Source organism: Klebsiella sp. GB_Kp047 (assembly GCF_040065235.1).
In the GTDB taxonomy this organism is placed as follows: domain Bacteria; phylum Pseudomonadota; class Gammaproteobacteria; order Enterobacterales; family Enterobacteriaceae; genus Klebsiella; species Klebsiella quasipneumoniae.
This window is the reverse complement of the sequence record NZ_JBEAJG010000028.1, coordinates 113,195-168,496: the sequence shown is the minus strand read 5'-3', so window position 1 is coordinate 168,496 and position 55,302 is coordinate 113,195. Positions and strand designations below refer to the sequence as shown.

Genomic DNA, 55,302 nt, shown 5'->3' with positions numbered 1-55,302 from the left:
TGAGCGAGTGCAAGAAAACCGGCGACGACGTCGCAGCGGTGATCCTTGAGCCGATTCAGGGCGAAGGGGGGGTGATCCTGCCGCCGACGGGGTATTTGCCGGCGGTGCGCAAACTGTGCGACGAGTTTGGCGCCCTGCTGATCCTCGACGAAGTGCAGACCGGTATGGGCCGCACCGGCAAGATGTTCGCCTGTGAGCATGAGAACGTTCAGCCCGACATCCTGTGTCTGGCGAAAGCGCTCGGCGGCGGCGTGATGCCGATCGGCGCGACGGTGGCGACGGAGGAGGTCTTCTCCGTGCTGTTCGACAACCCGTTCCTGCACACCACCACCTTCGGCGGCAACCCGCTGGCCTGTGCGGCGGCGCTGGCGACCATCAACGTGCTGTTGACGCAAAACCTGCCGGCGCAGGCGGCGCAGAAAGGCGATATGCTGCTGGACGGTTTCCGCCTGCTGGCGCAGGAGTATCCGGACCTGGTAAATGATGTGCGCGGGAAAGGCATGCTGATGGCCATCGAGTTTGTCGATAACGAGATTGGCTACGACTTTGCCAGCGAGATGTTCAGACAGCGGGTGCTGGTCGCCGGGACGTTAAACAACGCCAAGACGATCCGCGTTGAACCGCCGCTGACGCTCACCCTTGAGCAGTGCGAGCAGGTGCTGAAGGCGGCGCGTAAGGCGCTGGCGGCCCTGCGCGTCTCGGTTGCAGAGGCGTAATACACTGCCCCTCCCCCCGACCCTCTCTCCATGGGAGAGGGCCGGGGTTACCTTCTCCTCTGGTTTTCTCTCACACCTGCGGCAGCAGGCCGATAAAGCTGCGCTTCTGCCGCGGCTGCGACATCATCTCCTCCAGCTTTTCGACGCAGGCTAAATAGTGCGGGGTTTTCTTGTGCGCCAGCACCGCCTCATCGTCTTTATAGGCTTCGTAGATAAAAAAGCGGGTCTTCACTTCCGGATCCTGCAGGACATCAAAGCGCAGGTTGCCCGGCTCCCGCAGCGCGCCTTCGTGGTTGGCGCGAAATACCTCGAGAAACTCGTCGACCCGCTCCGGTTTGATATTGATCTCCACCAGCGTCACGTTCATTTCCGCTCTCCCTGTTTCTCTTCCTGCCAGAACTGGTACGCTTCGCGCGCGTTCAGATTCTCATGCACCACCTTTTTCACCGCCTTCAGCATCGCCCGTGGGGCGCTGGACTGGAAGATATTGCGTCCCATATCCACCCCGGACGCCCCCTGGTCGATCGCCCGCCAGCACATCTCCAGCGCCTCATGCTCCGGCAGCTTTTTGCCCCCGGCGATGACGATCGGTACCGGGCAGCTGGCGGTCACTTTCTCAAAACCGTCCTCAACAAAATAAGTCTTCACAAACTGCGCCCCCATTTCGGCGGCAATCCGGCTGGCCAGCGAGAAGTAGCGGGCGTCGCGGGCCATCTCTTTGCCGACGCCAGTGACCGCCAGGACCGGCATACCGTAGCGGTTGCCGGCGTCCACCAGTTTGATGATGTTATTGATCGACTGATGTTCGTATTCGCTGCCGATATAGACCTGCGCCGCCACCGCGCAAACGTTGAGACGCAGGGCGTCCTCCATCGCCACCGCCACGCATTCGTTGGAGAGTTCGCTTAAAATCGAGTTACCGCCGGAGGCGCGCAGCACCACCGGTTTATTGGTCGCCGCCGGTACCTGGCTGCGCAAAACGCCGCGGGTGCACATCAGCACGTCGGTCTCCTCAAACAGCGGCGCAATCGACAGGTCGATACGCTCCAGCCCGGTGGTTGGCCCCTGGAAGTAACCGTGGTCGAAGGCCAGCATGACCGTGCGGTTGCTGTGCGGATTAAAAATGCGCGCCAGCCGCGACTGCATGCCCCAGTCCAGCGAGCCGCAGCCTTTCAGGGTGTACAGCGTGTTCTGCTGCGGGCGGTCGAGGCCGAAGTCCTTGCCCTCTTTGATATCATCTAAATCAGCCATCTCATCCTCCGTCAGAAGTCGTAGTTATTGATGTTCTCTTTGCTGAACACCACGCGCTCCGGCAGCAACACGATACCGTTGCCCTTCGCCTCATACTGGTAGCCCTGCACGCTGTTCGGTTCGACCTTCAGCGAGCCGATATCTTTCACCTCAACGCTATCCCCGACGTTAAGATCGCCCTTTTTCAGTAATCGATCGGCGACGTTAACCGCAATTTTGCCCTGCTGAACCACATCCCACAGACCAAAGGCTTTCACCGTGCCGCGCTCCACGTAGGGGCGCATCACATTGGGGGTACTAAAGCCGACGATCGCCACGCCCTGACGCTTGAGGTTCTCCGCCGCCTGCGCCGCCGCCGGCAGGGCATTGGCATCCGGCGCGATAATGGCGTCGAGATCCGGATACGCTTTTAAGATCCCCTCGGCAGTTTGCAGCGATTTGGTGGCATCGTTATAGCCAAACTGGGTGGTGACGATTTGCCACTGCGGATGTTCTTTTTCGATTTTGGCTTTGGCTTCCTTCACCCACTGGTTCTGGTCGGTCACCGTCGGGCTGGAGTAGAAAAACGCCACTTTGGCAGCGGGCTTCGTCACCTGCTTTTCCGCCATCTCCACCAGCAGGCCGCCGAGCTGCTGCGGCGTGCCCTGATTGATATAGATGCTGCGGCACTCCGGCTTGGTATCGGAATCCCAGGTCAGGACTTTCACCCCGCGCTGCATCGCCCGCTTCAGCGCCGGACACAGGCCGTCCGGTGAGACGGCTGAGACGATAATCGCGTTGTAGCCCTGGTTGACGAAGTTGTTGATAAGCTGCACCTGGCCGGAGACGCTGGGCTCGGTTGGGCCGTCATAGGTGACATCCACGCCCAGCGCTTTCCCCGCCTCTTTCGCGCCGTTGCCGCCGCTGGTAAAGAAGCCGACGCCGACCAGCTTAGGAATAAAGGCGATACGGTCCGCCGCTTGCGCGGTTGCCACGCTCATCGCCAGCGCCAGCGCGCTGACCTGCAGGATACGTTTTGTTTTCATTGTTGTGCTCCGATTGTTTTACGCGAGAAAAGACGCCGCCAGGTCGCGCGCACCCATTCACGGTGCAGGCTCAGCGAACGCCCCATCACCACCACAACCAACAGCGCCCCTGACAGCGCGCTCGACACCTGGTTGGGGATGCCGACCATCTGTAAACCCTGTTGCAGATACCCCACCAGCAATGCCGCCAGCGCGGTACCCAGTATCGATCCCGAGCCGCCGTAAATATTGGCCCCACCGAGCACCGCCGCGGTCAGCGCCGGCATCAGCAGGTCACGGCCTAAATCCGAACGCGCCGAGCCGAAATAGGAGACCATCACCAGCGCCGCGACCGCCGAGGCAATACCGACCAGGCCATACAGCACATACGGGATGCCGTTCACCGACAGCGCCGCATAGCGCGCGGCGCGCGGGTTTTGCCCGAGTAAAAAGAGGTGGCGGCCAAAGCGCCCGCGATGGGCCAGCAGCCAGAAGAGAAAGGTGATACCCGCGAACAGCACCAGCGGCAGCGGCAGCCCGCCCAGAGTTAAATTGGCGAAGGCGGTGAAGCTGTCGGGAAAGCCGCCGATCCCCTCATAACCGGTGGCGCCGGCCATGCCGGAAAGCAGCAGCGCGCCGCCGCCGTACAGATACAGCGTCCCGAGGGTGATCACCAGCGGGCTGATGCCGGTGTAGTGGATCAGCGCGGCGTTGATTAGCCCGCACAGCAGCCCCAGCAGCAACGTCAGCGACACCGCCAGCCACAGCGGCCAGCCCGCCTGGGTCATCACCCCGAGGGCGATGGCGCACAGTCCGATGGTCGAGCCCAGCGAAATATCGATCCCGCCGCTGATAATCACCAGCGTCAGCGGCAGCGCGACGATGCCGATGCAGATAAAGTCGCTGGTGCTAAAGAGCAGCATATTGAGATCCAGCATGCGCGGATTCAGCGCGCCGAACAGCAGGATTTCCACGACTAATAACGCCAGCAGCGCGCTTTCCCAGTTAAGCTTCAGCTTCATTTAAGCCACCTCTTTGCTTTTGCGTTCGGGAAAGCGGGCAACCTGTTTGCCCCCTTTGTTGCCGGGCTGGAAACGACCGTACTTCAGCGCCCGCTGATGGCGGGCCAGCGCCTGGCGCAGGCGTCCATCAAGCACCAGCACCCCGAGCAGCACCAGGCCGGCGATAAAGTCATTCCACCAGGCAGGAAGGCGGAACAGCACCAGCACGGTGTCGATTTGGGTGAGGAAAAAGGCGCCGAGAAACGCGCCGAGCAGCGTACCGGTGCCGCCGAGCAGCGATATTCCGCCCAGCACGCAGGCGGCGATGGCTTTCATCTCCAGGCCGCTGCCGGTCTGATTGGGCACAAAGCCAATCTGCGCGGCGAAGACGATCCCGGCGCAGGCCGCCAGCATACCGTTGAGGGTAAAAGCCAGCATCCGCGTGCGATTAACCGCCACGCCCAGCTGGCGGGCAGCGGCGAGGTTATCGCCAACGGCATAGAAATCACGTCCAGAGGCGGTGCGCGACAGCAGCCAGCCGCCGGCCAGCAGCAGCGCCAGCACCAGCCAGCCCAGCGGCGACACGCCGATAAACGCGGGCTCCGAGAGCGATTTCAGGCTGTCGGGCAAGCCTTCGATCCATTTCCCTCCGGTCCACAGCAGCATCACCCCGCGATACAACCCCAGCGTGCCGAGCGTCGCGACGATCGCCGGAATGCGCAGCCCCACCACCAGCAGGCCGTTAAAAGCCCCGGCCAGCGCGCCTATCGCCAGCGCGAAGGCGATCGCCGTCGCCAGCCCGTAGCCGTTGTTCAGCGCTACCCCAACGGCGATGGCGCTCAGGCCAACGGTGGAGCCCACCGACACGTCGATATTGCGGGTCAGCATCACCAGCGTCGCCCCCAGCGCCAGCAGGCACAGGATTTGTGAGCTGGCGAAAATCATCGCCAGCGTCTGCAGGCTGAAATAGGCCGGATTGAGCGCCACCAGCACGGCAAACAGCGCCACGATGGCAAAAAAGGCGCTCAGTTCGCGATTCTTCAGTAACGTTTTCATGCCTGCCCTCCGAAGGCCAGGGTCATCATGCGATCGACGGTCACCGCCTGCCGCGCCAGCTCGCCGCTGCAGCGGCCCTGATGCATCACCAGCACCCGGTCGGCCAGACCGACGAACTCCTCCACATCGGAAGAGATCATCAGCACCGCCACATTTTGCGCGGCGACGCTTTTCAGCAGCTGATAGATATCGGCGCGGGCGGAAACATCCACGCCGCGCGTCGGCTCATCGACAATCAGCAGCAACGGATTAGCTTCCAGACAGCGTGCCAGCAGCACCTTCTGCTGGTTGCCGCCGGAGAGAGTGCGCACCGGCTGGTCGCCATCGGCCAACTTGATCCCCAGCGCCCGGTGATAGCGCTCGACCACCGCCGCCTCCCGTTTCCCCTGCTGCCACCACGACGGCTGATTGAACATCACCGTGTTCCAGCGCACCGGCGCATCGAGAAACAGCCCGGAGACCTGGCGGTCTTCCGGCAGATAGACCAGCCCGCTGGCCAACCTGGCGCGGGTGCTCTCCTGACTAATCTCGCGGTTCTCCAGCCAGATCCTCCCGGCGCGCGGCGGACGCAGGCCGTATAAGGTTTCGGCAAATTCGGTGCGCCCGGATCCCACCAGCCCGGCAAGGCCGACGATCTCCCCGGCGCGGATCTCCAGACTGAGATCGATAAAACCTTCGCCGGTGAGATCCTCCACCCGCAGCACGGGAAAATCCTGCGCCTGGGTGCGGCGGTTGCCCGGCAGCGCCAGCCACAGCTTTTGCGTGTCGCTCAGCGCATGGTCGCGGCTGGCCGGCGTCATGGCGCTGATAAGCTGTTGGTCGCCGTAGCCCGCCGTTTCGCCACTGAGCACCACTGCCCCGTCGCGCATCACCGACACATGGCTGGCCAGCTGGCGGATTTCCGGCAGTTTGTGCGAGATAAAGACGATCCCAACGTCCAGCGCCTGTAACGCGCGGATCTGGCTAAACAGTCTCTCGGTTTCACCCGGCGTTAAAGAGGCGGTGGGTTCATCCAGGATCAGGATCTGCGCCTCGCGCATCAGCCCGCGCAGGATCTCGACCATCTGTTGATCGGCCACTTCCAACGTGCTGGCGCTGGCATCGAGGTTGATCTGGCAGTTCAGCTGCTGCAGTTTTTCCTGCAGCCGCGCGTTGGTATCCGCCCGCTTCGGCAGACGAAAGAGAATGTTCTCGCGCACGCTGAGGTTGGGAAACAGCATTGGCTCCTGCGGCACCAGATAGATGCCCAGCTGGTGGGCCAGCGCCGGGTTAAGGCGCGCAAACGCGCGTTCGCCGATCGTCAGTTCACCGCTATCCGGGGTTTCGACGCCGGCGATGATCTTCATCAGCGTCGATTTACCCGCGCCGTTGCCCCCCATCAGCGCATGCACCTGGCCCGCGCATAGCGTAAAGTCGATGCCCTTCAGCACGGCAACGCCGGAGAACTGTTTGCGGATCTGGCGAGCTTCAAGCAGTGGCTTCATCGTCGCGCCTCGTTTGAACAAATGATTTTTAAATTTAATAATGTTCAAAAGCGTAGACGGTGAACTATATTTACAACCGTGCGAAGATCACAGTTTGGCGCTTTAGATCGTCCGGAAAAAAGCGGCCAGAGATGAAAGATCCGTTTTGCCAGTCGGCTCACACTTTCCGGCCGCGCAATAGCGAACATATGATCTAAATTTTTATAAGAGTTCAATTTATGAGCGAAAAACGCATTGCGGAAGACCATCGCTACGCCGGGCTGGCGTTAGCCGAGGAAGAGCTGGTGGCGCGGGTGGCGTGGTGTTACTACCACGACGGCCTGACGCAAAACGACATCGGCGAGCGTTTGGGGCTGCCGCGGCTGAAGATTTCCCGCCTGCTGGAGAAAGGCCGCCAGTCCGGGGTGATCCGCGTGCAGATCAACTCGCGCTATGAGGGCTGTCTGGCGCTGGAAAGTGAACTCCAGCAGCGCTTTGGCCTCAAGATTGCCCGTGTGCTGCCGGCGCTCAACACCCCGCCGATGAATACCCGGCTGGGGATCGGTGCCGCGCAGTCGCTGATGGGCATTCTGCAACCGGGACAGCTGCTGGCGGTCGGCTTCGGCGAAGCCACCATGAGCTGCCTGCAGCATCTCAGCGGCTTTATCGGCTCGCAGCAAGTGCGACTGGTCACTCTCTCCGGCGGCGTCGGCCCCTATATGACCGGCATCGGCCAACTGGATGCCGCCTGCAGCGTCAGTATTATTCCGGCGCCGCTGCGGGTCTCGTCGGCGGAGGTCGCTGAGATCCTGCGCCGCGAATCCAGCGTGCGCGATGTGATGCTGGCGGCGACGGCGGCGGACGCGGCGGTGGTTGGCATTGGCGCTATCGATCAGCGGCGCGACGCGACCATTCTCCGCTCCGGCTATATCAGCGAGGGCGAACAGCTGATGTACGCCCGCAAAGGGGCGGTCGGCGACATTTTAGGTTATTTCCTGCAGGCCGACGGCCGGCCGGTAGAAGGACTGGAGATCCATCGGGAACTGCTCGGCGTGACCCTTGATGAGCTGGCGCAGCTGCCGACCATCGTCGGCGTCGCCGGGGGAGAACAAAAAGCGCAGGCGATTCATGCCGCTCTGATTGGCAAGCGCATTAATGGCCTGGTAACGGAAGAGACAACAGCACGCGCGGTGCTCGCACTGGCCTCCTGACGGCCCGGCGCCGCGCGACAACAGTGAGGCGCATGTCATGAGTTACCTGTTAGCGTTAGATGCCGGGACCGGCAGCATACGGGCGGTCATTTTCGATCTTAATGGCCGCCAGCTGGCGGTGGGCCAGGCCGAATGGAAACACCTGAGCGTCGATAACGTCCCCGGCTCGATGGAGTTCGACCTTACCACCAACTGGCAGCTGGCCTGCCAGTGCATTCGCCAGGCGCTCGACGCCGCCCGGCTCTCTGCCGCCGATATTCAGTCCGTCGCCTGCTGTTCGATGCGCGAAGGGATCGTCCTCTATGACCGCAACGGCGAGGCCATCTGGGCCTGCGCCAACGTTGATGCCCGCGCCAGCCGCGAAGTGGCGGAGCTTAAGGAGATCCACGACTATCGTTTTGAATCCGAGGTGTACGAGGTCTCCGGGCAAACGCTGGCGCTCAGCGCCATGCCGCGCCTGCTGTGGCTGGCGCACCATCGTCCCGATATCTACCGCAAGGCGGCGACTATCACCATGATCAGCGACTGGCTGGCGGCGAAGCTTTCCGGCGAGCTGGCGGTCGACCCGTCAAACGCAGGCACCACCGGCATGCTCGATCTGTTCAGCCGCGACTGGCGTCCGGCGCTGCTGGATATGGCCGGGCTGCGCGCCGATATGCTCTCGCCGGTGAAAGAGACCGGCACGCTGCTGGGCGCCGTCACCGAAGCAGCAGCCCAGCAGAGCGGCCTGCGCGTCGGGACGCCGGTGGTGATGGGCGGCGGCGACGTGCAGCTCGGCTGCCTCGGGCTCGGGGTGGTACGCGCCGGGCAAAGCGCGGTACTCGGCGGCACTTTCTGGCAGCAGGTGGTCAATCTGCCGCAGGTGCGCACCGACCCGCAGATGAATATCCGCGTCAATCCTCACGTGATCCCCGGCATGGCGCAGGCGGAATCGATCAGTTTCTTTACCGGACTGACCATGCGCTGGTTCCGCGACGCCTTCTGCGCTGAAGAAAAGCTGATTGCCGAGCGTCTCGGCGTCGATGCCTATTCGCTGCTGGAGGAGATGGCCAGCCGCGTACCCGCCGGTTCCCACGGCGTGATGCCTATTTTTTCCGACGCCATGCACTTTAAGCAGTGGTACCACGCTGCGCCATCGTTTATTAACCTCTCCATCGATCCGGAGAAGTGCAATAAAGCCACCCTGTTCCGGGCCCTGGAGGAGAACGCGGCGATTGTCTCCGCCTGCAACCTGGCGCAGATTTCGCAGTTTTCCGGGGTGACTTTCGACAGCCTGGTGTTTGCCGGCGGCGGCTCTAAAGGCGCGCTGTGGAGCCAGATCCTCAGCGACGTCACCGGCCTGCCGGTGCGGGTACCGGTGGTCCGCGAAGCCACTGCCCTCGGCTGCGCCATTGCCGCCGGCGCTGGCGCCGGGCTGTACGGCGATATGGCCAGCGCTGGAGAAAAGTTAGTGAGCTGGCACCGCGAATTCAGCCCTAATCCGCAACATCGCGAGCTTTATCAGGAGATGATGAGTAAATGGCAGTCGGTGTATGCCGATCAGCTTGGTCTTGTCGATAGCGGGCTGACAACATCGATGTGGCAGGCGCCGGGTCTGGAACGCCGCCAGCGCGTTGCGTCTTCCCCCTCACCCTAACCCGGTGGGAGAGGGAACCGTCCGGCGCTGGCCTGAATATCGGTGCCCGTCTTCGCCCTCACCCTAGCCCTCTCCCGGCGGGAGAGGGTACCGTCCGGCGCTGGCCTGGATATCGGTGCCCGTCTTCGCCCTCACCCTAACCCTCTCCCGGCGGGAGAAGGAACCGTCTGGCGCAAGCCTGAATACCAGTGCTGGTCCGCCTTTCTCCCTCTCCCTTTGGGAGAGGGCCGGGGTGAGGGGCAACGCTTCGCCGTTCTTTGAATCCCATCACAATCACCGCACTCCCCTTTTCCCTTTTTCTCCACGACGGCTAAATTAGTAACTCATCCGACCACATAACAATAATTTTACATTGGAAGCCATTATGAGCCGCTATCTGTCGCTTTTCGCCCCGCTTGAGCTGGGCTTCACCACCCTTAAAAACCGCGTGTTGATGGGCTCCATGCATACCGGTCTGGAAGAACTGCCCGACGGCGCGCAGCGGTTAGCGGCCTTTTACGCCGAGCGCGCGCGTCACGGCGTGGCGCTGATCGTCACCGGCGGCATCGCTCCCGCCCCGTCCGGGGTGACCATGGCCGGCGGCGCGGTGCTCAACGATGCCAGCCATCTGGCGCATCATCGCCAGATCACCGACGCGGTACATCAGGAAGGCGGTAAAATCGCCCTGCAGATCCTGCACACCGGGCGCTACAGCTACCAGCCCGCGCTGGTCGCCCCTTCGCCTCTGCAGGCGCCGATAAACCGGTTCACCCCTCATGAGCTGAGCCACGACGAGATCCTCACGCTGATCGATGATTTTGCCCACTGCGCCCAGCTGGCGCGGGAAGCGGGCTATGACGGCGTCGAGGTGATGGGCTCTGAGGGCTATCTGATTAACGAATTCCTCGCCGCGCGCACTAACCAGCGCAGCGATCAATGGGGCGGCGATTACGCGCGCCGTATGCGATTCGCCGTTGAAGTGGTCAAGGCCGTGCGCCAGCGCGCCGGTCACGATTTCATTATCATCTACCGCCTATCGATGCTCGATCTGGTCAACGACGGCAGCACGCTGGCGGAAGTCACTGAACTGGCCAAAGCGATTGAAGCGGCGGGAGCGACCATCATCAACACCGGGATCGGCTGGCACGAAGCGCGCATTCCAACCATCGCCACGCCGGTACCGCGCGGCGCCTTTAGCTGGGTCACCCGCAAGCTGAAAGGCGCGGTGTCGATCCCGCTGATCACCACCAACCGCATCAACGATCCGCAGGTCGCGGAGGATATTCTCGCCCGCGGCGATGCCGATATGGTATCGATGGCCCGCCCGTTCCTCGCCGACGCCGAATTTATGTCAAAAGCGCAGAACGATCGTGCCGATCAGATCAACACCTGCATCGGCTGCAACCAGGCGTGTCTCGATCGGATCTTCGTCGGCAAAGTCACCTCCTGTCTGGTCAACCCGCGCGCCTGTCATGAAACCCTGATGCCGGTCCTGCCTGCCAACGCGCCTAAACGGCTGGCGGTGGTCGGCGCCGGGCCGGCCGGTCTGGCCTTTGCCGTTAACGCCGCCGCCCGCGGCCATCAGGTCACGTTGTTCGATGCGCTGCCGGAGATCGGCGGCCAGTTTAATATCGCCAAACAGATCCCTGGCAAAGAGGAGTTCCACGAGACGCTGCGTTACTACCGCACCATGCTCGATCTTAACGGCGTCGATCTGCGCCTGAACACCCGCGTTACGGCAGACGATCTGCTGGCGTTCGATGAGACGATCCTCGCCACCGGTATCGCCCCGCGCCTGCCGGCGATCGCCGGGATCGATCATCCCAAGGTGCTCAGCTACCTGGATGTCTTGCGCGACAAAGCGCCGGTTGGCGCGAAGGTGGCGATCATCGGCTGCGGCGGCATCGGCTTCGACACCGCGATGTACCTAAGCCAGTCGGGCGTGGCCACCAGCCAGGATATCGGCGAGTTCTGTCGCGAATGGGGTATCGATACCAGCCTGCAAACGGCGGGAGGGCTGCGTCCTGAAGGCCCGCAGCTGAGTCAAAGCCCGCGACAGATTGTGATGCTGCAGCGCAAAGCGAGCAAACCGGGCGAAGGGCTCGGCAAAACCACCGGCTGGATCCATCGCGCGACGCTGCTGGCGCGCGGCGTGAAAATGATCCCGGCGGTCAGCTATGAGAAGATCGATGATGAGGGGTTACATGTGACTATCGGCGGCGAACGCCAGCTGCTGGCGGTGGATCATGTGATTGTCTGCGCCGGTCAGGAGCCGCGCCGCGAGCTGGCGGAACCGCTGCGCGCGGCAGGGAAAACGGTGCATTTGATCGGCGGCTGCGACGTGGCGGCGGAGCTGGATGCGCGCCGGGCGATTGCCCAGGGCACGAAGCTGGCGCTGACGATTTAGCCGTGTCCCGGGGGCGGCGCGATGCGCCTTCCCCGGGCTACCACGATAATCCCGCACGCTAGCCCGGCGAAGGCGTCAGCCGGTAGCCCGGCTAAGGCGACAGTCGGTAGCCCGGCTAAGGCGACAGCCGCAAGCCGGGGAAATAGCCACACGGATCAGCGCTGCTTACGCACCTTGGTCGCTTTCAAAATGACAAACTTATTGTTCGTCGCAATCGTCGTGCAGTTACCAAAAGCGCGCTTCAGCTTACGGAAGTAGTCGAGATGACGGTTGCCGACGACGTACAGCTCACCGCCGTATTTCAGGCTGCGGCGGGCGTCGTTAAACATCTGCCAGGCGATATGGTCGGTAATGGCGTGCTGCTGGTGGAACGGCGGATTGCACAGGATCGCCGTAAAGCGGTCCGGCTCAATGCCGGAGAGCGAGTTGTTGACCATAAATTCACAGCGGTCGATATCGTCCGGCAGGTTGTGCTCGACGTTCAACCGGCTGGAAGCCACCGCCATGTGCGACTCATCGGTGAACATGACCCGCGCGTTCGGGTTCTGCGCCAGCGCCTGCAGGCCAATCACCCCGTTGCCGCAGCCGAGATCGGCGATCTCGCCTTCTAAATTAGACGGTAAATGCTGCAGGAAGAAGCGCGCGCCGATATCCAGACCGCTGCGGGCAAAAACGTTGGCATGGTTGTGGATGGTCCACGGCGTGCCGTCCAGCTTCCAGCTGTAGGTTTGCGGCGCATCGGCCAGCTCAGGGGCGGTGAAAACGCAGTGGATCAGACGCGCTTTTTTCCATGCCAGCGAGGTGGTGGTGGTACCGAGAATTTTTTCAAACAGCGCCAGCGTCGAGTTATGCACATCGCGGGCTTTCGCCGCGGCGATAATACGGGTTTCCGGCGTCACCACTTGGCGCAGGGCGCGCAGCTGCTGTTCCAGCAGCGCCAGCTGCTTTGGCACCTTAATCAGCACCAGCGCCGGCGCGGCCGGCAGCGGGCTCAGGCTATCCTGAAAGCGCACGCTCTCTTCATCAATGCCGTTCATCCGCAGGTTGTGGCGGGTCGCCAGCTCGGAAATAAAGGAATCGTTGATGCTGACGGGGTTGCGCTCCGCCAGCGCGCAGGCGAGCGCGCCGAAGCCGTCGTTGAAGATGAGCGTCAGGCCGTCGACGTCATTCACCTGTTGCAGCAGATATTCATCCGCCGCTTCCCACGCCTGAAGCGCTTCTTCTTCAGCGTTAGGTGGGAACCGCTCTAATGTGAATAACTCACCGTTTAACTCTGCCTGGCTCATCGCCTCTCCGCCTCCGGAATAGTAAAACCCGCGAGTTTATACGCAAATCCTGTCCAGTTGAAGAGAGATCGCTGATCATCGCCGCTCAGCGTAGATCGCCCTCGTCATCGGCTTGCAGCAGCGTTATCGACGCGCGGGCGCCGGGCATCAGCTGCTGCAGATAGCCTACCAGCCGCTCTCCCGCCTCTTGCAGGGCCGACAACGGCATCGCCGGCAGGCTTTCGAGAATAAACCACATCGTCTGCGCGCCGCTGTCCAGCCGGGTACGTACGCCCTGTCGCCAGTTCCAGCGTCGGCAGGTTACGCCTATATCATCCCGCCAGATGACTTCGCCCGGCTCCGGATATTCCACCACCGGCTCTGCCGATTTTAGCGTATCGAATGGCTCATCGCCGCGGGCAATGGCCAGCCGCGGTTCGCCACGGTAGGCGGCCAGATTTTCCCCACCGACCGGGACGGCATAGCGAATGCTGATCGCGTTGTAGATATCCACTACCGGATCGATGGCCGGCAGGCTCCCCTCTTTCAGCACCCGCTTGCGCAGCGCCTGCGCCGAACAGGGGGTACGTTTCGCCTTCGCGCCGAAGGCGCTGAAGGCTTCATCCCATGCCGCCAGGTGCGCTTGCGCCCAGGGCACATCATCCTGCTGCACCGCCTGGCAGGCCTCGGCCAGCGCCTGCTCCGCGATGGCGGGGTTGGCCACCGGCGCACTCTCCACCACAATACTTAATGCCCGAAAGCCCGGCGCCAGGCGGCTGACCGCAGATTCGATTGACGGCGTTACGCTACGCATTCGATAATCCTGTAATGACCAATTTGTTTCATCATAGTGACCAATGAACGTAAAAGTCAATATAACGACCGATTCAGGAGCTGATGTCGACCAGGTAAGTCGCGCCGTCGCCACGCGGCTGAAGGCCTACCGTAAAGCGAAAAAAATGTCGCTGGACGAGCTATCGCGCCGGGCCAGCATCAGCAAAGGTATGCTGGTCGAGATGGAAAAAGAGGCCGCCAACCCCAGCATTGCGATCCTCTGCAAACTCGCCGCCGCGCTGGGCGTTTCGGTGGCGGATATCGTCAATGTGGCAAGCGAACCCGCGTTGCATATTATTCCCGCCGAGCAGATCCCCACCCTCTGGCAAGGCCCGCTGGGAGGCAGCGCCAGGCTTCTCGCCGGCACCGCCGGGCCGAATATGATTGAGCTGTGGCGCTGGGAGATGCAGCCCGGCGAAGCCTTTACCTCGCCCGGCCACCCGGCGACGACCTTCGAGCTGCTGCACGTGGAAGCCGGCGCGCTGACGCTGACGCTTGGCGAGACCTGCCGCACGGTGGCGGTCGGAGAATCCGCGGTGGCCCGCACCGAAATAGAGCACGGTTACCGCAATGAGGGTACTGCGCCGCTGGTCTTTACCATGACCGTGGCTGAACTGCCCTCCTGACAGACGTAATGATAAGACGATGACAAAACTCATTTATTTACAGGGCTATCCTGAATCGCTGCTGGCGCAGGTGACCACGTTAATCGAGCAAGACCGCCTCGGCGAGGTGCTGCAAAAGCGCTATCCGCAAGGGCACGACGTTAACAGCGATAAAGCGCTATATCAGTACACCCAGGACTTGAAAAACCGCTTTCTGCGCGGCGCGGCGCCGATCAACAAAGTGATGTATGACAGTAAGATCCACGTGCTGAACAATGCGCTCGGCCTGCATACCGCCATTTCGCGCGTTCAGGGCGGCAAGCTGAAAGCCAAAGCGGAGATCCGCGTGGCGACGGTATTTCGCGACGCGCCGGAGGCCTTTCTGCGCATGATCGTGGTTCATGAGCTGGCGCATCTGAAAGAGAAGGATCACAACAAGGCTTTCTATCAGCTGTGCTGCCATATGGAGCCGCAATACCACCAGCTGGAGTTCGACACCCGCCTGTGGCTGACGCACCTTTCGTTGAAGCGTTCTGCGTAGTCACGCACTGGTTTTGTCATGGGGGCATGATAGAGTGGCGACAGGTTCCCTTTAATGGAGTTCGTCACCGTTTATGATACGTTTCGCAGTTGTTGGCACAAACTGGATCACTAAGCAGTTTGTCGATGCCGCCCATGAAACCGGCAAATATAAACTTTCCGCCATCTACTCCCGCAGCCTCGAACAGGCGCAAGCCTTCGCCAATGACTATCCGGTCGAGCATCTGTATACCTCGCTGGAGGCGCTGGCGCAAAGCGACGCCATTGATGCGGTGTATATCGCCAGCCCGAACTCCCTGCACTTCCCGCAGACGCGGCTGTTCCTGAGCCACAAGAAGCACGTCATTTGCGAAAAACCGCTGGCGTCGAATCTACAGGAGGTCGAGGCGGCCATCGCGGTGGCGAAAGCCAACCACGTGGTGCTGTTTGAAGCCTTCAAAACCGCCAGCCTGCCCAACTTTCTGCTGCTGAAGGAAACCCTCGGCAAAGTGGGTAAACTGCGTAAAGCCTTCATTAACTACTGCCAGTACTCTTCGCGCTACCAGCGCTACCTCGACGGCGAAAACCCCAACACCTTTAATCCGGCGTTCTCCAACGGTTCGATTATGGATATCGGCTTCTATTGCCTGGCGTCCGCTGTGGCGCTGTGGGGCGAACCGCGGGCCGTTCATGCCACCGCCAGCCTGCTGGACAGCGGCGTGGACGCCCAGGGCACCGTGGTGCTGTGCTATGACGACTTCGACGTGACGCTGCATCACTCCAAGGTGAGCGACTCGGCGATCCCCAGCGAAATTCAGGGGGAAGAGGGGGTACTGGTGATCGAAAAAATCTCCGAGTGCCAGAAGCTGGCGTTTGTGCCGCGCGGCGGCAAAGCCCAGGACCTGACGCAGCCGCAGCATATCAATACTATGCTGTATGAGGCGGAGACCTTCGCGCGGCTGGTGGAAACAGAGGATGTCGACCATCCGGGCCTGGCTGTGAGCCGTATCACGGCGAAACTATCGAGCGAAATTCGTCGCCAGACCGGGGTGATCTTCCCGGCCGATACGCAGCCGCTGGCGTAAAAGAGTGTAAAGGCCCGTCTGGCCGCCATTGACGAAAACCGCCTCGTGACATATTTTGTTACGAGCAAAGGGGAGTAACTTCCTTGCCGGCCGATCGTCATTACGATGCGTGTAATACCGCATCCGGTCGCCGGGCAATCACCAAAGCCCATCGCGATGAACTTTGGTTGTTGTAAGTGAGACCTTGCCGGAAGGCGAGGTCTATGCATAAAAGCGCAGCGGCTGCCGTCTTCCGACGTCAGCCGTTTTTGTTTTTATGTAAGGAATATCAAATGAATACTGTCGGCACGCCGTTGCTATGGGGTGGATTCGCTGTCGTCGTCGCGATCATGTTGGCGATCGACCTGCTGCTTCAGGGACGACGCGGTTCGCATAGCATGACCATGAAGCAGGCCGCTGGCTGGTCTATCCTCTGGGTCACACTTTCTCTGTTGTTCAACGCCGCGTTCTGGTGGTATCTGGTGCAAACCCAGGGCCGCGCCGTCGCCGATCCGCAGGCCCTGGCCTTCCTCACCGGTTATCTGATTGAAAAAGCGCTGGCGGTCGATAACGTCTTCGTCTGGCTGATGCTGTTCAGCTACTTCGCCGTGCCGCCTGCTCTGCAGCGCCGGGTGCTGGTGTATGGCGTCCTCGGGGCGATTGTTCTGCGCACCATTATGATCTTCGCCGGCAGCTGGCTTATCTCCCAGTTCGACTGGCTGTTGTACGTCTTCGGCGCCTTCCTGCTGTTTACCGGCGTGAAGATGGCGCTGGCGAAAGAGGATGATTCCGGCATCGGCGACAAACCGCTGGTGCGCTGGATCCGCAGCCATCTGCGAATGACCGATAAAATCGAGAGCGAGCGCTTCTTCACCCGTAAAAACGGGGTGCTGTTCGCCACGCCGCTGCTGCTGGTGTTGATTCTGGTCGAGCTGAGCGATGTGATATTCGCCGTCGACAGTATCCCGGCGATCTTCGCGGTCACCACCGACCCGTTTATCGTGCTGACCTCGAACCTGTTTGCCATTCTCGGCCTGCGCGCCATGTACTTCCTGCTGGCGGGGGTCGCTGAGCGCTTCTCGATGCTCAAATATGGCCTGTCGGTGATCCTGGTGTTTATTGGCGTGAAGATGCTGATCGTCGACTTCTACCATATCCCGGTCGCCATCTCGCTGGGGGTCGTGGGCGGCATCCTGACCGTCACGCTGTTGATTAACGCCTGGGTCAACAAGCAGCACGACAAGCAGCGCAAACTGCCTGAATAACCTGCCTGGCGCGCCGTCGGCTCCCGCTGGCGGCGCGGTAATCGGCTATAGCAGACCTTCTCATAACGAGAATGCCTGCTCATGTCACAATTATGTTACTGCGTAGTTAAAAAATAAGATCCAGATTAAAATCACAGTATTTTACGCTTCCCGCCAGGCTTTCTTTCCGTATACTCGGCTATGCAAACATCTATTTACATCCTGACATAAACGTAACAAATAATACGTGGCTGGGATGGCTTGCTACATCACTGGAAGGAATGAATTATGACAACACGCACTCCCCCATCAGGGTGGCTCTCCCGCCTGGCGCAAGGCAGCCTGGTGAAACAAATTTTAATCGGCCTGGTGCTTGGCGTGCTGCTGGCGCTGGTCTCTAAGCCAGCGGCTATCGCCGTCGGCCTGCTGGGGACCCTGTTCGTCGGCGCGTTAAAGGCGGTAGCGCCGGTGCTGGTATTGATGCTCGTCATGGCCTCGATCGCCAACCATCAGCACGGACAAAAAACCAGTATTCGCCCTATTCTGTTTCTCTATCTGCTGGGCACCTTTAGTGCGGCGCTGACCGCGGTGTTGTTCAGTTTTCTCTTTCCGTCGACTCTGCACTTAACCACCGCCGCCGACAGCATCACGCCGCCGTCGGGGATTGTTGAGGTGCTGCGTAGTCTGCTGATGAGCATGGTGTCCAACCCGGTCGACGCCCTGCTGAACGCCAACTATATCGGTATTCTGGTGTGGGCAGTGGGGCTTGGCTTCGCCCTGCGCCATGGTAACGACACCACTAAAAACCTGATCAACGATATCTCCCACGCGGTGACCTTTATCGTTAAAGTGGTGATCCGCTTTGCGCCGCTGGGGATCTTCGGCCTGGTCTCTTCCACCCTGGCGACCACCGGTTTTGAAACGCTGTGGGGCTACGCCCAGCTGCTGCTGGTACTGGTGGGCTGTATGCTGCTGGTGGCGCTGGTGATTAACCCGCTGCTGGTGTTCTGGAAGATTCGCCGTAACCCCTATCCGCTGGTGCTGACCTGCCTGCGCGAAAGCGGCGTCTACGCGTTTTTCACCCGCAGCTCCGCCGCCAATATTCCGGTGAATATGGCGCTATGCGAGAAGCTGAACCTGGATCGCGATACCTATTCGGTCTCCATTCCGCTGGGGGCGACCATCAATATGGCGGGCGCGGCAATCACGATTACCGTGCTGACGCTGGCGGCGGTCCATACGCTGAACATTCCGGTGGATCTGCCGACGGCGCTGTTGCTGAGCGTGGTCGCTTCGCTGTGCGCCTGCGGCGCCTCCGGCGTGGCGGGCGGTTCGCTGCTGCTGATCCCGCTGGCCTGTAATATGTTTGGTATTCCGAACGATGTGGCGATGCAGGTGGTTGCCGTCGGCTTTATCATCGGCGTGCTGCAGGATTCCTGCGAAACCGCGCTGAACTCCTCCACCGACGCCCTGTTTACCGCCGCCGCCTGCATGGCGGAAGACGACCAGCTGGCGAAAAACGCCCTGCGCAGTTAATGCCTTTCCCCTCCGCTACCGCGCGGAGGGGCTCTCTTCCTGCACCGCGTTTTCAACCCTGAACGGATCGATACCCCGCTTTTGCATCCGGCGGAAGCGAATGATATTCAGGCCGTTGACGATCAGGAAACTGCCTTCAATCAGCGTCCCGCCAATCGAACCCAGCCACAGGTTATGCGTCACCCAGCAGGCGGTGGAGCACCACATCACGCAGCGGACGGTCAGCCCTTTACAGCGAAACAGCGCCCAGGTGCTGGCGACAGTGCCAATAATCGGCAGCAGCTCCATAGCATGCTGCAGCTTGCCAAGGCCGAGGATCAACGTCAGCAGGATAAAGACTGTCATCACCCACAGGCTGCGGGTGCGCAGGGAAATGACCGTGCGGAGCGCATTAAGCCCGGCGCTCATCCCGGCAGGCGCGGCGCCCATCAGGAAAAAATGGACGCCGATAACGGCGCTATAGACCGCCAGCTGAAGCCTGAAGCGACGTTCGTCGCGGTTGATAAAGGTGGTAATGCCGATAAGAAAGGCGATGACGCCGACGCCCTGAGCCAGCCAATACGCGGTCATGAAAGCTCCCTGAGAGAAAAAACAAACGGCGCTTCACAGGCTGAAACGCCGCTGCTGCTTACCCGATGACGCTGCGCTATCAGGCCAATGCGCGATCAACGCCGCCCGGGCGCCAATATGAATGCGCCTTTACAGGGTAACACCGCTTTTAAAGATGGCCAGCTCGCGGAAGTCATTCTGCTCATTACAGGTCGGTTTGCCGTTGGCGAAAGCCACAATGGTATCCACGAACTCCTCCAGCAGCTGTGGCATCGCTTTGCCGTGGATCAGCTGTCCGGCATCGAAGTCGATCCAGTGCTTTTTCTTTGCCGCCAGCTCGCTGTTGGTGGCGATCTTCACCGTCGGCACAAAGCCGCCGTACGGCGTGCCGCGGCCGGTGCTGAACAGCACCATATGGCAGCCGGCGCCGGCCAGCGCGCTGGTGGCGACGGCATCATTGCCTGGCGCGCTCAGCAAGTTCAGACCATGAACCTTCAGACGTTCGCCGTAGCGCAGGACATCCACGACCTGGCTGGAGCCCGCTTTCTGGGTACAGCCCAGCGACTTATCCTCGAGGGTGGTGATCCCCCCGGCCTTGTTGCCCGGCGAGGGGTTTTCGTAAATAGGCTGGTCGTGCGCGATAAAGTACTGCTTAAAGTCATTGACCATAGTCACCAGCTTGTCGAAGGTCGCTTCGTCGCGGCAGTGGCTCATCAGCAGCTGTTCAGCGCCGAACATCTCCGGCACTTCGGTCAGCACGGTGGTGCCGCCGTTGGCGATCACATAGTCTGAGAAGCGCCCCAGCATCGGGTTGGCGGTAATGCCGGACAGGCCGTCAGACCCGCCGCACTCGAGGCCAAACTTCAGCTCGCTCAGCTTACCCGGCTGACGTTTATCCTGACGCATCACGTCATACAGCTGGTGGAGATGCGCCACTCCCGCCTCCACTTCATCGTCCTGATGCTGACAAACCATAAAGTGCACGCGCTGCGGATCATACTCGCCCAGCGTTTCGCGAAAGGCCTCCACCTGATTGTTTTCACAGCCAAGGCCCACCACCAGCACCGCCCCGGCGTTCGGATGGCGAACCATATTCTGCAGCATGGTGCGGGTATTGAGGTGATCGTCCCCGAGCTGCGAGCAGCCATAGGTATGGCTGAAGAGATGCACTCCATCGATGTCCTCCGCGCCGTTTGCCTCTTTCAGAAAACGGTTCTGCATCTGGCGGGCCATGGCGTTGACGCAGCCGACGGTCGGCAGGATCCACAGCTCATTGCGCACGCCGACGTCGCCATTGGCGCGACGATAAATCTGCACGTCGCGATCCGCTGGCTGCGGCGGTTGGGCAACCTGCTCCGGTTGATAGCGATACGCGTCAAGGTCGCTGAGATTGGTGCGCGTATTGTGCGCATGGACATGCTCGCCCGGCGCGATATCCGCCAGCGCATGGCCAATCGGCAGCCCATACTTAACGACGTTTTCCCCTTTCGCGATAGCGCGCAGTGCAAACTTGTGTCCGCGAACGATATCCTGACCGAGGGTGACCGGGTCATTGTCGATCATCACCACGCTACCGGCCGTCATATCCGCCAGCGCGACCGCGACGTTATCCTGCGAATGGATTTTGATGTATTGCATATCAACCGACCTCTGGTCTTAGTTCAGTTCAATGGCGAAATAGTCACGCGCATTGTTAAAGCAAATGTTTTTCACCATCTCGCCCAGCAGCGCGATATCCGCAGGCGCTTCGCCGGCGGTCACCCAACGGCCGATCATCTGGCACAGAATGCGGCGGAAGTATTCGTGGCGCGTGTAGGAGAGGAAGCTGCGGCTGTCGGTCAGCATCCCGACAAAGCGGCTCAGCAGGCCGAGCTGCGCCAGCTGGGTCATCTGCCGCTCCATGCCGTCTTTCTGATCGTTGAACCACCAGCCGGAGCCGAACTGCATCTTGCCCGGCATCCCTTCGCCCTGGAAGTTACCGATCATGGTGCCCAGCACTTCGTTATCGCGCGGGTTCAGGCAGTAGAGAATGGTTTTCGGCAGCAGGTTCTCTTCGTTCTGCTTGCTCAGCAGCTTAGACAGCTCTTCAGCCATCGGACGATCGTTGATCGAGTCAAAGCCCACGTCCGGGCCTAACAGTTTGAACTGACGCAGGTTGTTATTGCGCAGCGCGCCGATGTGGTACTGCTGCACCCAGCCGCGACGAGCATACTCTGCGCCGAGGAACACCAGCACCGCGGTTTTGAACTGCGCCACTTCGCGTTCGCTAAGGGTTTCACCAGCCAGGCGACGCGCCAGAATGGCGTCCAGCTCGGCGTCGGTCGCTTCCGCAAACAGCACTACGTCCAGGGCGTGGTCGGAGACTTTGCAACCGTGAGCGGCAAAATGGTCCAGACGTTTGGTCAGCGCGCTTTGCAGGTCCGCAAAACGGCGAATATCGGTGTCGGACACTTCACCCAGCTTAGCCATATAGTCATTGAAGGTCGCCTGCTCGATGTTGAACGCTTTATCCGGGCGCCAGCTCGGCAACACCTTGATATCAAATGAAGTGTCTTTGGCGACAACCGCATGGTGTTCCAGGGAATCAATCGGATCGTCGGTGGTGCCGACCATCTTCACGTTCATCTGCTTCATGATCCCGCGGGCGGAGAAGGCGTCCTGCGCCAGTAACGCATTGCACTGTTCCCAGATCTCATCGGCGGTGGAAGGTGACAGCAGCTTACCTGTAATACCAAATGGGCGACGCAGCTCTAAGTGGGTCCAGTGGTATAACGGGTTGCCAATCGTGTGAGGCACGGTGGCTGCCCAGGCGTCAAATTTTTCGCGATCGGAGGCATCCCCGGTACACAGAGGCTCCGGCACGCCGTTGGTGCGCATCGCGCGCCATTTGTAGTGATCGCCTTTCAGCCAGATGTCATACAGATTTTTGAAACGATAATTTTCGGCAACCTGCTGCGGCGGAAGGTGGCAATGGTAGTCGAAAATAGGCTGATCTTTCGCGTAATCGTGGTACAGGCGGCGGGCAAATTCGCTATCGAGTAGAAAATCTTCGGTCATAAACGGTGTCATTCGTGTGTCCTCTTCGCTCCGGAACAGGAGCCTTTCAGATGATTGACTACAATGCTGACAAAGTTATCACACCAATTTCCACAGACCGAACTGTTTTTCGTGAGTTAGATCAATAAACGCTGATAAAAAAAACCGCCTCTCCACGGCAAACGTCTCGCCAGGGCGCGCCGTATCTGGCTTTCCTCGCCAGTCATAAAGACCACACTAACTTTCCCACTTTTGTGACAGCACTCAACTTTTAAAGTTGTATGACAAGTTATCTTTCTGCCGTCGCAACATATAAACCGACGGAATGCTTTACCGGTGTTGATGGCATCGGCTTATACGGAATGGATACCGACTTTTTACATAACAACTGATGGTAAGGTTCGGGCCAGAGGGGACCGCCCTCCTGAACCCTCCGTTTCGCTTTCCCGACCGCGTATCGCCGTCAGGAGAGGCCGCACCTGGTGCGGAGAAATTACAGACGATGAGGTTTACATGCGTAAAATTAAAGGGTTACGTTGGTACATGATCGCACTGGTGACGCTGGGCACCGTGCTGGGCTACCTGACCCGTAACACCGTGGCGGCGGCCGCGCCGACGCTGATGGAAGAGTTACACATCTCGACCCAACAGTACTCCTATATCATTGCAGCCTATTCCGCTGCCTATACCGTCATGCAGCCTGTCGCAGGCTATGTCCTTGATATTCTGGGGACTAAAGTCGGCTATGCCTTCTTCGCTATCGCCTGGGCGATATTCTGTGGCTCGACCGCCCTCGCCGGCAGCTGGGGTGGCCTGGCGCTGGCCCGCGGCGCGGTGGGCGCGGCGGAAGCAGCGATGATCCCCGCCGGGCTGAAAGCCAGCTCCGAATGGTTCCCGGCGAAAGAGCGCTCTATCGCGGTGGGCTACTTCAACGTGGGTTCCTCTATCGGCGCCATGATCGCGCCGCCGCTGGTGGTGTGGGCGATTGTCATGCACAGCTGGCAGATGGCGTTCATTATCTCCGGGGTGCTGAGCTTCGCCTGGGCCATCGCCTGGCTGATCTTCTACAAACACCCGCGCGATCAGAAGAAATTATCTGACGAAGAACGCGACTACATCATTGGCGGCCAGGAGTCTCAACACCAGACCAATAACGCGAAGAAAATGTCGCCGTGGCAGATCCTGCGCAACCGTCAGTTCTGGGGTATCGCCCTGCCGCGTTTTCTCGCCGAGCCGGCCTGGGGTACCTTTAACGCCTGGATCCCGCTGTTCATGTTTAAGGTTTACGGCTTTAACCTGAAAGAGATCGCCATGTTCGCCTGGATGCCGATGCTGTTCGCCGACCTCGGCTGCATCGTCGGTGGATACCTGCCGCCGCTGTTCCAGCGCTGGTTCGGCGTCAATCTGATCGTGTCGCGTAAAATGGTGGTCACCATGGGCGCCCTGCTGATGATTGGCCCGGGGATGATCGGCCTGTTCACCAGCCCGTACGTGGCGATTGCCCTGCTGTGCATCGGCGGGTTCGCTCACCAGGCGCTGTCCGGGGCGTTGATTACCCTCTCTTCCGACGTCTTTGGCCGTAACGAAGTCGCTACCGCCAACGGTCTGACCGGGATGGCCGCCTGGCTGGCGAGCACCATGTTCGCCCTGGTCGTCGGCGCGCTGGCAGACACCATCGGCTTCAGCCCGCTGTTTGCCGTACTGGCGGTCTTTGACCTGCTGGGCGCGCTGGTCATCTGGACGGTGCTGAAAAACAAACCGGCTGACGATGACACGCCGCCGCTTAGCAGCCGCAAACCGGCCACCCAGAGTTAGAGACGCTGATGCTGAGGTGATCGCCTGCCAAGCCGCCTTCTCAGGCGGCTTTTTCATCCCTGCCAGTGGTGGAAATCGCGTAAAAGTGGTATAACAAATCGAATATTGTCGCCATCTTGCGGGAGCGAATATGGAAATCATTGAACCACGTCGTCTTTATCAGCAGCTTGCCGCTGAGCTGAAGACGCGCATCGAACAAGGTGTCTACCTTGTAGGGGATAAGCTGCCCGCCGAGCGCTTTATCGCCGATGAAAAAAACGTTAGCCGCACCGTGGTTCGTGAAGCCATTATCATGCTGGAAGTGGAAGGGTATGTCGAAGTCCGCAAAGGGTCGGGCATTCACGTCATCTCTAACCATCCGAAATACCAGCAAGTGGCCGATGAAAGCCTTGAGTTCGCCAACTATGGCCCCTTTGAGCTGCTGCAGGCGCGGCAGCTTATTGAAAGCAATATCGCCGAATTCGCGGCCACTCAGGTGACCAAGCAGGACATCATGAAGCTGATGGAGATTCAGGAGAAAGCGCGCAACGAGAAGTGTTTCCGCGACTCCGAGTGGGATCTGCAGTTTCACGTCCAGGTGGCGCTGGCCACGCAGAATAGCGCCCTGGCGGCGATCGTGGAAAAAATGTGGACCCAGCGCGTGCATAACCCGTACTGGAAAAAGCTGCATGAGCATATCGACCTGCGCACCGTCGATAACTGGTGCGACGACCACGATCAGATCCTGAAGGCTCTACTGCGAAAAGATCCGAACGCCGCCAAACTGGCGATGTGGCAGCATCTGGAAAATACCAAGCAAATGCTGTTTAACGAAACCAGCGACGACTTTGAATTTAATGCCGATCGCTACTTATTTGCCGAAAACCCGGTGGTTCATCTCGATACGGCGGCCAACGGCGCGAAATAAGCCTTTATCCTCCCGGCGCGCGGCCCCTGCGCGCCTGTTCCCCAGGCAGGCTGAGGTAAGCAAAACATATATAGTGTCAGCCTGTGTAAATCCTCTCGCCTCACATCGCCGCAATCAGCAAAATCAACGAGCAACACCTTGCAATTTCTCTGACGGAAAGTCAGGCGATTTGTTACAATTAGATGCATTTTGCCGTTCTGGGAGTAGGTATTGACTTACTTCAGTTTTATACAGGGAAGCGTTCAGAGCGCCGAAGCAGCGACCATAATCTCATAAAAATCTTGTCGCCCTACATGCCACGCGCTCAGACGTGCCGTTAACCGATGTACCAGGAATCGTGAATGGAACTATTAACCCAGTTATTGAATGCCTTGTGGGCTCAGGATTACGAAACGCTCGCGAATCCCTCCATGATTGGCATGCTGTATTTTGTCTTGTTTATGATTTTGTTCCTTGAGAACGGGTTACTGCCTGCCGCGTTTTTGCCGGGGGACAGCCTGCTTGTGCTCGTGGGCGTGCTGATCGCCAAAGGGGCGATGGGCTTTCCGGAAACGTTGCTGCTGCTCACCGCCGCCGCCAGCCTCGGCTGCTGGCTGAGCTACATCCAGGGGCGCTGGCTAGGCAACACACGGATCGTGCAAAACTGGCTGTCGCATCTGCCCTCCCACTATCATCAGCGCGCGCATCACCTGTTTCATAAGCATGGCCTCTCTGCGCTGCTGATCGGCCGCTTCATCGCCTTTGTGCGCACGCTGCTTCCGACCATCGCCGGGCTTTCCGGTCTCAATAACGCCCGCTTTCAGTTCTTTAACTGGATGAGCGGCCTGCTGTGGGTGCTCATCCTGACCTCGCTGGGCTATCTGCTGGGCAAAACCCCGGTATTCCTTAAGTATGAAGATCAGCTGATGTCCTGCCTGATGCTCCTGCCGGTTGCGCTGTTGGTCTTCGGACTGATCGGCTCGCTGGTGGTGCTGTGGAAGAAAAAATACAGAAGCCGGGGCTGATGATGGTCATGAAACGCCCTTCCCTGCGCCAGCTCAGCTGGCTGCTGGGTGGCTCTCTTTTGCTCTGCGCGCTGTTCTGGCTCTGGCTGGCGGTGCAGCAGCAGGAGGCCACGCTGGCGATCCGTCCGGTTGGCCAGGGCGTCAGTATGCCGGATGGTTTCTCCGTCTGGCATCACCTCGACGCTAACGGTATCCGCTTCAAGAGCATTACGCCGCAAAAGGATGGCCTGCTAATTAAGTTTGATTCCACCGCCCAGGGCGCGGCGGCGAAAGAGGTTCTCGGTCGCGCTCTGCCACATGGTTATATTATCGCCTTGCTGGAGGACGATAACTCGCCCACCGCCTGGTTATCCCGCCTGCGCGACGCGCCGCATCGGCTCGGGTAAACGGCCGTCAGACTGCGTTTTCAACGCAGTCTGGTGGTTTCCCGCATTTGTTACTATGCTTAAACCTGCGTGAATCAACGCATTCACGTTTACCAACGGGAACGGGTTTATCCTCCGGGTATACCCTAAGACAATGGAAGGTACTATCCATGAAACACCGCATCGCTCTGCTTCTGGCCCTGTCTTCACTTAGCGCCAGCGCCATAGCCGCCTCTCCCTGCCAGGAAAAAGAGCAGGATATTCAACGAGAGATCAGCTATGCCGAAAAGCATCACAATCAAAGTCGCATTGATGGGCTAAATACCGCGCTACGTCAGGTACGGGAGAACTGCAGCGACAGTAAACTCAAAGCCGATCATCAGCAAAAAATTGCCAAACAGCGGGAAGAGATCGCTGAACGTCAGCGCGATCTGCAGGAAGCCCGGAAGAAAGGCGATGCGGACAAAATCAACAAACGCCAGCATAAACTCAATGAAGCGCAACAGGAGTTGAAAACGCTGGAGTCTCGGGATTACTAATCACCATTAACTTTCGCAATACGGACCACGCTACAGGAGAACGACATGGCTAAAGAGAATGTGACTGACGACCTTCGTGCAGAACTGAAAACGCTGGCGGACACCCTGGAGGAAGTACTGAATTCCTCGGCGGACAAGTCGAAAGAAGAGATGGGTAAACTGCGCAGTAAAGCGGAGAGCGCGCTGAAAGAGAGCCGCGCCCGCCTGGGTGAGACCAGCGAAGCGATTCTGCGTCAAACTCGTGAGACCGCCGCGCGAGCGGATGATTATGTTCGCGAAAATCCGTGGACTGGGGTCGGGATTGGCGCCGCCGTCGGGCTGGTGCTGGGTGTCCTGCTGTCGCGTCGCTGATTATGGCGAATACACAACACACGCAGGGGCCGGGTCAGCGCGTCTTCTCCATTGGCCAGCGTATCGTTACGCTGCTGGTCGAAATGGTGGAAACACGGCTGCGCCTGGTCGTCGTGGAGCTGGAGGAGGAGAAAGCCAACCTCTTCCAGTTGCTGATCATGACCGGACTGACGCTGCTGTTTGCCGCGTTTGGCCTCATGAGTCTGCTGGTGCTGGTTATCTGGGCCGTTGACGCTCAGTACCGCCTGCACGTCATGATCGCCACCACCGTCGTGCTGCTACTCGCCGCCGCGATTGTCGGAATCCTTACCTTACGTAAGGCGCGACGCTCCACGCTGCTGCGCCTGACGCGAAGAGAGCTGGAGAACGACCGTGCCCTTCTGGAGGAAGATAAACCATGAATGGCCGACAGGAGCGTGAACGGCAAAAGGCGCAGCTGCTGCGCCAGATCCAGCAGCAACGGCTGGAGCTGAGCGCCTGTCGCCGCCACTGGCTGGATGCGACTGCGCCCTTAGACCGAGGCTGGCATACGCTGCTCAGTTTACGTTCGTGGCTGATGGTAGGCAGCGGTCTGATGGCCGTGTGGTCCGTACGGCACCCGCATTTTTTAATGCGCTGGACCAAACGCGGACTGGGTTTATGGAGTACCTGGCGGCTGGTCCGCGGGATCCTGCGCCAGTCGACACTCCGCTAGCCGCCCGGAGCGCGGGCGCTTTTCCCGGCGCCCCGCTCTGCCACTTCCCCGCCCGATACGCAACGCCGTTCGTAACAGCTTGCCTCCTGGCCGCCATCCGCGGTCAGCCAGTCCTCTTATCCGCCTGGCCAGGCCTATACCAGGAGCGGTAGTGATCTATCGCGTTCAGGAATCTTTCGCCCCCCTTTTGCCGATTACTCAGAAACTTTGAACTAGATCTACAGTTTTCCTTGCTAACAATTCCCTCTCCGCCTCGCTACTATCCTCTCCATCGACAGCAACACCGCGTAACTACGCGGGATTGCGCTAAAAAGCAAAACCGCCGCCCTTTGGGTTTTCTGGAGTAAGAAATGAAAAAATTAGAAGATGTTGGTGTACTGGTAGCGCGCATTCTGATGCCGATTCTGTTTATCACTGCAGGATGGGGCAAAATCACCGGTTATGCGGGAACCCAGCAGTATATGGAAGCCATGGGCGTACCGGGTGCGCTGCTGCCGCTGACCATCCTCCTTGAATTCGGCGGCGGACTGGCGATTCTGTTCGGTTTCCTGACCCGGACCACCGCGCTGTTCACCGCAGGCTTTACCCTGTTGACCGCGTTCCTGTTCCACAGCAACTTTGCGGAAGGCGTGAACTCTCTGATGTTCATGAAAAACCTGACCATCGCTGGCGGTTACCTGCTGCTGGCCATTACCGGACCGGGCGCATTCAGCATCGACCGTGTACTGAATAAGAAATGGTAAGCGCACTATACTGAATGAAAAAAGCGAGGAGACCACTCCTCGCTTTTGCTATCTGAAGTCAGAAGGAGGAACAAAGATGGGACAATTAGTCGACGGCGTCTGGCAGGATACCTGGTATGACACAAAATCCACCGGTGGGCGTTTTAAGCGTTCCGTTTCCGCCTTCCGTAACTGGCTCACCGCCGATGGCGCGGCCGGCCCGAGTGGCGAAGGGGGATTTGCGGCGGAAAAAGATCGCTATCATCTGTACGTCTCTCTCGCCTGCCCGTGGGCGCATCGCACGTTAATTATGCGTAAGCTGAAAGGACTGGAGCCCTTTCTTCCTGTCTCCGTGGTCCATCCGCTGATGCTGGAAAACGGCTGGACCTTTGACGACAGCTTCCCGGAAGCCACCGGTGACACCCTTTATCAGCACGATTTTCTCTATCAGCTGTATCTGCACGCCGACCCGCACTACACCGGCCGCGTCACCGTCCCGGTACTCTGGGATAAAAAACAGCAGACCATCGTCAGCAATGAGTCGGCAGAAATCATCCGTATGTTTAATACCGCCTTCGATGGCCTGGGCGCCAGAGCCGGGGATTACTACCCGCCGGCGCTGCGGGAACAAATTGATGAGCTGAACGGCTGGATCTACGACAACGTCAATAACGGCGTGTATAAAGCCGGCTTTGCCACCAGTCAGCAGGCTTACGACGAAGCGGTGGATGCGGTGTTTACCTCACTGGAGCGGCTGGAGCAGATCCTCGGTCAGCATCGTTACCTGACGGGCAATCAGCTGACGGAAGCGGATATTCGCCTGTGGACGACGCTGGTACGCTTCGACCCGGTGTATGTGACCCATTTTAAATGCGACAAACGACGCATCAGCGATTATCTCAATCTCTACGGTTTCCTGCGCGACATCTACCAGATGCAGGGTATCGCGGAGACGGTGAGTCTTCCGCATATTCGTCACCACTATTACCGCAGCCATAAAACCATTAACCCTACCGGCATCATCTCCATTGGGCCGCAGCAGGATCTCAGCGAACCACACGGTCGCGACCAGCGCTTCCGTTGATCCGTCGGGCGCCAGTGATGGCGCCCAATAATTCAGAAAACAGATATTTACCCACCATTCATTCACGTCTATTCTTATTGCGATCGCTTAAAAAACAAGTGATTGACGGTTAATTGAGGCGTAGAAATGGACTGGTATCTCAAGGTATTAAAAAACTATATAGGATTTGGCGGCCGTGCGCGGCGCAAAGAGTACTGGATGTTTATTCTGGTCAACCTCATCCTGACCGGCGTATTGAGCATCATCGATAAAATGCTGGGCTGGCAGCGGGCGGGCGGCGAAGGCATTCTGACGACCATCTATGGCATACTGGTCTTTTTACCGTGGTGGGCGGTGCAGTTTCGGCGTCTGCACGACACCGACCGCTCGGCATGGTGGCTGCTGCTGCTGTTGATCCCGGTCATCGGCTGGCTGGTGATTCTGATCTTTAACTGCCAGCGCGGAACGGAAGGCAACAACCGATTCGGGCCCGATCCAAAACCCTTTTCATACTAAATCTTCCTGCTCCTCCCGCTAGCGGGAGGAGCGTCCTCGACTATCTGCCGGCAAAAAGCTTAGGGATCTCGCGCAGGCACCAGGACTTCGCTTCGCCCATGCTGTCCCGTCGCCAGGCCATGATAATGTCAATTTCATTGGTATATTCCGGACTGACCACCCGCAAGCGTCCTTCGGCAATATCCTTCTCCACCAGCGGATAGGGCATGGTCGCCACGCCTAACCCGGCCAGCAGCGCCTGGCGCTTATCTTCAATGGTGCTCACCGTTAAGCGCGGCTGTTTATCCAGCAGTTGAACGGTGAGAACGGGCCGCTCGCGCGCGGTATCCGCCACCGCGACGCCACGGTATTTCACGCGGGTGACCTCAGAGAGCGGTTCAGGCTCCTGGTGGATCGGGTGGTCCGGCGCCGCGACGTACACGCTGAGCACCGAATAGAGTTTGCGCGAGTTAATCTCCGAGGAGGAACGAAAATGCATATCCGGCGCGACAACGATATCCGCCCGCCCCTGCTCCAGCCGCTCCCAGGCGCCGGCCAGCACCTCGGTGATAATCGACAGCTGAGTGTTGGACTTGGTCGCCAGTTTCTCAATCAGCGGAAACAGATCCGGCGTGGGCACCAGCGCTTCAGTGACGATCGTCAGGTGAGTTTCCCAGCCGCGTGACAGGGCTTCGGCGTCGGTGGTGAGCTTGTCCGCCGCCTCGAGCAGCACACGCCCGCGCTCCAGCAGCATCCGTCCGACATTGGTGAACTTTGTGCGATGACCTGAGCGGTCAAACAGCACCACGTCCAGCTCCTCCTCCAGTTTTTGCATGGTGTAGCTCAGGGCGGAAGGCACGCGTCCCAGCTCATCAGCCGCGGCAGCGAAGCTCCCGCGACGGTCGATCGCATCCATCACGCGTAACGCTTCCAGCGTTAATGCTCTCTCTTTGGCCATCGCTTTCTCATTCAGGAAATTTGAACATACCGGGCAGAATATCTGGCTAACAATACAGCGTCCATACCTTTACCATTGATTTAGTGTAAAGAGAGGTCAAGAACATGATTACTACCCGAACAGCCAAACAATGCGGACAAGCAGACTTCGGCTGGCTGCAGGCCCGCTACACCTTCTCCTTTGGCCACTACTTCGACCCGAAATTACTGGGCTTCGCGTCCTTACGCGTTCTCAATCAGGAAGTGCTGGCGCCAGGCGCTTCCTTCCAGGCCAGAACGTACCCAAAAGTCGATATCCTGAACCTGATTCTGGAAGGCGAAGCGGAGTATCGCGACAGCGACGGCAACCACGTGCAGGCCAAAGCCGGTGAAGCACTGCTGATCGCCACCCAGCCTGGCGTGAGCTATAGCGAGCATAATCTGAGCAAAGAGCAGTCGTTAACGCGGATGCAGCTGTGGCTCGATGCCTGCCCGCAGCGGGAAAACCCGTTGCAGCAGAAAATCGAGGTCGCCAACGCGCCGCTACAGCTGCTGGCCTCACCGGATGGGGGGAATAATAGCCTCCAGCTTCGCCAGCAAGCCTGGGTCTATCATATCGCGCTGGAAAAAGGTGAGCAGATCAACGTGCAATTGCATGGGCCACGCGCCTACCTGCAGTCGATCCACGGCACGGTCCATGCCGTCGCGCAGGAACAACCAAAACAGGCTCTCACCTGTGGTGATGGAGCATTTATTCGTGACGAAGCTAACATTACCCTCGTCGCCGATACGCCGCTGCGCGCTTTGCTGATAGATTTACCGGTGTAACAACGGAAGTGATGGAGTCTGTCAGTGAGTAAGAAGAAAAACAGAAAAAAGGCGTCTCCGACGCCGCTAGCCCCGACGCCGCCGGAAACCGTCGGCGTCGTCAGCTTTGGTTATGATGAGATGCTTAGCGAACTGGAAGCCATTGTTGCCGAGGCGGAGATTCGCCTGCGGGATGAAGAAAGTCTCGCCTGAACCTGCAGTATGGATTATTCGGCTATCCTTGATGACTTCCCACTTATATCGGCCCCGAAAGGGGCCGATGGCATTATTCACTCAGCGCGTCGGCAAGATCTTTTTTCACCTGGGTACGCTGCTCGGGTGTCAGTACCTGATTCACATCAAAATAGTACTTCACGCGATAATAACGTACCTGTTGATCAATTTTACTGAAAGCCGCCAGCTGATCCTTCACCGCTTTCTCATTCCATTTACCGGAATCAATCACGTTAATCAGCGCGCCATCTTTAATGTCTTGCTGTGAAATCTGCTGCACATTATTTTCCAGCTGCTGATGCAGGCTTTTAATTTTCGCCACCTGATCGCTGGTGAGTTTTAAGTGCTGGACAATAGGATCCTGCGCTGGCGCTGGCGCCGCCTGCACGTCCGCGGCCTGTGCCGTCAGAGAGAAACCGCTGGTCAGAAGGGTGGCGAACGCAATACGGGTTATTAATTTCATTGTCTTATCCTGATGTGAAATTGCCAGAAATAGCGGTTTATTATTTTACAGCCGGGAGTGAATAATTGTAAAAAATAATACCTAAAGATTATTTTAATTCGTGATAAGAATAAAAACACCAAACACATTGATTACATGAATGAGGTCACTATGTTAATTCGTACAATCCATACAACAACATTAACTCATCACCTTCAATTAAAGAAGCAGATCAAATAGTTGACAGTGGTGACTTTTTCTTTAATTTAATCAGCGCACATCACGTTATCCAGTGAATCAGGAATATCATTAAAAAAAATAAATAAGGAGATAGGTATGTTATTACGCTTCCGTGTATTACCGTTGGTATTTTTCATATCGTTATTAAGCGGCTGCGGCCTGGCCTCTAAAGCCTTTTATTCCGCAGGCGATAAATTATTTCAGCCGGGAGATGACGCCGTCGCTTCGATGCAAACGTATTCCGTCGCGCAGTTTCTGCAGCCGTTTACTCTCAATCCGGCGAAGGCCAGCAGCGATTATCTGGGTAAATGGGTTAAGGTGCGCGGCGTGATTGTCGACATTCGCAGAATGAGCGGCATCGCCGGCAGCTACTATTTTACCGTGACCATGCGCGATGAGCAGAATAAAACGGATAAACGTCTGACCTTTAATTTTGGATCGCATAACAGCGCAGACGTCGAGTCTTTAAGCAACGGCAGCATCGCCACGATTATCGGCCAGGTTCATCAGGTGCAAGATACCAGGATACCGACGCTACAGAATCCTAAGGTGGTTAAATAACGCTAGCTGACCGCTACGCCGCGCGTTTTTGGTATAGCGTCGTGGACAGTCATTCATTCGCGTCACGGATTCAGATAGCAAAAACCCCGCCGGAGCGGGGTTTTGACATAAAGAGGTGAAACTGACCGGTAAGCCGCGTGCTTTTGGTATAGCGTCGTGGACAGTCATTCATTCTGCGTCCGGTATTCAGATAGCAAAAACCCCGCCGAAGCGGGGTTTTCTAAGGAGTGAAACTGACCGATAAGCCGGGTTCTGTCGTGGACAGTCATTCATCTAGGCCAGCAATCGCTCACTGGCTCAAGCAGCCTACCCGGGTTCAGTACGGGCCGTACCTTATGAACCCCTATTTGGCCTTGCTCCGGGTGGAGTTTACCGTGCCACGGACTGTTACCAGCCGCGCGGTGCGCTCTTACCGCACCCTTTCACCCTTACCTGATCCCGCTTGCGCGGGCCATCGGCGGTTTGCTCTCTGTTGCACTGGTCGTGGGCTGTGACACCCCCCAGGCGTTACCTGGCACCTTGCCCTATGGAGCCCGGACTTTCCTCCCCTCCGCCCGTCTCCCCCCGAAGGAGGACGACGACGAAGCGGCGACTGTCTGGTCAGCTTCGGCGCGCAGTATAGTGGGTTTACCGCCCGTTGTCATCCCTCTGTCGTCATCCCGACCAGCAAGGTGGCGGCGATATTGCGCGATGCATGATAAATATTGTCCAACGCGCGCGAAACGCCGTTTCCTGCGTCGCAACTGAGGTTAACACGCGGAATACGGCATCAATACCGCGTCCATGCTCGCCCCCCCCGTGGCAGTCTGGCACTGTTGCACCAGGCCGCGCAGGGGCTCTTCTTGTTAGCGAGTCACTTCCACTTTCGCCAGCTTTTCGTAGTAGCATGCCAGCGCGCTATGGTCAGCGGTGCCCAGACCGTCCGCACGCAGCGCCTGCATCATCTCCATTACCGCCGCTGTCAGCGGCAGCTGAGCGCCCACGCCATGGGAGGTATCCAGCGCATTGGCCAGATCTTTAATATGCAGATCGATCCGGAAGCCCGGCTTGAAGTTACGATCCATCACCATCGGCGCTTTGGCATCCAGCACGGTACTCCCCGCCAGACCGCCGCGGATCGCCTGATAAACCAGATCCGGATTGACGCCGGCTTTGGTGGCCAGGGTCAGCGCTTCGGACATGGCAGCGATGTTCAGGGCGACGATCACCTGATTGGCCAGTTTGGTCACATTGCCCGCGCCAATGTCGCCGGTATGCACCACGGAGCCGGCCATCGCTTTCATCAGATCGTAATATTTGTCGAAGATCGCCTTGTCGCCGCCGACCATCACCGACAGGGTGCCGTCGATCGCTTTTGGTTCGCCGCCGCTTACCGGCGCGTCCAGCATATCAATACCTTTGGCCTTCAGCGCTTCGCTAATTTCCCGGCTGGCCAGCGGCGCAATAGAGCTCATGTCGATCACCACGGTGCCCGGTTTCGCGCCTTCAATAATGCCGTTTTCCCCCAGCGCCACCTCTTTGACATGCGGCGAGTTCGGCAGCATGGTGATGATCACATCGCACTGCTCGGCAATCGCCTTCGGCGTGGCCGCGGTCTCTGCGCCCGCGGCGATCACGTCGGCAATCGCTTCCGGATTACGGTCAGACACCACCAGCGAGTAACCCGCCTTCAGCAAATTTTTGCTCATCGGCTTGCCCATAATGCCAAGACCGATAAAACCCACTTTGATTGTCATATTGTTCTCTCTCTTCATCCTGGTGATTATTTTTTAAAGGCATCAGCAAGTTTCTGGGTTGCGGAACGGAAGACCCCCAGATCGCTGCCGACGGCGACAAAAGTGGCGCCCCACTCCAGGTAGCGCCGCGCATCGGCCTCTACCGGCGCCAGAATGCCGCTTGGCTTACCGTGCTTCTTCGCGCAGGCGAAGATATGCTGGATGGCGCGCTGCACCTCAGGATGGGCGGCATTGCCCAGATGACCTAACGCGGCGGCCAGGTCGCTCGGGCCGACGAACAGGCCGTCGACACCTTCGGTCGCGGCAATCGCCTCGACGTTGTCCACCCCGGTCTGGCTCTCAATCTGTACCAGAATGGAAATGTTTTTATTGGACTGGGCGAAGTAGTCCGGCACGGTGCCGAACATATTGCCGCGATGGGAAACGGAGACTCCGCGGATCCCTTCCGGCGGGTAGCGAGTAGAAGCCACCGCCTGCGCCGCCTGTTCCGCTGTCTCGACAAATGGCACCAGGAAGTTATAGAAGCCGATATCCAGCATGCGCTTAATGATGATGGGCTCGTTGGTCGGCACGCGCACCACCTGAGCGCTGGAGCTGCCTTTCAGCGCCATAAGCTGTGGGATAAGCGTGGTGACGTCGTTCGGCGCATGTTCCGCGTCCAGTACCAGCCAGTCGAAACCCGCCAGACCCAACACCTCGGTGCTGATCGGATTGGCCAGCGCGCACCAGCAGCCAATCTGCACCTGATGAGCCGCCAGCGCGGCCTTAAATTTGTTCGGGAAAATTGCGTTATCCATGATTTTTACCTTGCGTTAATCGTTGCTAACTTCTGCAATTCATTCGTTATATCACCAGCCCGGCGAGAGACCCCCATTAGGCTGGAAAAGCGTATCGCCTGACCCCAAATATTATCCGCAGAATAAACCAGCGAATGGGTGTCCTTTTTTATTTCCTGCCCTTGAGTCCGGAAAATGTAAGCCCATCGCAAATTAACCATCTTTTAATATTCGTTAGGTGACTGCTAAATTATTAACCCGCGATTAAAAGGCAAACCATGCGCATATCGGACGTCACAAAAACACGACTCAGTATAGTCAGCTCCCACTCGCCAGACACTATGCATAAACACAATATAAACACATTTTTTAAAGCCTTCGTTGGGCAATCGCCTTAAGCTATGGGCGCTAATCCACACTTCTTACGATTCCCCACCCTCCGCGCGCGTCCATGGCGACAAGGAGTGATTCAGATCACATCTTCACGCCGACACACCTGACATTCTTTATTTCATTATTCTGCTTAACAGCGCCAGAATTACCATTTAATGATATTTTTAGCACCTGTTTGGAGATAACTGGACAATGGCTGACATTTCAATTCGACAACAATCGCCTACCGCGTTTTATATAAAAGTTGACCCGACAGATAATGTGGCGATTATTGTCAACGATCGGGGATTAACCGCCGGAACGCGTTTCCCGGACGGCCTGACGCTCATCGAGCACATTCCACAGGGTCATAAAGTCGCCCTGGTGGATATCCCTGCCCACGGTGAAATTATCCGTTACGGAGAAGTCATTGGCTTGGCAATGCGCGACATCCCCAAAGGAAGCTGGATTGACGAGTCGTTAGTGGCGTTGCCCACCGCCCCGCCGTTGAACACCCTGCCGCTGGCCACCAAAGTGCCGGCCCCGCTGCCGCCGCTGGAAGGCTATACCTTCGAAGGCTACCGCAATGCCGACGGCAGCGTGGGCACCAAAAATCTGCTGGGTATCACCACCAGCGTGCACTGCGTTGCGGGCGTGGTCGATTACGTGGTGAAACTCATTGAACGCGACCTGCTGCCGAAATATCCCAACGTCGACGGCGTGGTGGGTCTGAATCACCTCTATGGCTGCGGCGTAGCGATTAATGCGCCAGCGGCGGTGGTGCCGATACGCACCATCCACAATATCGCCCTTAACCCGAACTTCGGCGGCGAAGTGATGGTCATTGGCCTTGGCTGTGAAAAGCTGCAGCCCGAGCGGCTGCTGCAGGGGACGGAAGATGTCAAAAGCATCCCGGTGGACAGCGCCAGTATCGTCAGCCTGCAGGATGAAAAGCACGTGGGCTTTAAATCGATGGTCGATGACATTCTGCAGGTCGCCGAGCGCCATCTGGCGAAACTCAACCAGCGTCAGCGGGAAACCTGCCCGGCTTCTGAACTGGTGGTGGGTATGCAGTGCGGCGGCAGCGACGCTTTCTCCGGCGTGACCGCCAACCCGGCGGTGGGTTACGCTTCCGATCTGCTGGTGCGCTGCGGCGCGACGGTGATGTTCTCAGAGGTGACCGAAGTCCGCGACGCTATCCATCTGCTGACGCCGCGGGCGATCAACGAAGAGGTGGGTAAACGCCTGCTGGAAGAGATGGCCTGGTACGATAACTATCTCGATATGGGCAAAACCGACCGCAGCGCCAACCCCTCACCCGGTAACAAGAAAGGCGGCCTGGCCAACGTGGTGGAAAAAGCGCTGGGGTCGATTGCCAAATCAGGAAAAAGCGCCATCGTTGAGGTGCTTTCCCCCGGGCAGCGCCCGACCAAACGTGGCCTGATTTACGCCGCCACCCCCGCCAGCGATTTTGTCTGCGGCACCCAGCAGGTGGCCTCTGGCATCACGGTGCAGGTGTTCACCACCGGCCGCGGCACGCCTTACGGACTGATGGCGGTACCGGTGATAAAAATGGCGACTCGCACCGAGCTGGCTAACCGCTGGTATGACTTAATGGACATTAACGCCGGCACCATCGCCACCGGCGAAGAGACGATTGAGGAGGTGGGGCTGAAGCTGTTCGAATTTATTCTCGACGTCGCCAGCGGACGCAAGAAAACCTTCTCCGATCAGTGGGGCTTGCATAACCAACTGGCGGTATTCAACCCGGCGCCGGTGACCTGATCGAGAGCGTAAGGCTTTAACCATTTTTAGCCCGGATTTATCCGGGCTTGTTGGCTAGGAATGCTGTGCGGCAAGGAAGGCGGGGCTGCACTTTTCATCCAACATTTCTTCCGACATTTCTTCCGACATGTCGGATGACGCTCAAGCCGCCCTTCACTATCTGAAGGGCGGCTTGCCAGGCTTTCACTGGTTTTACAGGATCACTCCCCCTGCTGCTCCAGGGCATACTTATACAACGCATTTTTCTTCACGCCGTGGATTTCCGCGGCCAGCGCGGCGGCTTTCTTCAGCGGCAGTTCCGCCTGCAGCAGCGCCAGGGTACGCAGCGCGGCCGCCGGCAGCGCCTCTTCCTGCGCCTTAAAGCCTTCGACGATCAGCACCATCTCGCCTTTGCGACGGTTTTCGTCTTCCTTGACCCACTCCACCAGCTCGCCAATCGGCGCGCCGTGGATCGATTCCCAGGTTTTGGTCAGCTCGCGGGCCAGCACCACATAGCGAGATTCTCCCAGTACCGCGCAGATATCTTCCAGACTCTCCACCAGCCGGTGGGTCGACTCATAGAAGATAAGGGTGCGCGGCTCTTCTTCCAGCGCTTTCAGGGTATCGCGACGGCCTTTCGATTTCGCCGGCAGGAAGCCTTCATAACAGAAACGGTCGGAAGGCAGGCCAGCGGCGCTCAGGGCGGCGATAGCCGCACAAGGACCCGGCAGCGGCACGACGCGGATATTGGCTTCGCGGCAGGTACGCACCAGATGATAGCCTGGGTCGTTAATCAGCGGCGTGCCCGCATCGGAGACCAGCGCGATGTTTTGCCCTTCTTTCAGTTTAGCGAGAAGTGTTTCCGCCTTTTGCTGCTCGTTATGGTCGTGAAGCGCAAATAAACGGGCGTTAATCGCAAAATGTTGCAGCAGCAAACCGGTGTGGCGGGTATCCTCCGCAGCAATTAAATCAACGGCTTGCAACACTTCCAGTGCGCGCTGCGTGATATCAGACAGATTTCCTATCGGAGTGGGCACAATATAGAGCTGCCCCTGAGAATTATCCGCTGATTCGTGTTGTTTCATTGTCTCGTCCGTATTGCCGATTTAATATTGAGCATTGAGCCAAAAAAATATCACTGGACACTTATGGTACCGTCAACATTTCTTCGTTCTAAGCCCGCGCGCTGTCTGCCCGTATTGCTGGCGACTCTTCTTTTTGCTGGCTGCGGCACCCACACGCAGGATCAAAGCACGGCGTTTATGCAGGGTACGTCGCAGGCCAACTCCAGTTTCTACTTGCAGCAGATGCAGCAAAGCACGAATGATAGCAAGACCAACTGGCAATTACTCGCCATTCGTGCACTGCTGCAGGAAGGAAAGCAGCAGCAGGCCATCGACCTGTTTAACCAGCTGCCGTCAAACCTGGACAGCACCCAGGCCCGTGAACAGTCACTGCTGTCGATAGAAGTGAAGCTGGCGCAGAACGACTATCAGGGTGCCCGTACTCTGCTGGCTAAGCTTGACCCGGCAAGCCTGGAGCAGCCTCAGCAGGCGCGCTACTGGCAGGCGCAAATCGATGCCAGCCAGGGCAAACCCTCGGTGACTCTGCTGCGCGCCTTAATCGCCCAGCAGCCGCTGCTGAGCGATGCCAAACAGCGCCAGCAAAATATTGACGCGACCTGGCAAGCGCTGACTGCGATGACCCAGGATCAGGCCAATGCGCTGGTGATCAATGCCGATGAAAACACCCTCCAGGGCTGGCTGGATCTGCAGCGGATGTGGTTTGACAACCGCAACGATCCCACGCTGCTGAAAGCCGGCGTCAAAGACTGGCAGACGCGCTACCCGCAAAACCCTGGCGCCAAAATGCTGCCAACGGCGCTGGTGAACATGCAAAACTATAAGCCCGCCTCCATCAACAAGATTGCGCTTTTCCTGCCGCTGAACGGCCAGGCCTCGATCTTCGGCCGCACCATCCAGCAGGGCTTCGAAGCCGCCAAAAACGGCGCGCCGTCGGTGACGGGCAGCGCGATTCCCGCTCAGGTCGCTCAGGCGGCGAACACGTCCGGTAACGATGACGTGGTAAGCCCGTCGCAGGCGGAAATTAGCGATCTGACGGCTGCCGGAAGTCGCGCCGAACCGGTGCAGGCCCCGGCGCAAACTCAGGCAACGCCAGCGGCGGAGCCGGCGGCTCAGGCGCCGGAAGCGACCACCACGCCGCAGACCACCGCGTCCCCGGTCACCCAGCCGGTCACCGCCCCGGCCGCACAGCCGCAGCCAGTGGTCGCCACCGCCGCCAATCCCTCTGCGGAACTGAAAATTTACGATACCACCAGCCAGCCGATCGGCCAGCTCCTTGCCCAGGCTCAGCAGGACGGCGCCACCCTGGTCGTCGGGCCGCTGCTAAAAGAGAATGTCGAAGATGTTCTCAAGAGCAATACGCCGCTCAACGTGCTGGCGCTCAACCAGCCGGAGAAGGTCGAAGGCCGCGCTAATATCTGCTATTTCGCGCTGTCACCGGAAGACGAAGCGCGTGACGCCGCCCGACACATCCATCAACAGGGCAAACAGACGCCGTTGCTGCTGGTTCCGCGCGGCGCGCTGGGCGATCGTGTGGTCAACGCGTTTGCCGACGAGTGGCTGAAGCTGGGCGGCGCCAGCGTCCTGCAGCAGCGTTTTGGCTCCACGGCGGAGCTGCGCGCCGGCGTTAACGGCGGAGGGGGCATTGCGCTGAGCGGCACCCCGGTCTCCACCCTGCCATCAGCGCAGAACAGCGTCCTCGGCACGGCGGATGAAATGCCGGTTAGCAGCGGCGGCAGCGTCGACGCGGCCTATATCCTCGCCACCCCGGAACAGATTGGCTATATCAAACCCATGATCGCGATGCGCAACGGCAGCCAGAGCAATGTCACCCTGTACGCCAGCTCGCGCAGCGCACAGGGAACCGCAGGTCCGGATTTCCGTCTGGAGATGGAAGGCCTGCAGTATAGCGAAATCCCGATGCTGGCTGGCAGCAACCCGGCGTTGATGCAGCAGGCGCTGTCTGCGGTGCGCAATGACTACTCGCTGGCGCGTCTGTATGCGATGGGCGCTGACGCCTGGTCGCTGGCAAACCACTTCACGCAAATGCGCCAGACGCCGGGCTTCGAGCTGAACGGGAATACCGGCGATCTGACGGCGACTCAGGACTGCGTGATTACCAGGAAACTGTCATGGCTCAAATACCAGCAGGGACAAATCGTCCCGGCCAGCTAAGCAAACAGACCGGCGATGCATGGGAAAACCGTGCTCGCCGCTGGCTGGAAAGCCAGGGCCTGCGTTTTATTGCCGCCAATGCTCGCGAGCGTGGCGGCGAAATTGACCTCATTATGCGCGACGGCGCCGTCACCGTCTTTGTCGAGGTGCGCTACCGCCGCAGCGCTCTGTACGGTGACGCGGCGGCCAGCGTCACCCCGCAAAAACAGCAACGCCTGCTTAAAGCCGCCCGTTTGTGGCTCTGCCGACAGAATGGGAGCTTTGAGACTGTGGATTGCCGTTTCGATGTGGTAGCCTTCACCGGAAACGACATCCAATGGCTAAAAAACGCCTTTGGCGAATAGCGTAATACCAGAAGTAAGGGATCCCGTGCTCGACAGAATCAAAGCCTGCTTTACCGAAAGCATTCAAACCCAAATTGCCGCAGCAGAAGCACTCCCGGACGCCATCTCCCGGGCGGCGATGACGCTCGTGCAGTCCCTGCTCAACGGCAACAAAATCCTCTGTTGTGGTAATGGCACTTCCGCCGCCAACGCACAGCATTTTGCTGCCAGCATGATTAATCGTTTTGAAACGGAACGCCCTGGTTTACCCGCCATTGCACTAAACACCGATAATGTGGTCTTAACTGCCATCGCTAACGATCGCCTGCATGACGAGATTTACGCCAAGCAGGTGCGCGCCCTGGGACACGCTGGCGATGTGCTGCTGGCAATCTCCACGCGCGGTAACAGCCGGGACATCGTCAAGGCGGTGGAAGCCGCCGTGACCCGCGATATGACTATCGTCGCGTTAACCGGCTATGACGGCGGTGAGCTGGCGGGCCTGTTAGGTCAGCAGGATGTCGAAATCCGCATCCCCTCACACCGCAGCGCGCGTATCCAGGAGATGCATATGCTGACCGTCAACTGTCTGTGCGATTTGATAGATAACACTCTTTTTCCACACCAGGACGATTAAGGAGAACACATGAAGGCTCTCTCGCCCCTCGCCATCCTGCTTTCAGCACTACTGCTGCAGGGCTGCGTTGCCGCCGCGGTAGTCGGAACGGCAGCAGTCGGCACTAAAGCCGCAACGGACCCGCGTACGGTGGGAACCCAGGTCGATGACAGCACCCTTGAACTGCGCGTCAATAGCGCCTTGTCGAAAGATGAACAGATTAAAAAACAGGCCCGCATCAACGTTACCGCTTATCAGGGCAAAGTCCTGCTGACCGGTCAGTCGCCGACGCCGGATCTCTCTGCCCGCGCCAAGCAAATCGCCATGGGTGTGGAAGGAACCACGGAAGTGTTTAACGAAGTGCGCCAGGGCCAGCCGATTGGTTTAGGCACCGCCTCTTCTGATACCTGGATTACCACCAAGGTGCGTTCGCAGCTGCTGAGCACCGATCAGGTCAAATCATCGAACGTGAAGGTGACCACGGAAAACAGCGAAGTCTTCCTGATGGGACTGGTGACCGACCGTGAAGGCCGCGCGGCGGCGGATATCGCCAGCCGGGTGAGCGGCGTGTCCCGGGTGACCACCGCCTTTACCTACATTAAATAAAGCTGCAATTTCCCGGCTGGCGCTACGCTTAGCCGGGCCACCGCCCCCTGTCCGTTGTGTGCCGGGTAAGGCGTAGCCGCCGCCCGACACCCCATCCGGCTATCCGTACGTTTACGGCAAACTACACCAGCGCCAGCGCACCGACAATCGCCCCGCACAGCGCCACCAACCCGCCAGTCAGCCACAGCGCTTTGGCCGGAAAGGCTTTGCGCAGCATAATCAACGATGGCACGCTCACTGCCGGCAACGTAATCAGCAGCGCCAGCGCCGGCGCAACGCCCATCCCCGCCAGCATCATCGTCTGGACAATCGGAATTTCCGCCGCGGTAGGGATCACAAACAGACAGCCGGCAATCGCCATCGCGATGACCCAGAACAAGGTATTATCCACCACGCCATCGGCGTGCGGGAACAGCCAGACGCGCGCCGCCCCCAGCACCAGTACCGCGAGGATATAAACCGGGATGGTGTTCCAGAACAACGTCCACAGCGCCCGCAGCCAGCGGCTAAAGAAGCCGCCCTGGGCCGCTTTCGCTTGCGCTTCAGGCACCACGGCAGGCTGCGTCGCCGCCTCTTTTACCCATTTCTGCACCAGCGTCGCGACAATCAACACCGTCGCCAGGCCCGCCACCAGGCGAACCAGCGCAAACTGCCAGCCCAGCACGAAGCCCATAAACACCAACGTCGCCGGGTTGAGCAGCGGGTTGCCCATCCAGAACGCCAGCGCCCCGCCCATCGACACCTGCTGTTTGCGCATCCCGGCCGCGACCGGCGCGGCGCAGCAGGTGCACATCATACCTGGCAGCGAGAAAATCGTCCCCAGCAGCGTCCCCTGAAAACGCGATTGTCCCAAGGTGCGCAGCAGCCAGTCGCGCGGGATCAGCACCTGGATCAGCGACCCGAGCAGCACGCCGAGCACCGCCGCTTTCCAGACGGCAAGGAAGTAAACCACCGCGTAGTCCCACGCCGCCTTCAGCGGGTTAGCGTCGGCCTGGGCGAGAATGGATTTACCGATACTGTGGGTTTCCGCAGCGGTGAAGGCTTTCCCGTAGTATGGCTGCCATTTGACGAACCACAGGCCGACAATCACGACGAGAAAGAAAAGCGCGGGCTTCCACCATTGAAATGGTGACGCCGCCTGAGATGAAGACTGACCAGCCATAGCATTCCCCAGCAAGAAATGTGGATATGAATTGAAGCCGTGAATACTACGCCGGAAGCCTGCGTTTGCAAACCGCTATTCCGCCTGCCGCGCGGCACGCTCCCGCAGCTCGGACGATGAGAGAATTTGCACCCCTTCGTGAGTAGACGACAGCGCCTCCGCCAGCAGGGCAATCGCCACGTCGCGGGCCGCAATGGATTTCCAGTTCCCCGGTAAGAGTCGGAACAGCGGTTCGAGGAAGGTCTCATTGGCCCGCTTTTTTTCCCGCTCGCCTGAGAGCATCGACGGCCGGGCAATGGTCAGCCGCGGCCAACCCTGCTCGATCAGCGCCGCCTCCATTTCCCCCTTCACCCGATTGTAGAAAAACGGTGAGTGGGCGTTGGCGCCCATCGCGCTAACCACCAGCATATGTTGCGCACCCAGCCGTTTGCCGGTCAGCGCCGTATCAACCACCAGCGTGTAGTCAGCATGGACAAAGGCCTCTTTGCTCCCGGCCTCCCGGCGCGTCGTTCCCAGACAGCAGAAAACGATATCCACCGGGTCAACCACCTGCGCCAGGGCATCAGTCAGCTGCGGATCGTGCGGATTAAAAACCCCTTCCGCCGGCGCCAGTGGGCGACGCGTCGGGGCGGCGATGGCGCTGATGCTCGGCTCATTCTGCAGCAGCCGAAGTAAGTGACCGCCAACTAACCCGGTCGCGCCGGTCAATAATACCTGACTCATTGATTCTCCTTTACAGAATTCTCCGCCTTGCACTTTCGGGCTCATGTTCCAGGCTTAATACCTTACAAGGTAAGTATCCACCATCATCATGGAATTACCTCATTGACCATCCAGATAGCGGAGGAAACATGAGTAAAAAGATAGCCGTGCTCATTACCGACGACTTTGAAGATTCTGAATTTACCTCTCCCGCCGAGGCGTTTAAGCTCGCCGGGCATCAGGTCGTGACCATCGAAAAGCAGGCTGGCAAGACGGTGAAGGGTAAACAGGGAGAAGCAGAGGTCGCCATCGATCGGGCCATTGATGACGTCACACCGGGTGAATTTGATGCCTTGTTGCTGCCCGGGGGCTATTCCCCTGACCAGCTGCGCGGGGATGAACGCTTTGTCACCTTTACCCGCGATTTTGTCAACGGCGGGAAGCCGGTCTTCGCCATCTGCCACGGCCCGCAGCTGCTGATCAGCGCCGATGTGATCCGCGGGCGTAAGCTCACGGCGGTAAAACCGATCGTGGTGGATGTGAAAAACGCCGGGGGCGAGTTTTACGACCAGGAGGTGGTGGTCGATAACGAACAGCTGGTCACCAGCAGAACGCCGGACGATCTGCCGGCCTTCAATCGCGAAGCGCTACGCCTGCTCGGCGCCGGCATCGCGCCGCCAGTGTAGCTTTTTCCCGAACCCCAGCGTGTTGTCGGTAAACTTGATTTCGTCCGGACGAATCTCCCAAACCGGCGCCGACAGCATGCGGGCCACCGGGAAGCGCTTGACGTAGCGCTGACGCATACGCGCCTCTTCGTCGCCGCGCAGTCGGCGGATCTCGCCCTGGAACTGCACGCCGCGGATCAGGGCCACGGTTTTTGGCTGGCCGTTGACCGTGCCGGCCACCTTCGCCCGCTCGCCGGTCATCTGGCCGTGGCGGGTGTGCTCATCGCTGAGCAGATAAAAGGCCACGCTATCCGGGTCATAGACGTAAAAGGCGTTCGCACACCACAGCTCGTCGTCGCGGGAGACGCACCAGGTGACGACGTGCTGTTTACTCAGCCAGCGGCCAATGGCGGCAAGCGTATCCATCTTTCTTCTCCATTATGCTATGGTGCCTACACCTTACCATAGTGACTTTATAACCGTGTGCTGGTTTCTGTATCTCATTCGAACCGCGGATAATCGCCTCTATACCGGCATCACCACCGATGTGCCGCGCCGCTTTCGCCAGCATCAGGCAGGGAAAGGCGCGAAGGCGTTGCGCGGCAAAGGCGACCTGCAGCTGGCCTTTAGCCATGAAGTTGGTGAACACTCACTTGCTTTGCGGCTGGAATACCGCATTAAGCAGCTAACGAAGCGCGAAAAAGAGCGCCTCGTTGCCGGAGAGGATACCGTCGAAACCCTGCTGGCAAGGCTCAAAAACGATTAAAGTGGTCGCTGTATTCGACCTGGCCGTGGACACCTTCGAGGGCGTCATCCGCCAGGCGGTGCACCTGGAACGCCTCCGCGCTGTCCGGCCAGCGGCAGCGGAGATCGAAGCGCGCGGCCGGTTCAAAACCAAAGCGACGGTATAACTCCGGGTCGCCCAGCGTCACCACCGCGGCATAGCCAAACTCATTCAGCGAATCCAGCCCTTCATAGACCAGCTGCCGGCCAATGCCCTGTCCACGGTAGCGTTCATCCACCGCCAGCGGCGCCAGGCCGACCCATTGTAGCTCTTCACCTTCCACCGCAACCGGGCTGAAGGCAACGTAGCCGATCACCTGGCCTTCATCATCCGTCGCCACTACCCCCAGCGTGATCAGTCCATCTTCACGCAGATCGTGCACCAGCTGCGCTTCGGCATCGCGGCCGAAGGTACGACGCAGCAGCGCGTCGATTCCCGGTGCATCAATCCCAATTTCCACTCGAATCAGCATGCCTCACCTACCGATGTCTGTTCAGGTTTCTGCGGGCTCTTCAGTCCAGCTTCGACAAAATCCGCCAGTTGCAGCAACATCACGCGCAGCGCTTTGGGCATCTGCTCGAGCTCAATGGCGTCCATCAAATTTTTTACATACAGCCCCAGCTCCGTATCGCCTTCAATAACCAGACGACGCTGGAAGAATAGCGTATCCGGATCCTGCTTGCGCGCGGCGATCATTAACAGATCGCTGGCGTCGGCGCTGAAGCTGACGTCGGCTTCCGCCTGCTGGCTGACCACCAGGCGACCATCGACTACCGAGGTATACCACAGCAGACCGATGTCACGCACATGAATACTTAACCAGCGCCCCTCGAGAAACTCCAGCTCTCCCTCCGCCAGCGCCTGGCGAAACTGCCAGCTAAGCACCTGCTCCAGCACCTGGCGCTTGAGGGCAAAAGGCGCCAGCTTAACCGGCACGCTCATTAAAGACGGGCCAAAGTGGACCAGCCGGGAACGCAGTTTATCCAACACAAGCTTTACTCCATGAATGCAATTGTGCCGCTATTGTGCCATATCACATAAACAACATAGCGGCGTAAATCAACAAAAACGCGATGACGGCAGCCCGTTATTGGCGCCGCCAATACACTTTTAACTGCCTCAAATCAAAAATTGTCACCAGAAGGTTAACTAAAATCCCTGCTCGTTAACCATTCAGCGTCCCTGACGGGCCGCATTTTTCAGGAAAAATTATGGAGCTGCTCTGCCCAGCCGGTAACCTTCCGGCGCTTAAGGCGGCCATCGAAAACGGCGCCGATGCCGTCTATATCGGGCTGAAAGATGACACCAACGCCCGCCACTTTGCCGGCCTTAATTTCACCGAAAAGAAACTGCAGGAAGCCGTCAGCTTTGTGCATCAGCACCGTCGTAAGCTGCATATCGCCATCAACACCTTCGCCCACCCCGACGGCTACGCCCGCTGGCAGCGCGCGGTGGATATGGCGGCTCAGCTGGGCGCCGATGCGCTCATTCTGGCCGATATCGCCATGCTGGAGTACGCCGCGGAGCGCTATCCGCATATAGAACGCCATGTGTCGGTACAGGCTTCCGCCACCAATGAAGAGGCCATTCGCTTCTATCATCGCAACTTCGACGTGGCGCGCGTCGTACTGCCGCGGGTGTTATCTATTCACCAGGTGAAACAGTTGGCTCGCGCCACGCCGGTGCCGCTGGAAGTCTTTGCCTTCGGCAGCCTGTGCATCATGGCGGAAGGCCGCTGCTATCTCTCTTCCTACCTGACCGGCGAATCGCCCAACACCGTCGGCGCCTGCTCGCCTGCCCGCTTCGTGCGCTGGCAGCAAACCCCACAGGGGCTGGAATCGCGCCTCAATGAAGTGCTGATTGACCGCTATCAGGATGGGGAAAACGCCGGTTATCCGACCTTGTGTAAAGGCCGCTACCTGGTCGATGGCGAGCGCTATCACGCGCTGGAGGAGCCCACCAGCCTCAATACCCTGGAACTGTTGCCGGAGTTGATGGCCGCCAATATCGCCTCAGTGAAAATCGAAGGCCGTCAGCGCAGCCCGGCCTACGTCACCCAGGTAGCGAAAGTCTGGCGCCAGGCGATCGATCGCTGCAAAGCCGATCCACAGAATTTCGTGCCGCAATCCGCATGGATGGAAACCCTTGGCTCCATGTCCGAAGGGACACAAACCACCCTTGGCGCCTACCACCGTAAATGGCAGTGAGAAACATGAAATATTCATTAGGGCCAGTGCTTTACTACTGGCCAAAAGAGACGCTGGAAAATTTTTACCAGCAGGCAGCCAACTGCAGCGCCGACACCATTTATCTCGGCGAAGCGGTGTGCAGCAAACGCCGCGCTACCAAAGTCGGCGACTGGATTGAGATGGCGAAAGCGCTGGCGAGCAGCGGCAAACAGGTGGTGCTGTCTACCCTCGCGCTGGTGCAGGCCTCCTCCGAACTGGGCGAGCTGAAGCGCTATGTCGATAACGGGGAGTTCCTGATTGAGGCCAGCGATTTGGGCGTGGTTAACCTCTGCGCCGAACGCAAGCTGCCGTTCGTCGCCGGGCATGCGCTGAACTGCTACAACGCCGTTACCCTGCGCCTGCTGTTAAAACAGGGCATGGTGCGCTGGTGCATGCCGGTGGAGCTTTCCCGCGACTGGCTGGCTAATTTACTGACCCAGTGCGAAGAGCTGGGCATTCGCAATCAGTTTGAAGTCGAAGTGCTGAGCTACGGCCATCTGCCGCTGGCTTATTCCGCCCGCTGCTTTACCGCCCGCTCGGAAGATAGGCCAAAGGATGAGTGCGAGACCTGCTGCATCAAATACCCAACCGGACGCAGCATGCTGTCCCAGGAGAACCAGCAGGTGTTCGTGCTCAACGGTATCCAGACCATGAGCGGCTATGTCTACAACCTGGGCAATGAGCTGACGTCCATGCACGGCCTGGTGGATATGGTACGCCTGTCGCCGATGGGCAACGAGACCTTCGCCATGCTCGACGCCTTCCGCGCCAATGAAAACGGCGCTGCACCGTTGGCGCTCACCGGCAACAGCGATTGCAACGGCTACTGGAAACGGCTGCCCGGGCTGGCGCTGCAGGCCTGATAAACCGCTCACTTTGTTAACAGCAGTGCTCAGATTTTAATGCATTATTAAAGATGCAGCTTTTCTGGCTGGCGCGTCCTGGATGCGCCAGGCTGGAAGAAGACCTTCAATCTGATGACGATGCTGTAGCAAAGTGAGCCTTTATGACTGACAAACCTGTTCCGTTCTCGGTGCTCGATCTGGCGCCGATCCCGCAAGGATCTTCTGCCAAAGAAGCCTTTACCCACTCTCTGGATCTCGCCCGGCTGGCCGAATCGCGCGGTTATCACCGCTACTGGCTGGCGGAGCACCACAATATGGTCGGCATTGCCAGCGCAGCGACCTCGGTGCTGATTGGCTATCTCGCCGCCAATACCACTACCCTGCATCTGGGTTCCGGTGGCGTGATGTTGCCCAACCATTCGCCGCTGGTGATCGCCGAGCAGTTCGGCACCCTGAACACCCTCTATCCCGGGCGTATCGACCTCGGCCTTGGCCGCGCGCCGGGCAGCGATCAGCCCACCATGCGCGCCCTGCGTCGCCATATGAGCGGCGATGTCGATAACTTCCCGCGCGACGTGGCGGAACTGGTGGACTGGTTTGACGCCCGCGATCCGAACCCGCAAGTGCGCCCGGTTCCCGGCTACGGGGAGCGCATTCCGGTGTGGCTGCTGGGTTCAAGCCTCTACAGCGCCCAGCTGGCGGCGCAGCTCGGTTTGCCGTTCGCGTTCGCCTCGCACTTCGCGCCGGATATGCTGTTCCAGGCCCTGCACCTGTATCGCAGCAACTTTACGCCCTCCGCGCGGCTGGAAAAACCGTATGCCATGGTGTGCATCAATATCATCGCCGCCGACAGCAACCGCGATGCGGAGTTTCTCTTCACTTCCATGCAGCAGGCGTTTGTGAAGCTGCGTCGCGGCGAAACCGGACAGCTGCCGCCGCCGGTGGAAAATATGCATCAGCTGTGGTCAGCGTCCGAGCAGTATGGCGTGCAGCAGGCGCTGCGCATGTCGCTGGTGGGTGATAAAACTAAAGTCCGCCACGGCTTAGAGTCGATTATGCGGGAAACCGAGGCGGACGAAATCATGGTCAATGGCCAGATCTTCGACCACCAGGCGCGGCTGCATTCTTTCGATTTAGCGATGCAGGTGAAAGAGGAATTGTTGGGATAGTGAGCTATGCGGCATTTTTGCCGCATTTCTTTTCGCCCGCTAAACCATTTTGTGATCGTCTTCATTCATATTTTCGCATAACCCCCGTCTTATTACGTTGAGCGTAATTACATTACCTCTGGCGTAATTGTCCCCCTCATTCAACGGTGTTAATTTTCCTCTGTTTTATTTTTCAACCCTGAATCTGGTAAAAGAGAATACCCATGAGCCAACCAACTGCCCGTGCTATGTGGATCGGCGAGTGCTTATTAAAAGCGCTGTTAATGGAGGTCTCCGCCTGGCCTAAACCCGGCCTTGTTACACCCCATTCACAAGGGGCGCATAAAGATATGGATATCTGGTTATTTATTACCAGCACATCGGCTATTGCCCCCTGTTTTAGCGCCTGCGCCCATGCCGGGGAAAATCATCAGGGCTCACCAGGGGAACTCTTTACAACAATACGTGCCATTGGCATTCAATATGAAAATACGCTGTTGCGGGCAACACAGCAGGTTAATACTCAGCGCGGCATTCTTTTTTCCGGCGCGGTTCTGGCGACAGCGGCAGGATGGCTTTCCGGGCGCGGGAAAACCCTCTCTTATCACGCCTTAAGCCAGTGCGTCGCTGAACTCTGCCGCGATCTCTGCCGTCGGGATTTCTCCGTCCTGACCGAACGCCCGGCGCAAACCCACGGTGAGAAATTGTATGTCGGATTCGGCATTACCGGCGTGCGCGGCGAGGCAGAGCAAGGCTTCCCACTGGTTTGCCAGATTGGCTTACCCGCGCTGCATCAGGCGCTGGACAACGGGCTGGCCTGGCGGGAAGCGCTAATTCATACGCTGCTCACCCTAATGGCCCATTGCGATGACACAACCGTGCTGTTTCGCGGCGGCCAGCAGGCGCTGGCGGAAATGAAGCAATATGCCCGGCGTCTGATGACGCAGGGCGGAATGTTTAACCCTGCGATCGAGCAGGAACTGGCTGATTTTAATTCATGGTGCCTGGATAGGTGGGTCAGCCCTGGCGGTTCGGCCGATTTATTAGCGCTGTGTCTGGCGATGTATTTTCTTTGCCGCCAGCCGCAAGGAGATATGACATAAGGAAGAATATGAACATCTATTTTTATACTTTATTAACGTATGGCTTAACGATTGTAATTTCATTTGCGGTTGTCGGCATCATTGTTGGCGTCAACAAGATGATGAATAAATTAAATATCACCGACGATTAATTTACGAACTTTACCTTTGCCATCAGGAATATAGTTATGGATATCTTTGTTAAGCTCTTTTCGGGCATTGGCACTTTTTTTATAGAAGATCCGAAAATAGCCATTGCACGTTTTCTGCTCATTGTTCTCGGCTTTATATTGGCCTGGATGGGATTCCGCCGTAAGCTTGAACCGTTAATTATGGTGCCGATGGGCCTCGGTATGATCGCGGTTAACGCCGGGGTACTGTTTCTGGCGGGGGGACAAACCGGGACCTTAATTCTCGACCCGATGGTCAGCGAGCCTAACGAGCTGGTAAACCTGATGCAGGTAAACTTTCTGCAGCCGGTCTATAACTTCACCTTTAGCAATGGCCTCATCGCCTGTATCGTTTTCTTCGGCATTGGCGCAATGAGCGACATCAGCTTTATTCTGCTCCGTCCCTGGGCCAGCATTGTTGTCGCCCTGTTCGCCGAGGCGGGAACCTTCGCCGCGCTGCTGCTGGGTATTGAAGTATTCGGCCTGCCTGCCAACGAAGCCGCGTCGATTGCCACTATCGGCGGCGCAGATGGGCCGATGGTGCTCTTTGCCTCCCTTATCCTCGCACCGAACCTGTTCGTCCCCATCGCCATTATCGCTTATCTCTACCTGAGCCTGACCTATGCCGGTTATCCGTACCTGGTGCGCCTGCTGGTACCGAAAAAATACCGTGGCATGGAAGTTGAAATTGAATACCCCACCGTATCGAAGAAAGCGAAATTCATCTTTACCGTCTGCGCCTGCCTGCTGTTGTGCCTGCTGCTGCCGGTCGCCGCGCCGCTGATCCTCTCGTTCTTCCTCGGGATCGCGATTAAAGAAGCGGAGATCGAACCGTTCCAGAAATTACTGGAATCCACGCTGACCTATACCGCAACGCTGTTTCTCGGCCTGCTGCTGGGCACACTGTGCGAAGCGCAAACGATTCTCGACCCGAAAGTGGCCATCATCCTGATCCTTGGTATCGGCGCGCTGGCCATTTCCGCCGTCGGCGCTCTGCTGGGCGGCTGGTTTATCTGGTTTATCTCGAAGGGGCATTATAACCCGGCTATCGGTATCGCGGGCGTCTCCTGCCTGCCGACGACGGCAAAAATCGCGCAGAAAGAGGTTAACCATGAGAACCCCTACGCCATCATTCTGCCGCTGGCAATGGGTGCGGGCGTGAGCGGTCTGATCGTCTCGGCTATCGCCACCGGGATCTTTATCTCCACGCTATTCCTGCTGAATTAATGGAGTCAACCCATGCTAAAAGAGCACAACTGGCATCAACTCAAGGACGATACGGTACAGCGCCTGAATCAGCTGGCCCCGTATTTCCGTGACGGCAAAATTATCGACGCCAAAGATACTGTCGCCGCGCTGGAAGCCGTTATTCGAAGCTTCGATCGCGTCAATATTGAGGGCAATAACCAGAAACAGGCGGATTTTCTCTCCGAATGCCTGTGCCAGCTTGATCCGCAAAAGATCTCCGGCCTGCATATGGTGCAGTCATCCGTACCGTTGTCCAGCCATCTGGATTTGTTTGAAAAGGGCATCGCTGAAAAACTCGATTTCGCCTATGCCGGGCCGCAGGATGGCCGTCTGGCGAAGCTGATCCAGGACGGTAAGATTAAGCTCGGGGCCATCCACACCTATCTGGAGCTGTTCAGCCGCTACTTTGTCGACCTCACGCCGCGCGTGTCGCTAATCACCGCCTTTGAAGCGGATAAAGACGGCAATCTCTACACCGGCTTTAACACCGAAGATACGCCTGTTATTGCCGAAGCCACCCATTTCCGCCAGGGGATTGTGATCGCGCAGGTCAACAAGATTGTCGATAAAGTGCCGCGCGTTGATATCCCCGGCGACTGGGTAAATGCGGTGATTGAAGCGCCGCGCCCGTTCTACGTCGAGCCGCTTTTTACCCGCGATCCGGGGCTTATTACCGACACCCATGTGCTGATGGCAATGATGGCGCTGAAAGGTATCTATGCCGAATACGGCGTTGAGCGCATTAACCACGGCATTGGCTTCTTCACCGCTGCCATTGAGCTGCTGCTGCCCACCTACGGCGAGGAGCTGGGGCTGAAAGGCAAGGTCTGTACCCATATGGTACTCAACCCGCATCCGACGCTGATCCCGGCGATCGAAAGCGGCTGGATCCAGTCGGTGCACTGCTTCGGCGGTGAACTGGGCATGGAGAAATATGTCGCCGAACGCCCGGACGTCTTTTATATCGGCCAGGACGGCACGCTTCGCTCCAACCGCGCCTTCGCCCAGGCTGCGGGTCACTACGCTCTCGATATGTTTATCGGCGGCACGCTGCAGATCGATAAGTACGGAAACAGCAGCACCGCCACCGCCAGCCGCGTTTCAGGCTTTGGCGGCGCGCCGAATATGGGCTGCGACGCCAAAGGCCGCCGTCATGCAACGCAATCCTGGCTGAAATGCGGCGAAGAGTTCAAGGCCACCCAACAGCAGCTGATTGGCGATATGCCGCGCGGCAAACGTCTGGTGGTGCAGATGCAGGAAACCTTCCGCGAGAAGCGCCAGCCCGCTTTCGTCGACAAGCTGGACGCCTGGGAACTGGCGGAAAAAGCCAACCTCGCCCTGCCGCCGGTCATGGTGTACGCCGATGACGTCACCCACGTACTGACCGAAGAGGGCATCGCCTATCTGCACCGCTGCGAAGGGCTGGAACAGCGCATGGCGGCCATTCGCGCCGTGGCGGGCTACACCGGCATTGGCCTTGCCGCCGATCCGGCACAGACCGCACAGCTGCGAGAGGCTGGCATTGTCAAAACGCCGGAAGATTTAGGCATTGATCGCCGCCGCGCCAACCGTCAGATGCTGGCGGCGAAAAGCATTCGCGATCTGGTTGACTGGTCTGGCGGACTCTATAACCCGCCCGCTCGATTCCGTAACTGGTAGGGGAAAAGGACATGGCTCTACATCAAATATCACATCATTTCAGCGGCACCCGCGAAAGAGCATCTCTGCCGCAAACCGTGCACTGCGGCGTGGTAGGCTCTGGCGATCTGGAGGTCCTGCTGGAGCCGAAAGCGCTGGCGGGCGGTATTGAAGTCACTATATCCACGCCGGTGCCCGGTTTCGATCATATCTGGGAGATTGTGCTGAAACGGTTTCTGGAAAATGGACCGCTGGGCAACATGCAGGTCAGCATCAATGACAATAACGCCACGCCGGCGGTAGTGGCTTTACGAATTCAGCAAGCGTTACAGCAGGCTATGCCGGGAGAAACCCATCATGAATGATCTGCGTTTTCTGGAAGCCAGCGCCCGGGTTCGCGCCAGTTCGCTGGTGGATAAAGGCACCTTTACTGAACTGATCGGCCCGGCGGCCAAACGAACCAGCCCGCACCTGCCCGTGCTCAATGAGGCGGTTGAATTTGACGACGGTATCGTCACCGGTATCGGCCTGTTGGGCCAGCACCCGGCCATCGTCATCTCCCAGGAGGGGCGCTTTATCGGGGGGGCAGTGGGTGAAGTGGGCGGCGCCAAGATGGTCGGCGCGCTGAT

Annotated in this window: 59 protein-coding genes, 1 other RNA gene and 1 pseudogene (2 of these 61 only partly in view); 38 read left to right on the top strand and 23 right to left on the bottom strand. The window is 58.6% G+C overall.

The annotated features are described in order from the left end of the window. Positions 1 to 716, top strand: the 3' portion of a protein-coding gene (ygjG, locus tag ABLV76_RS09265) for a putrescine aminotransferase (RefSeq protein ID WP_025999194.1). The gene continues 664 nt to the left of window position 1, outside the view; only the last 716 of its 1,380 coding nucleotides appear in the window; its start codon lies beyond the left edge, outside the window; its stop codon occupies positions 714 to 716. Positions 717 to 786: 70 nt separating this feature from the next. On the opposite strand, the gene lsrG is transcribed toward ygjG, so the two are convergent. From lsrG to lsrA, 6 genes are read right to left on the bottom strand one after another with little or no spacing between them, the layout of a single operon-like run. Continuing rightward, positions 787 to 1,083 (bottom strand): (4S)-4-hydroxy-5-phosphonooxypentane-2,3-dione isomerase, encoded by a 297-nt coding sequence (gene lsrG, locus ABLV76_RS09260; protein WP_004181386.1) that lies wholly within the window; start codon positions 1,081 to 1,083, stop codon positions 787 to 789. Next, positions 1,080 to 1,967: a 3-hydroxy-5-phosphonooxypentane-2,4-dione thiolase gene (gene lsrF / locus ABLV76_RS09255; protein ID WP_004206100.1), complete on the bottom strand. Its 888-nt coding sequence runs from the start codon at positions 1,965 to 1,967 to the stop codon at positions 1,080 to 1,082. Before lsrF ends, lsrG begins: the two co-directional genes overlap by 4 nt. 11 nt (positions 1,968 to 1,978) lie before the next feature. Beyond that, complete coding sequence (lsrB, locus tag ABLV76_RS09250) at positions 1,979 to 2,992, bottom strand: autoinducer 2 ABC transporter substrate-binding protein LsrB (RefSeq protein WP_004206101.1); 1,014 nt, start codon at positions 2,990 to 2,992, stop codon at positions 1,979 to 1,981. Beyond that, the gene (lsrD, locus tag ABLV76_RS09245) at positions 2,989 to 3,993 is read right to left on the bottom strand and encodes an autoinducer 2 ABC transporter permease LsrD (RefSeq protein ID WP_004206102.1); all 1,005 of its coding nucleotides are present in this window, start codon (positions 3,991 to 3,993) and stop codon (positions 2,989 to 2,991) included. The genes lsrB and lsrD overlap by 4 nt, the downstream gene beginning before the upstream one ends. Then, positions 3,994 to 5,028, bottom strand: a complete 1,035-nt coding sequence (gene lsrC, locus ABLV76_RS09240; RefSeq protein ID WP_200927752.1) for an autoinducer 2 ABC transporter permease LsrC — start codon at positions 5,026 to 5,028, stop codon at positions 3,994 to 3,996. It lies immediately after the preceding gene. Then, a complete protein-coding gene (gene lsrA, locus ABLV76_RS09235) occupies positions 5,025 to 6,512 on the bottom strand; it encodes an autoinducer 2 ABC transporter ATP-binding protein LsrA (RefSeq protein ID WP_348878285.1) in 1,488 nt (495 codons plus the stop codon). The genes lsrC and lsrA overlap by 4 nt, the downstream gene beginning before the upstream one ends. A 218-nt stretch (positions 6,513 to 6,730) precedes the next feature. Here lsrA and lsrR point away from each other — a divergent pair, with 218 nt between their 5' ends. From lsrR to ABLV76_RS09220, 3 genes are all read left to right on the top strand, one after another. Continuing rightward, positions 6,731 to 7,702, top strand: a complete 972-nt coding sequence (lsrR, locus tag ABLV76_RS09230; protein ID WP_182948674.1) for a transcriptional regulator LsrR — start codon at positions 6,731 to 6,733, stop codon at positions 7,700 to 7,702. A gap of 37 nt (positions 7,703 to 7,739) precedes the next feature. After that, positions 7,740 to 9,338 carry an autoinducer-2 kinase gene (gene lsrK, locus ABLV76_RS09225; protein WP_017900671.1) on the top strand — a complete coding sequence of 533 codons (1,599 nt, stop codon included), beginning with the start codon at positions 7,740 to 7,742 and terminating at the stop codon, positions 9,336 to 9,338. 364 nt (positions 9,339 to 9,702) lie between these two features. Beyond that, positions 9,703 to 11,724: an NADPH-dependent 2,4-dienoyl-CoA reductase gene (locus ABLV76_RS09220; RefSeq protein WP_348878284.1), complete on the top strand. Its 2,022-nt coding sequence runs from the start codon at positions 9,703 to 9,705 to the stop codon at positions 11,722 to 11,724. Between the two features lie 155 nt (positions 11,725 to 11,879). On the opposite strand, the gene rlmG is transcribed toward ABLV76_RS09220, so the two are convergent. Next, positions 11,880 to 13,010 (bottom strand): 23S rRNA (guanine(1835)-N(2))-methyltransferase RlmG, encoded by a 1,131-nt coding sequence (rlmG, locus tag ABLV76_RS09215; protein ID WP_048295620.1) that lies wholly within the window; start codon positions 13,008 to 13,010, stop codon positions 11,880 to 11,882. A gap of 85 nt (positions 13,011 to 13,095) precedes the next feature. Then, on the bottom strand, positions 13,096 to 13,803 hold the full coding sequence (locus ABLV76_RS09210) for a B3/4 domain-containing protein (RefSeq protein ID WP_004206111.1): 708 nt from the start codon (positions 13,801 to 13,803) through the stop codon (positions 13,096 to 13,098). Positions 13,804 to 13,846: 43 nt separating this feature from the next. Here ABLV76_RS09210 and ABLV76_RS09205 point away from each other — a divergent pair, with 43 nt between their 5' ends. The 5 genes from ABLV76_RS09205 (at position 13,847) to sstT (ending at position 18,791) form a co-directional block, all read left to right on the top strand. After that, positions 13,847 to 14,449, top strand: a complete 603-nt coding sequence (locus tag ABLV76_RS09205) for an XRE family transcriptional regulator (RefSeq protein ID WP_004206112.1) — start codon at positions 13,847 to 13,849, stop codon at positions 14,447 to 14,449. Positions 14,450 to 14,468: 19 nt separating this feature from the next. Then, the gene (locus tag ABLV76_RS09200) at positions 14,469 to 14,969 is read left to right on the top strand and encodes a M48 family metallopeptidase (protein ID WP_023319188.1); all 501 of its coding nucleotides are present in this window, start codon (positions 14,469 to 14,471) and stop codon (positions 14,967 to 14,969) included. Between the two features lie 73 nt (positions 14,970 to 15,042). Further along, positions 15,043 to 16,032, top strand: coding sequence for a Gfo/Idh/MocA family oxidoreductase (locus ABLV76_RS09195; RefSeq protein WP_348878283.1), 990 nt, complete (start codon positions 15,043 to 15,045; stop codon positions 16,030 to 16,032). A 272-nt stretch (positions 16,033 to 16,304) separates the two neighbouring features. Then, on the top strand, positions 16,305 to 17,276 hold the full coding sequence (locus ABLV76_RS09190) for a TerC family protein (protein WP_004188496.1): 972 nt from the start codon (positions 16,305 to 16,307) through the stop codon (positions 17,274 to 17,276). A 267-nt stretch (positions 17,277 to 17,543) separates the two neighbouring features. Further along, positions 17,544 to 18,791 (top strand): serine/threonine transporter SstT, encoded by a 1,248-nt coding sequence (sstT, locus tag ABLV76_RS09185; protein WP_004206115.1) that lies wholly within the window; start codon positions 17,544 to 17,546, stop codon positions 18,789 to 18,791. Between the two features lie 15 nt (positions 18,792 to 18,806). Here the strand turns inward: sstT and ABLV76_RS09180 are convergent, their stop codons facing one another. The 3 genes from ABLV76_RS09180 to uxaC all read right to left on the bottom strand — a co-directional run bounded on the left by ABLV76_RS09180 (position 18,807) and on the right by uxaC (position 22,409). Next, entirely contained in the window at positions 18,807 to 19,361 is a 555-nt protein-coding gene (locus tag ABLV76_RS09180; protein WP_004206116.1) for a YgjV family protein, read from the bottom strand. 129 nt (positions 19,362 to 19,490) lie between these two features. Then, positions 19,491 to 20,978, bottom strand: a complete 1,488-nt coding sequence (locus ABLV76_RS09175; RefSeq protein ID WP_064187860.1) for an altronate dehydratase family protein — start codon at positions 20,976 to 20,978, stop codon at positions 19,491 to 19,493. 18 nt (positions 20,979 to 20,996) lie between these two features. Continuing rightward, on the bottom strand, positions 20,997 to 22,409 hold the full coding sequence (uxaC, locus tag ABLV76_RS09170) for a glucuronate isomerase (RefSeq protein ID WP_065696786.1): 1,413 nt from the start codon (positions 22,407 to 22,409) through the stop codon (positions 20,997 to 20,999). 480 nt (positions 22,410 to 22,889) lie between these two features. Between uxaC and ABLV76_RS09165 the strand changes: the two genes are divergently transcribed. From ABLV76_RS09165 to ABLV76_RS09115, 11 genes are all read left to right on the top strand, one after another. Next, a complete protein-coding gene (locus ABLV76_RS09165) occupies positions 22,890 to 24,191 on the top strand; it encodes an MFS transporter (protein WP_004206119.1) in 1,302 nt (433 codons plus the stop codon). Positions 24,192 to 24,321: 130 nt separating this feature from the next. Next, on the top strand, positions 24,322 to 25,098 hold the full coding sequence (gene exuR, locus ABLV76_RS09160; protein WP_004206120.1) for a transcriptional regulator ExuR: 777 nt from the start codon (positions 24,322 to 24,324) through the stop codon (positions 25,096 to 25,098). 341 nt (positions 25,099 to 25,439) lie between these two features. Beyond that, a complete protein-coding gene (gene yqjA, locus ABLV76_RS09155) occupies positions 25,440 to 26,102 on the top strand; it encodes a DedA family general envelope maintenance protein YqjA (protein ID WP_004206121.1) in 663 nt (220 codons plus the stop codon). An 8-nt stretch (positions 26,103 to 26,110) separates the two neighbouring features. After that, a complete protein-coding gene (gene mzrA, locus ABLV76_RS09150; protein WP_072096611.1) occupies positions 26,111 to 26,488 on the top strand; it encodes an EnvZ/OmpR regulon moderator MzrA in 378 nt (125 codons plus the stop codon). Between the two features lie 149 nt (positions 26,489 to 26,637). Further along, entirely contained in the window at positions 26,638 to 27,006 is a 369-nt protein-coding gene (locus tag ABLV76_RS09145) for a DUF1090 domain-containing protein (protein WP_004206124.1), read from the top strand. A gap of 45 nt (positions 27,007 to 27,051) precedes the next feature. After that, positions 27,052 to 27,357: a YqjD family protein gene (locus ABLV76_RS09140; RefSeq protein ID WP_002917916.1), complete on the top strand. Its 306-nt coding sequence runs from the start codon at positions 27,052 to 27,054 to the stop codon at positions 27,355 to 27,357. Positions 27,358 to 27,359: 2 nt separating this feature from the next. Beyond that, positions 27,360 to 27,758 (top strand): phage holin family protein, encoded by a 399-nt coding sequence (locus tag ABLV76_RS09135; RefSeq protein WP_023291093.1) that lies wholly within the window; start codon positions 27,360 to 27,362, stop codon positions 27,756 to 27,758. Beyond that, the gene (locus ABLV76_RS09130; protein WP_004206127.1) at positions 27,755 to 28,051 is read left to right on the top strand and encodes a YqjK-like family protein; all 297 of its coding nucleotides are present in this window, start codon (positions 27,755 to 27,757) and stop codon (positions 28,049 to 28,051) included. Before ABLV76_RS09135 ends, ABLV76_RS09130 begins: the two co-directional genes overlap by 4 nt. Before the next feature lie 350 nt (positions 28,052 to 28,401). Then, positions 28,402 to 28,794 carry a DoxX family protein gene (locus ABLV76_RS09125; RefSeq protein ID WP_002917920.1) on the top strand — a complete coding sequence of 131 codons (393 nt, stop codon included), beginning with the start codon at positions 28,402 to 28,404 and terminating at the stop codon, positions 28,792 to 28,794. A 76-nt stretch (positions 28,795 to 28,870) separates the two neighbouring features. After that, positions 28,871 to 29,857 carry a glutathione S-transferase family protein gene (locus tag ABLV76_RS09120; RefSeq protein WP_043520970.1) on the top strand — a complete coding sequence of 329 codons (987 nt, stop codon included), beginning with the start codon at positions 28,871 to 28,873 and terminating at the stop codon, positions 29,855 to 29,857. 126 nt (positions 29,858 to 29,983) lie between these two features. Then, a complete protein-coding gene (locus ABLV76_RS09115) occupies positions 29,984 to 30,352 on the top strand; it encodes a DUF805 domain-containing protein (protein ID WP_017900662.1) in 369 nt (122 codons plus the stop codon). A 40-nt stretch (positions 30,353 to 30,392) separates the two neighbouring features. Here the strand turns inward: ABLV76_RS09115 and ABLV76_RS09110 are convergent, their stop codons facing one another. Continuing rightward, positions 30,393 to 31,289: a LysR family transcriptional regulator gene (locus tag ABLV76_RS09110; RefSeq protein ID WP_004144865.1), complete on the bottom strand. Its 897-nt coding sequence runs from the start codon at positions 31,287 to 31,289 to the stop codon at positions 30,393 to 30,395. A 104-nt stretch (positions 31,290 to 31,393) separates the two neighbouring features. On the opposite strand from ABLV76_RS09110, the gene ABLV76_RS09105 reads away from it, so the two are divergent. Further along, a complete protein-coding gene (locus ABLV76_RS09105) occupies positions 31,394 to 32,095 on the top strand; it encodes a pirin family protein (RefSeq protein ID WP_004206132.1) in 702 nt (233 codons plus the stop codon). Between the two features lie 24 nt (positions 32,096 to 32,119). Beyond that, positions 32,120 to 32,287: a hypothetical protein gene (locus ABLV76_RS09100; protein WP_004206134.1), complete on the top strand. Its 168-nt coding sequence runs from the start codon at positions 32,120 to 32,122 to the stop codon at positions 32,285 to 32,287. A gap of 73 nt (positions 32,288 to 32,360) precedes the next feature. Here the strand turns inward: ABLV76_RS09100 and ABLV76_RS09095 are convergent, their stop codons facing one another. Beyond that, entirely contained in the window at positions 32,361 to 32,771 is a 411-nt protein-coding gene (locus ABLV76_RS09095; RefSeq protein WP_004206135.1) for a Spy/CpxP family protein refolding chaperone, read from the bottom strand. Positions 32,772 to 33,086: 315 nt separating this feature from the next. Between ABLV76_RS09095 and ABLV76_RS09090 the strand changes: the two genes are divergently transcribed. Next, a complete protein-coding gene (locus ABLV76_RS09090; protein ID WP_064795013.1) occupies positions 33,087 to 33,551 on the top strand; it encodes an OB-fold putative lipoprotein in 465 nt (154 codons plus the stop codon). 225 nt (positions 33,552 to 33,776) lie between these two features. On the opposite strand, the gene rnpB is transcribed toward ABLV76_RS09090, so the two are convergent. The 4 genes and pseudogenes from rnpB to garL form a co-directional block, all read right to left on the bottom strand. Next, an RNA gene (rnpB, locus tag ABLV76_RS09085) (RNase P RNA component class A) lies at positions 33,777 to 34,159 on the bottom strand. Between the two features lie 32 nt (positions 34,160 to 34,191). Continuing rightward, positions 34,192 to 34,328: pseudogene (locus ABLV76_RS09080) on the bottom strand (glycerate 2-kinase); the annotation flags it as partial. Between the two features lie 68 nt (positions 34,329 to 34,396). Then, on the bottom strand, positions 34,397 to 35,287 hold the full coding sequence (garR, locus tag ABLV76_RS09075; protein WP_004206137.1) for a 2-hydroxy-3-oxopropionate reductase: 891 nt from the start codon (positions 35,285 to 35,287) through the stop codon (positions 34,397 to 34,399). Between the two features lie 26 nt (positions 35,288 to 35,313). After that, a complete protein-coding gene (gene garL, locus ABLV76_RS09070; protein ID WP_065696785.1) occupies positions 35,314 to 36,084 on the bottom strand; it encodes a 2-dehydro-3-deoxyglucarate aldolase in 771 nt (256 codons plus the stop codon). A 564-nt stretch (positions 36,085 to 36,648) separates the two neighbouring features. On the opposite strand from garL, the gene garD reads away from it, so the two are divergent. Next, a complete protein-coding gene (gene garD, locus ABLV76_RS09065) occupies positions 36,649 to 38,220 on the top strand; it encodes a galactarate dehydratase (protein ID WP_004206139.1) in 1,572 nt (523 codons plus the stop codon). 200 nt (positions 38,221 to 38,420) lie between these two features. Here the strand turns inward: garD and rsmI are convergent, their stop codons facing one another. After that, entirely contained in the window at positions 38,421 to 39,284 is an 864-nt protein-coding gene (gene rsmI / locus ABLV76_RS09060) for a 16S rRNA (cytidine(1402)-2'-O)-methyltransferase (protein WP_048325820.1), read from the bottom strand. Between the two features lie 63 nt (positions 39,285 to 39,347). Here rsmI and ABLV76_RS09055 point away from each other — a divergent pair, with 63 nt between their 5' ends. From ABLV76_RS09055 to dolP, 4 genes are read left to right on the top strand one after another with little or no spacing between them, the layout of a single operon-like run. Continuing rightward, positions 39,348 to 41,456: a penicillin-binding protein activator gene (locus ABLV76_RS09055; RefSeq protein ID WP_065696783.1), complete on the top strand. Its 2,109-nt coding sequence runs from the start codon at positions 39,348 to 39,350 to the stop codon at positions 41,454 to 41,456. Next, on the top strand, positions 41,414 to 41,800 hold the full coding sequence (locus tag ABLV76_RS09050; protein ID WP_004206155.1) for a YraN family protein: 387 nt from the start codon (positions 41,414 to 41,416) through the stop codon (positions 41,798 to 41,800). Before ABLV76_RS09055 ends, ABLV76_RS09050 begins: the two co-directional genes overlap by 43 nt. Before the next feature lie 25 nt (positions 41,801 to 41,825). Beyond that, positions 41,826 to 42,416 (top strand): DnaA initiator-associating protein DiaA, encoded by a 591-nt coding sequence (gene diaA, locus ABLV76_RS09045; protein ID WP_002918211.1) that lies wholly within the window; start codon positions 41,826 to 41,828, stop codon positions 42,414 to 42,416. A gap of 9 nt (positions 42,417 to 42,425) precedes the next feature. Further along, positions 42,426 to 43,001, top strand: coding sequence for a division/outer membrane stress-associated lipid-binding lipoprotein (dolP, locus tag ABLV76_RS09040; protein WP_002918214.1), 576 nt, complete (start codon positions 42,426 to 42,428; stop codon positions 42,999 to 43,001). Between the two features lie 121 nt (positions 43,002 to 43,122). Here the strand turns inward: dolP and ABLV76_RS09035 are convergent, their stop codons facing one another. Beyond that, on the bottom strand, positions 43,123 to 44,163 hold the full coding sequence (locus ABLV76_RS09035; protein ID WP_004206156.1) for a permease: 1,041 nt from the start codon (positions 44,161 to 44,163) through the stop codon (positions 43,123 to 43,125). A 75-nt stretch (positions 44,164 to 44,238) separates the two neighbouring features. After that, positions 44,239 to 44,886: an NAD(P)H-binding protein gene (locus tag ABLV76_RS09030; RefSeq protein WP_048325826.1), complete on the bottom strand. Its 648-nt coding sequence runs from the start codon at positions 44,884 to 44,886 to the stop codon at positions 44,239 to 44,241. Positions 44,887 to 45,014: 128 nt separating this feature from the next. Here ABLV76_RS09030 and ABLV76_RS09025 point away from each other — a divergent pair, with 128 nt between their 5' ends. Then, the gene (locus ABLV76_RS09025; protein WP_004206160.1) at positions 45,015 to 45,551 is read left to right on the top strand and encodes a type 1 glutamine amidotransferase domain-containing protein; all 537 of its coding nucleotides are present in this window, start codon (positions 45,015 to 45,017) and stop codon (positions 45,549 to 45,551) included. Here ABLV76_RS09025 and ABLV76_RS09020 read toward each other — a convergent pair. Continuing rightward, positions 45,513 to 45,956, bottom strand: coding sequence for a YhbP family protein (locus ABLV76_RS09020; protein WP_004206161.1), 444 nt, complete (start codon positions 45,954 to 45,956; stop codon positions 45,513 to 45,515). The genes ABLV76_RS09025 and ABLV76_RS09020 overlap by 39 nt on opposite strands. Before the next feature lie 49 nt (positions 45,957 to 46,005). Between ABLV76_RS09020 and ABLV76_RS09015 the strand changes: the two genes are divergently transcribed. Next, a complete protein-coding gene (locus ABLV76_RS09015; protein ID WP_025999208.1) occupies positions 46,006 to 46,296 on the top strand; it encodes a GIY-YIG nuclease family protein in 291 nt (96 codons plus the stop codon). Here the strand turns inward: ABLV76_RS09015 and ABLV76_RS09010 are convergent. Then, positions 46,283 to 46,786, bottom strand: a complete 504-nt coding sequence (locus tag ABLV76_RS09010) for an N-acetyltransferase (protein ID WP_004206163.1) — start codon at positions 46,784 to 46,786, stop codon at positions 46,283 to 46,285. The two genes, ABLV76_RS09015 and ABLV76_RS09010, sit on opposite strands and share 14 nt — an antisense overlap. Further along, entirely contained in the window at positions 46,780 to 47,304 is a 525-nt protein-coding gene (locus ABLV76_RS09005; RefSeq protein WP_064178180.1) for an SCP2 domain-containing protein, read from the bottom strand. Before ABLV76_RS09005 ends, ABLV76_RS09010 begins: the two co-directional genes overlap by 7 nt. Positions 47,305 to 47,525: 221 nt before the next feature. Between ABLV76_RS09005 and ABLV76_RS09000 the strand changes: the two genes are divergently transcribed. From ABLV76_RS09000 to ABLV76_RS08965, 8 genes are all read left to right on the top strand, one after another. Next, on the top strand, positions 47,526 to 48,521 hold the full coding sequence (locus ABLV76_RS09000; RefSeq protein ID WP_004206164.1) for a peptidase U32 family protein: 996 nt from the start codon (positions 47,526 to 47,528) through the stop codon (positions 48,519 to 48,521). 5 nt (positions 48,522 to 48,526) lie between these two features. Then, on the top strand, positions 48,527 to 49,405 hold the full coding sequence (locus ABLV76_RS08995; protein ID WP_017899897.1) for a U32 family peptidase: 879 nt from the start codon (positions 48,527 to 48,529) through the stop codon (positions 49,403 to 49,405). A gap of 143 nt (positions 49,406 to 49,548) precedes the next feature. Beyond that, positions 49,549 to 50,556, top strand: coding sequence for a luciferase-like monooxygenase (locus ABLV76_RS08990; protein ID WP_348878282.1), 1,008 nt, complete (start codon positions 49,549 to 49,551; stop codon positions 50,554 to 50,556). A gap of 203 nt (positions 50,557 to 50,759) precedes the next feature. Beyond that, positions 50,760 to 51,638: a triphosphoribosyl-dephospho-CoA synthase CitG gene (citG, locus tag ABLV76_RS08985; RefSeq protein ID WP_043520976.1), complete on the top strand. Its 879-nt coding sequence runs from the start codon at positions 50,760 to 50,762 to the stop codon at positions 51,636 to 51,638. Positions 51,639 to 51,805: 167 nt separating this feature from the next. Next, on the top strand, positions 51,806 to 53,014 hold the full coding sequence (madB, locus tag ABLV76_RS08980) for a Na+-transporting malonate decarboxylase, carboxybiotin decarboxylase subunit (protein WP_048325831.1): 1,209 nt from the start codon (positions 51,806 to 51,808) through the stop codon (positions 53,012 to 53,014). A gap of 12 nt (positions 53,015 to 53,026) precedes the next feature. Then, positions 53,027 to 54,694, top strand: a complete 1,668-nt coding sequence (gene mdcA, locus ABLV76_RS08975) for a malonate decarboxylase subunit alpha (protein ID WP_064187867.1) — start codon at positions 53,027 to 53,029, stop codon at positions 54,692 to 54,694. A gap of 11 nt (positions 54,695 to 54,705) precedes the next feature. Continuing rightward, on the top strand, positions 54,706 to 55,038 hold the full coding sequence (gene mdcC, locus ABLV76_RS08970; protein ID WP_053068198.1) for a malonate decarboxylase acyl carrier protein: 333 nt from the start codon (positions 54,706 to 54,708) through the stop codon (positions 55,036 to 55,038). After that, positions 55,031 to 55,302 carry the start of a biotin-independent malonate decarboxylase subunit beta gene (locus ABLV76_RS08965; RefSeq protein WP_017899903.1) on the top strand. It continues 658 nt past the right edge of the window, so the window shows 272 of its 930 coding nt (coding positions 1–272); it begins with the start codon at positions 55,031 to 55,033; the stop codon falls past the right edge of the window. The genes mdcC and ABLV76_RS08965 overlap by 8 nt, the downstream gene beginning before the upstream one ends.

Bases quoted from the DNA above. Each gene is read 5' to 3' on its own strand.
- citG (WP_043520976.1), top strand. From the start codon at position 50,760: ATGAGCCAACCAACTGCCCGTGCTATGTGGATCGGCGAGTGCTTATTA.
- ABLV76_RS09050 (WP_004206155.1), top strand. From the start codon at position 41,414: ATGGCTCAAATACCAGCAGGGACAAATCGTCCCGGCCAGCTAAGCAAA.
- ABLV76_RS08995 (WP_017899897.1), top strand. From the start codon at position 48,527: ATGAAATATTCATTAGGGCCAGTGCTTTACTACTGGCCAAAAGAGACG.
- ABLV76_RS09130 (WP_004206127.1), top strand. From the start codon at position 27,755: ATGAATGGCCGACAGGAGCGTGAACGGCAAAAGGCGCAGCTGCTGCGC.
- ABLV76_RS09115 (WP_017900662.1), top strand. From the start codon at position 29,984: ATGGACTGGTATCTCAAGGTATTAAAAAACTATATAGGATTTGGCGGC.
- ABLV76_RS09220 (WP_348878284.1), top strand. From the start codon at position 9,703: ATGAGCCGCTATCTGTCGCTTTTCGCCCCGCTTGAGCTGGGCTTCACC.
- rlmG (WP_048295620.1), bottom strand. From the start codon at position 13,010: ATGAGCCAGGCAGAGTTAAACGGTGAGTTATTCACATTAGAGCGGTTC.
- dolP (WP_002918214.1), top strand. From the start codon at position 42,426: ATGAAGGCTCTCTCGCCCCTCGCCATCCTGCTTTCAGCACTACTGCTG.
- ABLV76_RS09135 (WP_023291093.1), top strand. From the start codon at position 27,360: ATGGCGAATACACAACACACGCAGGGGCCGGGTCAGCGCGTCTTCTCC.
- ABLV76_RS09195 (WP_348878283.1), top strand. From the start codon at position 15,043: ATGATACGTTTCGCAGTTGTTGGCACAAACTGGATCACTAAGCAGTTT.
- ABLV76_RS09145 (WP_004206124.1), top strand. From the start codon at position 26,638: ATGAAACACCGCATCGCTCTGCTTCTGGCCCTGTCTTCACTTAGCGCC.
- ABLV76_RS09140 (WP_002917916.1), top strand. From the start codon at position 27,052: ATGGCTAAAGAGAATGTGACTGACGACCTTCGTGCAGAACTGAAAACG.
- ABLV76_RS09205 (WP_004206112.1), top strand. From the start codon at position 13,847: ATGAACGTAAAAGTCAATATAACGACCGATTCAGGAGCTGATGTCGAC.
- madB (WP_048325831.1), top strand. From the start codon at position 51,806: ATGGATATCTTTGTTAAGCTCTTTTCGGGCATTGGCACTTTTTTTATA.
- ABLV76_RS08990 (WP_348878282.1), top strand. From the start codon at position 49,549: ATGACTGACAAACCTGTTCCGTTCTCGGTGCTCGATCTGGCGCCGATC.
- lsrB (WP_004206101.1), bottom strand. From the start codon at position 2,992: ATGAAAACAAAACGTATCCTGCAGGTCAGCGCGCTGGCGCTGGCGATG.
- lsrR (WP_182948674.1), top strand. From the start codon at position 6,731: ATGAGCGAAAAACGCATTGCGGAAGACCATCGCTACGCCGGGCTGGCG.
- ABLV76_RS09175 (WP_064187860.1), bottom strand. From the start codon at position 20,978: ATGCAATACATCAAAATCCATTCGCAGGATAACGTCGCGGTCGCGCTG.
- ABLV76_RS09095 (WP_004206135.1), bottom strand. From the start codon at position 32,771: ATGAAATTAATAACCCGTATTGCGTTCGCCACCCTTCTGACCAGCGGT.
- ABLV76_RS09055 (WP_065696783.1), top strand. From the start codon at position 39,348: ATGGTACCGTCAACATTTCTTCGTTCTAAGCCCGCGCGCTGTCTGCCC.
- ABLV76_RS09020 (WP_004206161.1), bottom strand. From the start codon at position 45,956: ATGGATACGCTTGCCGCCATTGGCCGCTGGCTGAGTAAACAGCACGTC.
- garL (WP_065696785.1), bottom strand. From the start codon at position 36,084: ATGGATAACGCAATTTTCCCGAACAAATTTAAGGCCGCGCTGGCGGCT.
- sstT (WP_004206115.1), top strand. From the start codon at position 17,544: ATGACAACACGCACTCCCCCATCAGGGTGGCTCTCCCGCCTGGCGCAA.
- ABLV76_RS09120 (WP_043520970.1), top strand. From the start codon at position 28,871: ATGGGACAATTAGTCGACGGCGTCTGGCAGGATACCTGGTATGACACA.
- ABLV76_RS09210 (WP_004206111.1), bottom strand. From the start codon at position 13,803: ATGCGTAGCGTAACGCCGTCAATCGAATCTGCGGTCAGCCGCCTGGCG.
- uxaC (WP_065696786.1), bottom strand. From the start codon at position 22,409: ATGACACCGTTTATGACCGAAGATTTTCTACTCGATAGCGAATTTGCC.
- lsrC (WP_200927752.1), bottom strand. From the start codon at position 5,028: ATGAAAACGTTACTGAAGAATCGCGAACTGAGCGCCTTTTTTGCCATC.
- ABLV76_RS09190 (WP_004188496.1), top strand. From the start codon at position 16,305: ATGAATACTGTCGGCACGCCGTTGCTATGGGGTGGATTCGCTGTCGTC.
- ABLV76_RS09025 (WP_004206160.1), top strand. From the start codon at position 45,015: ATGAGTAAAAAGATAGCCGTGCTCATTACCGACGACTTTGAAGATTCT.
- yqjA (WP_004206121.1), top strand. From the start codon at position 25,440: ATGGAACTATTAACCCAGTTATTGAATGCCTTGTGGGCTCAGGATTAC.
- ABLV76_RS09125 (WP_002917920.1), top strand. From the start codon at position 28,402: ATGAAAAAATTAGAAGATGTTGGTGTACTGGTAGCGCGCATTCTGATG.
- mdcA (WP_064187867.1), top strand. From the start codon at position 53,027: ATGCTAAAAGAGCACAACTGGCATCAACTCAAGGACGATACGGTACAG.
- mzrA (WP_072096611.1), top strand. From the start codon at position 26,111: ATGAAACGCCCTTCCCTGCGCCAGCTCAGCTGGCTGCTGGGTGGCTCT.
- ABLV76_RS09105 (WP_004206132.1), top strand. From the start codon at position 31,394: ATGATTACTACCCGAACAGCCAAACAATGCGGACAAGCAGACTTCGGC.
- ABLV76_RS09090 (WP_064795013.1), top strand. From the start codon at position 33,087: ATGTTATTACGCTTCCGTGTATTACCGTTGGTATTTTTCATATCGTTA.
- ABLV76_RS09035 (WP_004206156.1), bottom strand. From the start codon at position 44,163: ATGGCTGGTCAGTCTTCATCTCAGGCGGCGTCACCATTTCAATGGTGG.
- ABLV76_RS09000 (WP_004206164.1), top strand. From the start codon at position 47,526: ATGGAGCTGCTCTGCCCAGCCGGTAACCTTCCGGCGCTTAAGGCGGCC.
- lsrG (WP_004181386.1), bottom strand. From the start codon at position 1,083: ATGAACGTGACGCTGGTGGAGATCAATATCAAACCGGAGCGGGTCGAC.
- lsrA (WP_348878285.1), bottom strand. From the start codon at position 6,512: ATGAAGCCACTGCTTGAAGCTCGCCAGATCCGCAAACAGTTCTCCGGC.
- ABLV76_RS09110 (WP_004144865.1), bottom strand. From the start codon at position 31,289: ATGGCCAAAGAGAGAGCATTAACGCTGGAAGCGTTACGCGTGATGGAT.
- ABLV76_RS09030 (WP_048325826.1), bottom strand. From the start codon at position 44,886: ATGAGTCAGGTATTATTGACCGGCGCGACCGGGTTAGTTGGCGGTCAC.
- lsrK (WP_017900671.1), top strand. From the start codon at position 7,740: ATGAGTTACCTGTTAGCGTTAGATGCCGGGACCGGCAGCATACGGGCG.
- ABLV76_RS09010 (WP_004206163.1), bottom strand. From the start codon at position 46,786: ATGCTGATTCGAGTGGAAATTGGGATTGATGCACCGGGAATCGACGCG.
- rsmI (WP_048325820.1), bottom strand. From the start codon at position 39,284: ATGAAACAACACGAATCAGCGGATAATTCTCAGGGGCAGCTCTATATT.
- lsrF (WP_004206100.1), bottom strand. From the start codon at position 1,967: ATGGCTGATTTAGATGATATCAAAGAGGGCAAGGACTTCGGCCTCGAC.
- ABLV76_RS09165 (WP_004206119.1), top strand. From the start codon at position 22,890: ATGCGTAAAATTAAAGGGTTACGTTGGTACATGATCGCACTGGTGACG.
- lsrD (WP_004206102.1), bottom strand. From the start codon at position 3,993: ATGAAGCTGAAGCTTAACTGGGAAAGCGCGCTGCTGGCGTTATTAGTC.
- mdcC (WP_053068198.1), top strand. From the start codon at position 54,706: ATGGCTCTACATCAAATATCACATCATTTCAGCGGCACCCGCGAAAGA.
- garR (WP_004206137.1), bottom strand. From the start codon at position 35,287: ATGACAATCAAAGTGGGTTTTATCGGTCTTGGCATTATGGGCAAGCCG.
- garD (WP_004206139.1), top strand. From the start codon at position 36,649: ATGGCTGACATTTCAATTCGACAACAATCGCCTACCGCGTTTTATATA.
- ABLV76_RS09180 (WP_004206116.1), bottom strand. From the start codon at position 19,361: ATGACCGCGTATTGGCTGGCTCAGGGCGTCGGCGTCATCGCCTTTCTT.
- ABLV76_RS09200 (WP_023319188.1), top strand. From the start codon at position 14,469: ATGACAAAACTCATTTATTTACAGGGCTATCCTGAATCGCTGCTGGCG.
- exuR (WP_004206120.1), top strand. From the start codon at position 24,322: ATGGAAATCATTGAACCACGTCGTCTTTATCAGCAGCTTGCCGCTGAG.